The sequence below is a fragment of the Steroidobacter denitrificans genome (assembly GCF_001579945.1).
GTDB classification, from domain to species: Bacteria; Pseudomonadota; Gammaproteobacteria; order Steroidobacterales; family Steroidobacteraceae; genus Steroidobacter; species Steroidobacter denitrificans.
Map to the genome: position 1 here is coordinate 3,124,286 of NZ_CP011971.1, position 57,671 is coordinate 3,181,956.

The following is a 57,671-nucleotide window of genomic DNA, read 5'->3' on the forward strand; positions in this document are numbered from 1 at the left end:
ATCCGCAAATGATGCGCGCTGCGCAGTGCGCTCCGCAACGTCAGGGCAAGCCGGCCCAAATAGCCGGTCGCATCATGCACCCGGCCTAGTTGCTCGAGAGACGTACGGCCGACCCAGGCGAGCGCATCGCGCAGGGACGCCGGGGCATCCGCTGGAGCGGCGGGCGGCATGTGCGCATCGGCGAGCATGTCCTGAAGGAAAACCAGCTGCGCCGGCGCCTGTCCGGCGAACTCGATGCTGGCGCCCGACTCCTTCAGGCCGGCGAGCCGCTCGCGCAGCAGCCATGCACCCGACAGATCCAGCGCCTCCAGTGCGCCGCTGTCGATGCGCACGCGCGCATGACCGGCAGGCAGACTCGCCAGCGCATGTTCTATTTCCGCAATATTCTCGATGCGCCACGCCCCGCGCAGACCCAGCGTCAGCGTGTCGCCGCCTTGACTTGATTCCAGTAGCACCGTAGCTGCTCGCCCCGGAGTGGCTGTGAAAACCGTCCGAGAGTATCAGCACCACGGCGCCGGAACCAAAATCCCATTTCCGAAAACCGGCCGGGGGCGACCCGGCAAATTCACTCGCGCCACTTCGCCCCGTCGCCCCGTCGCTTCCCAGACGGCCGTTTTCGTCCGGCCGGCCAACCCCAGGCGGCGGATCGTGGCGAGCCTCGCGCATGATCACGTCCCTTCACCCGAAAGATCGCATCCTTTCACCCGGAGGAGATGCGATTTATTCTGCCGCCCGCCCATCCGTCGCCATCCCCAATCCATCAGGTGCTGGCAAGCGCCTCGATCGAGCGTGTTCGGCAGCGGCTTTGCACCCTGACTCAACGCCCTGAGGAAAGATCAATGAACGAGTTCAGCCGGCCACTCACGATCCATTACTTCGGCAACTCGCTACTGCAATGGGGCGCCTTCGTCATCATCGCGACAATGGCGCTGCTGACACTGTTGCTGATACGCCGCCTGGTTCGTAACCGGCATGCCGTGCTGGCGGCGACCGCGGAAATCGAATTCGCCGAGCGGTTCTTCCAGATCGCCAGCCGCACCAGCAGCGCATTCCTGGCGATCGTCTCGGTCTACGCCGGCCTGCTGGCTTTGAAGCTCCCGGAAAACGCCTACCAGGCGATTCATACCGCGTTCACAATTGCCGTCTTCTGGCAGACTGGCTTGTGGGCAAGCACGGCGGTACTCGCCGCGGTGCAACGCCGGCGCCGCGGTGCCCTGAAGAGCGACCAGGCCGCGGCCAGCTCATTGGGCATTATCGGTTTCGTCGCCCGCCTGACGATCTGGTCGCTGGTCCTGCTGCTGACCCTCGATAATCTCGGCATCCAGATCAAGTCGCTGCTGGCCGGACTCGGTATCGGCGGCATTGCGGTGGCGCTCGCAGCTCAGAATATTCTGGGCGATCTGTTCGCATCCCTGTCCATTACGCTCGACCGTCCTTTCGTGGTGGGCGACGCGCTGCAGGTCGATGAATTCAGCGGCACGGTGGAATACATCGGCGTGAAAAGTACCCGCCTGCGCAGTGTCAGCGGTGAACAGATCATCATTCCGAACGCCAACCTGCTCAGCAGCCGGATTCGCAACAATGCCCGCCTGCGAGAGCGACGGGTGATCTATACCCTCAGCGTCGATCAGCTGACGTCCCACGAACAGCTGCGGCGGCTTCCGGGCATTTTGCGCGAACTGATCGAATCACATCGCGATGTACGCTTCGATCGTGCGCATTTCGCCAGGATCGGCTCATCCTCGTTCGACATCGAAGCCGTATATATCGTCACGACGCCGAACTACGGCAGACACATGGACATCCTCCAGGACATTCACCTGCGGCTGCTCGACATCATGGGTCGTGAGGGCATCTCGCTCGCCCAGCCGTCCCAGAAGCTGTATATGCAAGATCCGGCGCCGCACGTATCCACGGAATTGCAGCTCGTCGCGGCCGAGGAAAGCCGATCCGCGGCAACCGATCCGGCTGGCTGATCAAATCGGGGCGAGCCATGAGCCGGCGCCGCAGCATCACCTCCATCTTTGTAATTTTTTATTGAAATCATAAAGTTATATGTTTACATAAATCGCTTTACGATCCCGAGACCCCACCCTGGGCACGGCCTGCTAGAATTCGCGCCCCTTTGTGATGGTCTTTCGAGATGGAGAGCCGCGGTTTATGAAGAGTCCCGTGAATGTCGCGATCACCGGCGCCGCCGGACAGATCGGCTATGCCCTAGCCTTCCGCATCGCCTCGGGCCAGATGCTCGGCGCCGACCAACCGGTCAACCTGCATCTGCTGGAAATCACCCCGGCGCTCGGCGCCCTGCAGGGCGTGCTGATGGAACTGAACGACTGCGCCTTTCCGACACTGAACAAGATCGTCGCCACCGACGATGCAAAGATCGCGTTCAAGGACTGTCACGCCGCGCTGCTGGTCGGCGCGCGGCCCCGCGGGCCGGGCATGGAGCGCAAGGATCTGCTGTTGGCAAATGCGCAGATCTTTTCCGTGCAGGGCAAGGCGCTCGATGAAGTCGCGGATCGCAATGTGCGCGTGCTGGTCGTCGGCAATCCCGCCAACACCAATTCGCTGATCGCCCAGCGCAATGCGCCGAACCTGAATCCGCGCAATTTCACGGCCATGGTCCGCCTGGATCACAATCGTGCGCTGGCGCAATTGGCGGAGAAAACCGCGGTCCACAGCACCCGGATCCGCAAGACGACGATCTGGGGCAATCACTCCTCCACTCAATATCCCGATCTGCATCACACGCTGGTGGACGGCAAACCGGCCTTGTCACTGGTCGAGCAATCCTGGTACGCGGACACCTTCATCCCCGTCGTGCAGCAACGCGGCGCGGCGATCATCAAGGCGCGCGGACAGTCCTCGGCGGCCTCGGCGGCCTCGGCGGCCATCGATCATGTACGCGACTGGGTCAACGGTACGCCGGAAGGCGACTGGGTCAGCATGGGCGTGCCGTCCGACGGCAGCTACGGTATTCCGGAAGGCGTCATCTACGGTTATCCGGTGACCTGCAAGAACGGCGACTACCAGATCGTACAGGGACTGGACCTCAACGAATTCAGCCGTCAGCGCCTGGACGCCACCCACAAGGAGCTGCTGGAAGAACGCGACGGGGTGAAAGACCTGATTTGATTGGGGCCGTCTGGCCGGCGCGGCCGTGCCGGCCAGACGGAACTCCTCCAGCTTGTGAGCCCTTGCTGAGCCAAGGACAGCAAGCTACTGTCGGGGTCACCTGTGTCCGAGGCATTCGCAGTGAGCAGCGTGATCTGGTTCGTATCGTTCCTGTTCGGTGCGTTGATCCTGACTTATCAGCGCGTATCCCTTCTTGCGGCAAGCCTGATCTTCGGCGCGGTACTGCTGCTCTATACGCTATCGGGCACCGGCTCGCCGGCCTGGACGATCGCACTGTGGGCAATGCTGGTCTCGATGATGCTGCTGAATATCGATTCAGTGCGCATACGCTTCATCAGCCGGCCATTCCTGCGCACCTACCGCCGCATGCTGCCGTCGATGTCGCAGACCGAGAAGGATGCGCTGGAAGCCGGCACGGTGTGGTGGGATGGGGAGTTGTTCACGGGTGGTCCGGACTGGGAGAAGCTGCTATCGGCCGCCGCGCCGCGGCTGTCCGCGGAAGAACAGGCATTTCTGCATGGTCCTTGCGAGGACCTGTGCCGGATGATCGACGACTGGGACATCACCCATAATCGGGCCGACCTGCCGCCGTCGGTGTGGGACTACATCAAGCGCAAAGGTTTTTTTGCGATGATCATCCCGAAAAAATACGGCGGACTGGAATTCTCGGCCTATGCACATTCCTGCGTGCTGACAAAGCTCGCCAGCCGCTCCGGCGTGGTGGCCTCCACCATCGCGGTGCCCAATTCACTGGGACCTGCGGAACTGCTGCTGCATTACGGCACCCAGGCGCAGCGCGATCATTATCTGCCCCGCCTGGCGCGGGGCGACGAAGTTCCCTGTTTCGCTCTCACCGGACCGCGCGCCGGGTCGGACGCCGGCGCCATCCCGGACACGGGCATCGTGTGCAAGGGCTCGTACCAGGGCCGGGAAACCATCGGCATCCGCCTGAATTTCACCAAACGCTATATCACGCTGGCGCCGATCGCCAGCGTGATCGGCCTGGCATTCCGGCTATCGGATCCGGACCGCCTGCTGGGCGAGCGTATCGACTACGGCATCACCTGCGCGCTGGTTCCGCGGGATACGCCCGGCATCACGATCGGACGGCGCCACTTCCCCCTGAACTCGCCTTTCCAGAACGGCCCCCTCCAGGGCAAGGACGTATTCGTTCCACTGGACTTCATCATCGGCGGGATGGAAATGGCCGGTCAGGGTTGGCGCATGCTGGTGGAACAACTGTCCGTGGGCCGCTGCATTTCCCTGCCCTCCAGCGCGACCGGCGCCGCCAAGGCGGCGGTGTTCGCCTCCGGAGCCTATGCGCGACTGCGCCGGCAATTCAATATGCCGGTGGGAAAATTCGAGGGAGTAGCCGAAGTACTGGCGCGCATGTGCGGGCACACCTACATCATGGATGCAGCACGCTCGGTGACGACGGGAGCGATCGACGGCGGTGAAAAACCGTCCGTGCCTGCGGCGATGTTGAAGTATCACCTCACGGAATACGGCCGCAGGGTCGCCAACGACGCCATGGACATCCATGGCGGCAAGGGCATCTGCCTGGGTCCGCGCAACTATCTCGGGCGCAGCTACCAGTTGGTGCCCGTGGCCATCACGGTGGAAGGCGCAAACATCCTGACACGCAGCTTGATCATTTTCGGACAAGGCGCAATACGCTGCCATCCGTTCGTGTTGCGGGAAATGAACGCCGCACGCGACAAGGACAAACGTCGTGGCGTCAAGGAATTCGATGCCGCGCTGTTCGGCCATATCGGCTTCACGATCAGCAATGCGGTGCGCTCGCTGATCATGGCGCTCACCCTGGCGCGCTTCTCGCGCGTGCCGCCAATCGGTCCGACTCAGCGGTTTTATCAGCACATCAACCGCTTCAGCGCCTCGTTCGCCTTCGCGACCGACGTGGCGATGCTTACCCTGGGGGGCTATCTCAAGAAAAAAGAAAGCCTGTCTGCACGACTCGGCGACGTGCTGTCCCGCATGTATCTGGCCTCGATGGTGCTGAAGCATTACGAGAACGAAGGCCGACACGAGGAGGATCTGCCGCTGGTGGAATGGAGCTGCCGCACGCTGCTGTACGAGGCCCAGGAGCAGCTGCACATGTTCCTGCGTAATTTTCCGAACCGGCCCCTCGCCGCGCTGATGCGATTCTTCATTTTTCCTCGTGGCCAGACCTACCATGCGCCTGCGGACCGGCTCGCCCATGTCCTGGCGGAACAGGTTCTGCGCCCCACCGCGACGCGCGACCGGCTGACTGCGGGAATCTATCGCACGATCGAGCCCGGTAACCCACTGGGCATGTTGCAAGATGCGCTGGAACGGGCAGACGGCGCCGAGCCGCTGGAGAAGCGCGTACGAGTCGAAGGCGTGAAAACAGGCCGCGTCACCGCCTTGGAGCTGCCGGACCAGATTCGCCAGGCGCTTGCTGCCGGCATCCTGTCGGAAATCGAAGCCGCAACCTTGCAGGACCACGACCGGCGGGTCATGGAGATCGTCAGGGTCGACGATTTCGCCACCATGGAAATCGCCGTGCAGCCGCGTGCGGAGGATACCGCCATGAATTCGGCTTCGCCGGCCGGCAACACGCCGACGCATCAGAACGAGGCAGCCTCACAGGCGTGAGGCGGCTTCACAGAGGTGGTGCTGCAATGAACTTTCACGGCACCGGGACGGAGTTCAGTGGAGACCGGCTGAGCATGCGTGCCGTGCTGCACGTCGATATGGACGCCTTCTATGCCGCCGTGGAAGCACTCGATCATCCCCCGTTGCGCGGCAAGCCGCTGATCGTCGGCGGATTGGGCGGGCGCGGCGTAGTCGCGGCGGCGAGCTACGAAGTACGCCGGTTCGGCGTGCACTCGGCGATGCCGGTGAGCCAGGCCCTGCGTCGTTGCCCCGAGGCGATCTGCATCGAGCCGCGTTTCGAGCGCTACAAGGCTGTATCTCGCGCCGTCTTCGGCATATTCCACGAGTTCACACCGCTGGTGGAAAGTTTGTCGCTGGACGAGGCATTTCTGGACGTGACCCATAGCCGCAATGCCTTGGGCTCGGCGGAATCGATCGCACGATCGATAAAACAGAAAATTCTCGAGCGCACCGGTCTCACCGCCTCGGTGGGCATCGCATCCAACAAATTGGTTGCCAAGATCGCCTCGGAGCTGCGCAAGCCCGACGGACTGGTGTCGGTGCCGCAGGAACGGGTCGTCGCGTTGCTGGATCCGCTGCCGGTGCGCACATTGTTCGGCATCGGCGCCAAGACGGCATCGCAGTTGGAAAATCTCGGCATCCACACCCTGCGTGAGCTACGGCTCCCCCCGGACGTGGCGTTGCAGCCGGTGTTCGGCCGCCACGCCGCGCACATCAAGGCGCGGGCCGCGGGCATCGACGATCGGCCGGTGATCGCGGATTGGGACGAGAAAAGGATTTCGACGGAAGAAACGTTCGCGACCGACATCCTCGAACGGCGGCATCTGCATGCCGCGCTGGCGCAGATTGCAGACCGTACGGCAGCGCGCCTGCGGACCCAGGGATGGCTTGCCGCCACGCTGATCGTGAAGATCCGGCGCCGGGACTTTCGGACCTACACCCGCCAATGCCCGATCCGCCCGGCCACGCAGGCATCCCGCCTCTTGGCGCAGACAGCAGCCCGATTGCTCGATGAATGGCTGGAAGAGCAACCGGGTGCGGCCGTTCGACTGCTCGGTGTCGGCGCCGGCGATCTGACCCAGGCGGCTCAACTTGACCTGTTCGACATTCCGGAAGCACAGCGCAATCGGCAGCTGGATGCCGCGATCGACAACATCCGTGCACGATTCGGCAGCGCAGCCCTGGCACGCGGCAGCGCTCTGCCGAACCGCAGCGATCCCGGCGTGGACGGCGGCATGCCGCGCCGTGGCTCACGCTGAGTCGCCCGCCGGCGTCCGCCGATCGGCAGATGACACCCTCAACCATGCCGGGCAGGGCGCTGTGCCCGCCTGTCCCGCATGCCGGGCAATCCGAATGTTGCGGCGACGAGCTGGGTACCCAGCAATTTCGCAGCCGACAGTCGCATCTGGTCGCCAAGATGCGCAAAGCGCAGCAGATCCCGCCAGAATGCGGGGTGTGCCGGCCAACCCGGCGCCAACAGATCGGGATGCGCTGCCGCCAGGTGCTTCACCTGCCATATCGTCAATTGTGCCAGCCTCATCGCGGTGGCTTCCGGCATGGCATACACGATGCGCGTACTCAAACGATTGACCGCGGCGACATGCCAGGCATGCAGCAGGGCCACCTCGCAGAATGCATGTGCCGCGGATCCGGGGACACTGGCATAGCGCTGCGTCACGGGCATGCTGACGGCAGTCCGCTTGGCGTCCCGACAGACCTGCTCCCAGAACGGCTCATCATCGAAACGCAGCGAGTAAAGCGCGAACGGCGAGGTCGCCAGCCCATCGCATGCCGCGCGGGACAATGTCCGGATCCAGGGATGCAACCGTACCGGCAGCCGCTGCGCCTGGCCGGTACAAGGCGTGCGCCGACAGTCCGCAACCAACAATTCCAGGTAATCCAGATTGAGCGCGTGCACGCGCGCGAGCAAGGCCGTGGTCAAGACAGGCGCAAGATTTTCCGACGAGTCGTCCGTGAATACATGGGGCATGAATACCTGGGACATGGGTGCTTCCTTGCACGGTCGCTGATCGACGTACCATTAGAACGTGCTGCGGCACTCGGGTCAATCGTGGCGAACGCGCGCAGCCCGATCCCGCGGACTTGCGTTAGGATCCGAGTGACGACACGGCCGCCGGAAGCGGTTCAGAGCAGCAATCATTCGCGGGAATGGACGGCCCATCCGATGCAAATCAGCAACGAACGGTATTTCCTGGAACGCCGCCGTCATGATCTGGCGCTGCGCATGCTTCGCCACGAGGCACGCACCCGCACGATCAACGACTGTACCGGGCTGTCGGAGTCGCAGATTCGCCGCCTCTACCAAAGCTACGCGTTGCGCCATACAAGCGCGCCGCTGCGCCGACATCGCGGCAAATCGCCGCGTCAGGTGGCATACTTCACTCGCAATGTCCGCATCCAGCTGGCGGCATCGGTACTGGTCAACCTGTTCAACACCTTCGGCCTGCTGGAACGCCGCCCAAGGCCCGGTGCGGCAGGAATGGAGTTTGCCTGGCGATTCTGCGATGCCTTTGAAACCCACCGCCAACTGCTGGCGGCAACGCATCCTCAGCTGCTGGATTCGCAGGATTTATCGATCGAACATGCCTGGTTCCTGTTGCAGCATCTGCATGGCGGGGGCGAACTACGTATTTCCCAATGTCACGTTTGCACCGGGCAATATCTGTACTCCCTGGCGCGGCCACACGGCCATCCCTGTCCGGCATGCAAATTAAAGAAAAAACCAGCTCGGCCACGTCCACGGCAGGCAACCCTGCGGATGACAGGTATTCGCGGGAAGCCGGCCTGCTAGACTGAGCGCATGGCACCGCCGCGCCCGCATCCGCACATCCTGGCCGGTCCTTATCTTGATCGCGCTACGTCGTGGCGCAAGGACGACTCGCGCCTGCGCGCAGCACTCGAAGACCCGGCATCCTGGTTCGTGCCGGTCTGGCGCTCACGCAGCCTGATCGTCCCGTCCGAACAAGGCATCAGCGCGCATCTGCTGAGCGGCTGCGGATCGCTGGCGGCATCGCTCGACGTCAGCCAGTTCATCCTGCTGGGCGAGTTCCGCAGCCATGCCTGTTTTGCGGTGGAGATACCGTCCGAACAGATGCCTGCGCTGGACGCATACGGCAAGTTCGAGGATCTGCGCCTGATCGCCGGCGATCTGCCCCAGGAGGAAGCCGGCCTGCTCGCCTATGCGCGAGCCATGATTCACTGGCGCAACCAGCATCGCTACTGCGGACGCTGCGGCTCGCCGACACTGTCCTCGCAAGGCGGCCAGATACTCCGCTGCACCAACCCGAGTTGTTCGGCTCAACAGTTCCCGCGCATCGATCCGGCGGTCATCGTGCTGGTCACCGATGGTGAATGCGCGCTGCTGGGACGCCAGGCCAGCTGGCCCACAGGCCGTTTCTCGACGATCGCCGGCTTCGTCGAGCCAGGCGAGAGCCTGGAGGACGCCGTGATTCGCGAGGTGCGCGAGGAGACCGGGGTGGAAGCCGGCTTGGCCGAATATCATTCCTCGCAGCCCTGGCCCTTTCCATCCTCTTTGATGCTCGGTTTCATGGCACGCGCCCATCGCAGCCGGATCCAACTTCGGGATCAGGAGTTGGAAGAAGCCAGGTGGGTCAGCCGCGCAGACATCGCCGCTGGACGGGTGGCGCTTCCCGCGGCGCATTCCATCTCCTTCTCTTTGATCGAGGACTGGTACGACACAGCCGCGCCTCGTCCGCTGCGCCAGGAACCCGGCGCCCGGATATGGCATCCACGCCCGCGCTGATCCTCGGGAGCGGATCCGAAGCCGTTCGGATGCCGGTCCGTTCAGGTTCCGCTCACCTGCGCAGGACGATACTGCAACGATCGGCTCCGGCGACAATCAGCCCGGCAATGCGGCAGGCCGATTTCACTGGACCGCTCGATGCACGATCCTTGAACGATCGATGATAACCATCGATGAACATGCCGAGTTCGCCGGTGCAGGGGCGAATGCCTGGACCGGCGGGCACAATATGCAACTCCTGCTCTACAATCCCTACCATGTGTCTGCTCGTACTGGCCTGGAAATCCCACCCTCGATATCGTCTGATACTCGCCGGCAACCGTGACGAGTTTCATGATCGTCCGAGCGCCCCGCTCAACTGGTGGCAGGATGATCCCCGCGTGCTGGCGGGGCGGGATCTCAAGGCCGGCGGCACCTGGCTGGGCGTAGCACGCTCCGGGCGCTTCGGTGTAGTCACAAACTTTCGCGATCTGCAGGCGCCGATCGAAAAAGCGCCGTCGCGCGGGCAACTCGTACCGAGATTTCTGACGGGTGCGACCTCGCCCAAAGAGTTCCTGGACGATCTGCGCGGCGCGGCGCCCCGCTATTCGGGTTTCAATTTGCTGGTCGGCGGTACGCGGGCCCTGTACTACTTCTCCAATCGTGGATCGGCCGCACCCGCGCCCCTGGCTCCGGGCGTTTATGGCTTGAGCAACGGATTGCTCGATACCCCGTGGCCGAAGCTGACCCGTACCCGCCGGCGCTTCGAACAGTTGCTGATGCACCCGGAGATTGCGCTGGAATCGCTGTTCGCCGCGCTCGCCGATCGCGAAATGGCGCCTCCCGATCAGTTGCCTTCGACCGGCCTGCCCACGGACTGGGAACGCAATGTATCATCACCTTTCGTCCTCAATGAACGCTACGGCACGCGTTGCTCGAGTGTGTTGCTGGTCGAGCGCAATAGCCGCACCACACTGCTGGAGCGCCGTTTCGATTCGGCGGGCATTCAGACCGGCTCCTCGAGATTCGATTTCACCAGCACGGAAATGCCGGAGATATGGTTCGAAGCGGAGGATCGCAATGCGCCCGCCGTGACGGACACTTCGTTCGATTCTTCGCCGGAGTAGTGCCGCGGCACGCGCGGCACGAACATCGATGGCCGCCATGTCCGGAACCGCAGCCGCTCCTGTCCGCCATCTGCTGGCGCTACTGGCGCTGCTGGCGCATAACGCCTACGCCGGCATCGAGATCCGGATACCGGATGTCGGTACGGCCATCGAAAATAATATCCGCGCCTACTTGAGCCTGACCCGGTACGAGGAGCGCAGCGACATCACGGCGCAAACCATGTCGCGCCTGCAGCGCCGTATCGTTTCCGAGACCCGCCTGGCGCTGGAACCTCTGGGCTACTACGAACCGGAGATCTCCTACGATATTCGGCAGGATGGCGATACCTGGCACGTGCGCATCGATGTGAAACCCGGCCTACCGGTACGCCTGTCCAAGGTCGAAGTACGAGCCGTCGGCGCGGGCGCGCAGGAGCGCTCGATCCGGGAATACCTGGCTGGCGAGGCGCTCGTGCCCGGGCTGCGACTCAATCACGGCAACTACGAGCGGGTGAAGACCAACTTGCTGCGCACGGCCAGGAACGAGGGTTATCTGGATGCCCGGCTGAGCCGGCACGAATTACTTATCGACCGCGCAACGCGCCAGGCGAACATCGAACTGGAACTCGATACCGGGCCGCGTTACCGCTTCGGCGATATTTCAGTGATACAGGACGTGATCAGCGAGAAATCCATGCGGCGGCTGCTGCGCATGCAGGAGGGCGACCCCTATACCTTGGACTCGCTGCTGCGCACCCAGTATGTGCTCGATGACAGCCAGTATTTTTCCATGGTGGACATCGAGAGCGGCGAACCCGATCGCACCGCTCTCATCGTACCGGTCACGGTAACGGCGGAACCCAACCGCAAGCATCGCTACGCCACCAGCCTGGGCTATGGCACCGACACCGATGTTCGCGGCAAATTTACCTGGGACAACCGGCGCGTAAATCACAGCGGGCATCGCTTCAAGCTGCAGTTGCTGGGTTCCTCGATCGTCAAGGAGCTCAGCGGGCGCTACGTCGTGCCCGTCATGGACATCGCGCTGGAAAAGCTGGAGTTCACCGGTACGATCGTGGAGGAAGAGCTCGGCGATACTCTCAGTCAGCGCGCCGAGGCAGGCGCCGGTCTGACCCAGGTGCTCGGCCGATGGCAGCGGGTCTTGTTCGTGCGTCTGTCGAACGAAACGACCACCGAGGTCACCGGTATGCGCCGTACGGATTTTTATGTCTTCCCCGGCATCAGCTACTCCACATTGCCTAACTACATCATCGGAGGCCGATTGCGGCCCTATCGCCTGTACGGCGAACTGCGCGGCTCGCCCACCACCCTGGGCTCCGATGCATCCTTCCTACAGATACGTCTGCAAGCCGAGAGAGTGTTCGATCTTGCGCCTCTATGGCACGTGAACCTGCGCGCCGAGATCGGCGCCACGCGCATCGACAACCCGCGGGAGCTGCCGGCATCGCAGCGATTCTTCGCCGGCGGCGAGCGCAGCGTGCGTGGCTTTGCGCTGAATGAACTGTCTCCGCAACAGAACGGCAAAAGCATCGGCGGGCGGCATCTGGCGACCGGCACGATCGAAGTGGTACGCGATCTGCCACGCAATTTCGGCCTGGCTTCCTTTTACGATATCGGCAACGCCTTCGATGACTTCAGCGACCCTCGGCTGGAATACTCGGCCGGCGTGGGCCTGCGCTACAACGTCGCAGTCGCCAGTTTCGGTGTGGATCTGGCACAGCCCTTGTCCGTCTCGGGCCGTGGTCCACGGCTGCATTTGTACATCTCCACGCAGTTCTGATGGCTGGCATGGTCGATTCCAATGCGTAAAAGCCTGCTCATCGTGTCGATCCTGCTGATCATGCTTCCCGGTACGCTGATCGCGGGCCTGTTCTATACCGAAACAGGCCTGGCGCTGATCGCGGGACAGCTGGGACGGCTGGAACGTTTCGGCATTCACGTGCAGGGCGTTTCCGGAACGCTCGCCGGTCCCCTGCGGATAGAGCGCTTCGAACTCGACCATCCGCTCGTGCAGGTCATCTCTCACGATATCGTGGTGGACCTGCAGTTGCGCGCCCTGATACTGCAGACCTTGCGAAGCCGCAGCCTGACGGCGCGCGATACGCAGGTCGTGCTGCACGAACGGCAGGCGCCGTCGCGCGGCGACAGACCGCTGCGCTTTCTTCCCTCCTATCTGCGCATCGATGCCCGGGGAGTGGACCTGCACGAAGTCCGCTACGTGCACATGAACGGCATGGCGGTGGATGCGCACCGCGTCCGCGGACAGGCTGCGATCGGCGCGCGGCAGATCGATATCGAAAATACCCGCATCGACGCCGGGCAGTTCGACGCCGCCGGACGACTGCGGCTGCGCGCCGGGCGAACGCTGTCCTTGCACGGCCATGCGGAGGGACATGTGCGTATGCCACGGGGCGTCGAATATGCACTGACCGGCCGGCTGGACGGTCCGGTGGACCGGCTCGCGATCCAGGGAGCGTTGCATACCGCCGTCCAGGCTTCCGCCCTGCTCGAAACCGCGACAGGGGCCGCGACCGGGAAGGCCGAGGACCAAACGCCGGATGGAACTCGGCCTGAAACACGGGTAGGAACGCAGGCGCGCGCCGAACTCCTGGTCACCCAACCCGAAGGGCGCTGGCACCTCGCGGGACGAATCGAAGCGGCGGATTTTTCATTGGCTCCGTGGCTGGACGATCCGCCGTTCTCCCTGCGTGATGCCGACCTGAAAATTGCTGCGGATCCGCAGCGCATCGAGGTCGTCGGCACCTTGGCGATCCCCGAATACGACAGCGGCACGATTTTCATCGATACCGTCGGCGCCTATGCGCAGCATCGGCTACGTATCACCGGCGCCGATCTGGCGCTCGTAGATTCTCCGGTGAAAGTGCATGCGGCCGGCAGCATCGCCTTCCAGGAAGGGGGACCGACTCTGAGCCTGCAAGCGCGCTGGCAAGCGCTGCAATGGCCCCTGCGCACGCTGCCTCCTGGCACCCGGCCAGCGGCACGTACGCTCTATGCACCGCTGCTGGTCAGTCCCGAAGGCACCGCCAGTCTGCAAGGCAGACTGCCTTACGACTTCACGCTGACGGCACGGATCGAAGGACCGCAGATTCCGGCTGCACTGGGTTCGGCACACGGCCGGCTGTCCGCCCGGACGCTGGAGGTCGAGCATTATGAGTTGGCGGTGCTCGAAGGCCGCCTCAACGGCTCGGGGCAGCTGCAGTTCGCCCAGCCGCACCGCTGGTGGATCTCGACCCAGGCCGAGGGTATCAACCCCCGCCAATTGCATGCCGAACTGCCCGGCCGCCTCGACGGGCGGATGCACGCGGGCGGCGCCGGCTTGGACCCGCAGGCAAACTTCACGCTCGTGGTCGACGAATTGACCGGAAAACTGCGTTCACAGGATCTGCGTGCCCATGGCGAATTCAGGCGCAATCGCACCGGTTGGGCCGTGCGCGGCGCGCGGCTCGACTACGCTGATGCTGCATTCAGGCTCGATGCCAGCCTGGACGATCGGATCGACGCACGCTGGGCACTGCATGCGCCTCGTCTGGAAAAGCTCTGGCCGGGGTTGCAAGGTGCGATCGACTTCTCCGGCGCCGCCGGCGGTGATTCCACGGCACCACGGATCGCGGCAACCGCCCGAGGTACGGCGCTGGGGTATCAGGAGTGGGCGTTACGGTCCTTGGATCTCGATCTCGGTATCGGTATCGACGGCGACGGCGACGGCGCTGATGAGGCTGTTGATGCCCGCCGCGGCCTGGCGGGCAATACCGCCGCTGATGCGGACTCGGACGACCTGGCTTCGGGCGGCGATACCCCGAGCGGCACGCCTTCCTCGCGTCTGCGGTTGCACGCCCGCGGGCTGGCATACGGCGAGGTACGGATCGATGCGTTGGATGTCGACGGCGATGGAACGCCCGGTGCGCATCGCATCGACGTCGAACTCGCCGGTGTCGCCACGCGCGCGCGCGCGCCGGCGCCGTATGCCCGGATGAGAATCGATGGACGCTATATCCGCCGGCGCTGGGATGCGCTGCTCACGATGACGCAGCTCTCGACGGGTTTGCCGAAGGATGAGATCAGCACACCCGGGCCGGCGCGCATCCTGGTATCCAGAGATCGCGTGACGGTGAACGATTTGTGCCTGGTTGCCGGCGCGGGCCGCCTCTGCGCCGATGGCCGCTGGGAGCGCCGCGGTTCCTGGGAAGGGATCGTGGCGGGCTACGAAATACCCCTGGCGCTGATACTGCCTTCCCGCATGGCGGACGCAGAGTACGCCGGCCGTATCGAGGGCCGTGCGAGAGTTTTCGGATCGGCCGGCGAAACTTGGCAGGCGGATGCCGGCATGCGCATCGTCGACGCCGCGATTCTCTACCGGCCACAAACCGGCGAGACGGAAACGCTGCACCTGGGCACCGGCGGCCTGGCTGCGACCGCAACGCCGCAGCGCGTGGATTTCTCTTTTGGTCTGCAGGCATTCACCGATACGTACGTCTACGCGAATGCACATCTGCGGCGTGACGGTGCCGGCCTGATGCATCTGCCGCTGAGCGCCGAGGTGCGTGCCCGTGCAGCCGATGCGAACATCCTGCCGCTGTTTTTTCCCGAAGTCGATCATGCTGCCGGCCTGTTCACCGCGAACATCGGCATCACGGGCACGCTGGCGCGGCCCGAATTGCGCGGCCGGCTGGCCCTGGCCGACGGCGAGTTCGACTCCTACCGGATCAACCTGGCGTTGCGCGGGCTGAGCTTGACCGCGGACCTGGATGAGAATTGGATCGACCTGCAAGGCAGCGCGCACGCCGGCAACGGGCGTCTCGATATCGACGGCAGACTGGCTTGGCAGGAAGGTGAATCCCGCGGCAATCTGCACCTGCATGGCGTGGATCTGCTGGTGGCGGACCTCCCCGACTATCGCGTGATCGCCGCGCCGGACCTGCAATTCCGCATCGACGGCAGGCAGATCGGCATCACCGGTGAGGTGATCATTCCCAGCGCACGCATACAGCCGGCGCAGATCGGTGGTGCGGTACGGCTTTCGGAAGATGCCCGCTACGTAGGCGAGCACGCGGCCGAAACGGCCGGGCGTTACGACGTACACAGCGATGTGCGCATCGTGATGGGCGACGACGTACGCATCGACGCCTTCGGGCTGCAGGGCCGCATCCAGGGCGCAGTCGGTACGATTCTACACACCGGCGATACGCCCAGGGGACGCGGCGAACTGTCGGTTGCGGAGGGCCGCTACGAAGCCTATGGCCAAAAGCTCGACATCAATCGCGGCCGCCTGCTGTTCGATACCTCGTCACTGGACGATCCCGGTCTCGACATGGAAGCGCGGCGCGACCTCGACACGGTGACCGTCGGGTTGAACGTGCGCGGCACCTTGCGTGAACCGCGCCTGACCTTTTTTTCCGATCCCTCCATGCCGCAGACGCAGATCGTATCCTACCTGCTGACCGGCCGATCCATGGACACGATGCGCAGCGGGGATCGCATGACCATGGACTCGGCGCGCGGCTCGCTGGCTTACCAGGGCGGCGGCCTGCTCGCCTCCCAGATCGGGCGCCGGCTGGGATTCGAGGAGGTGGGCGTCGAAAGCACCGTGGACAGCACCGGCGAAGACAATACCTCGCTGGTGATCGGCAAGTTCCTTTCGCCGCGGCTGTTCATCAGCTACGGCATCTCGCTCACCGAATCGATCAACACCTTGAAACTGCGCTACACGATCAGCGACCGATGGATCTTCCGCACCGAAGCGGGCGAAAACCAGAGCGCCGATCTGGAGTACACGATCGAACGCTGAGATTCCGGTATCGTCGGCGCCAAAGCACACGATCGGGCGCCGCGCACCGGCCTCGCCCTGGATCGCGCGACATCTCCGGAAATCCGGTGCGCGACCCTCAATCGAACTCGGTCGGCAGTTCACGATGCAGATGATGCTGGTACATGCGCCGAAGCTGCGCCGCGGTCACCCGCCCGGTGGACAGTTCGGGCAGGGCATCCAGCGCAAAAAACTCCACGCCGGTGGTTTCATAACTGGTGCGCGCCTCGCCGCCGGTCAGTTCGCAAATGAAAAAGAGCTTCCAGGAATGGAATAGGAACGGAGGGTGGTCGTGCTTGTCGCGATCGTATACCGCAGCCAGCTTGACCGCGCGAGCCGTGAAGCCCGACTCCTGTTCTATTTCCTTCTCGACCGCATGCGCCGGGGCATCGTTGACGTCGGCCCAGCCGCCCGGCACCGTCCACTTGCCGTCGGCACGCTCACGCACCATCAACAGGCGATCGCCCTGGAAAATCATCCCGCGTACATCGATCTTGGGCGTCGCATAGCCGTCTTCCACGAACCAGCGGCAGTGTACATCCTCCGTCCCCAAGGTCGATTCGCTGGCCAGCAGCCGTTCGGCGATATCCGCTACTTCACGATAACGTTCGCGATCGTATTCCTGCTCGCTGAAATGCAGGCCCGTCTGGGACAGTGCCAGCAGGCGTCGTGAAAGTTCGAGTATCGAGCGGATCTGATCTTTTGCCATGACTATCTTCCGAAGCCGTCGTCCACACCACGCTGCAGCGCGCACTGTACAGGCGCGGCGATGCAGTATCATGTGATCGCACCGCCAAATCCCACTGTCGTCTCTGCCGATGAATTCATCCGACGAGGGCGCTTTGCGTCCACCCGCCGCAGGCCTGGATGGCCGTGGCCTGTCCGCGACTGCGGCAGCCTTTTTTATCTGGGGACTGCTGCCCTTGTACATCAAGGCGCTGAGCGACGTGCCGGCATGGCAGTTCGCGACACACCGCCTGGTATGGGGTTGCCTGTTTGCAATCGGTCTGCTGGCGATCGGCGGCGCCCTGGGCGGGGTGCGTACCGCGCTGGCGGTCCCTCGGATCCGCTGGCGCCTGGCGGTCAGCGCCACGCTGGTGACGCTCAACTGGACCCTCTACATCTGGGGGATCGGCACCGGGCGCGTGGTGGAGACCAGTCTCGGCTATTCATCAACCCGCTGCTGAACGTCCTGATCGGGGTGCTGTTCCTGTCGGAACGGCTCAATCACGCCCAATGGCTCGCCGTGACGATCGCCGCCGCCGGAGTGCTCTACCTGACCTGGACGGCCGGGCAGCCGCCGTGGATCGCCCTGGCCCTGGCCCTAAGCTTCAGCCTGTACGGCCTGGTGCGAAAAGTCGTTGCGGTCGAAGCACTGCCCGGATTCGCCGCCGAAACCTTGCTGATCATGCCCGTCGGCGTGGCTTTCCTGTTGTGGTGCGAGTTCACGGGAGCCGGCGCTTTCGGTCATGGTGGTCTCGGCCATGGTCTTTTGTTGATGTTCGGCGGACCGCTGACCGCGATTCCGCTGGTGTTGTTTGCGTTCGGCGCCCGGCGCATTCCGTACTCGACGGTCGGGCTGCTGCAATACATCGGCCCCACGATCCAGCTCAGCCTCGGCGTGCTGGTCTTCCATGAACCCTTCCACGGCCCCCGCGCGATCGGTTTCGGCATCATCTGGCTGGCACTGGCGATCTATGTCCTCGATGGCCTGTGGCGGTCGCGAAAGATGCGCCTGAATACCGCTCCCTGGTGAAACGGGCGGTGCCTTGATTATTGCATAATTATGCATTAGACTTGCATTTTTATTCAAAGCGCTATTTTCGAAAGCAACGCTCCAGCATGATGGCGGAACTTCATCAATCCGTTTCGCGGCGCGCCGCCATCCTGCGAATCCTGCGGGAGTCGGTGGTGCGCAACCAGGATGAGTTGGTGAAGGCACTGCACCGGCAGGGTTTCGATGCGACTCAGTCCAGCGTCAGCCGTGATCTGCGTGAACTGGGCGTCGTGAAAGGCGGCGATCGCTATATGGCGCCTCCGGACGAGCGGGCAGCCGCCAATCCGTTCGCGGCGGTGGCGAATTTCGTCACGGCAGTGCGTACCGCCGGGAGTTCGCTGACCGTGGTGAAGACTACGACCGGCACGGCACAGAGCGTCGCCGTGGCGATCGATGCCGCGCAATGGCCGGAAATCGTCGGAACGATTTCCGGCGACGACACGATTTTCATCGCCACGAATGAACGGCGCGAGCAGCGGGTGCTGCGTGACCGCCTGCGGGCGATTTTCGGAGTATGAATGCCCGTCGGCCGCGCGGCCCGACCTGAAAGACCTGGCCCATGAACAATCTGCTGCTCCCTGCAATCCCACGAGACGATCTTCAAAACCATTCACCTTCAGCCATTCACCTTCAGCGAACCGATTTCCAACCATGAGCGAAGCAGCACCACTACCCGCAGGCGACGAGCCTGTCCTTCTGGCCTTCTCCGGCGGACTGGATACATCCTTCCTGGTGCCCTGGCTGCGCGAAACCCATGGCCGGCCGATCATCACCATGACCGTGGATACCGGCGGCATCGACGCGCAGGCCGCCAAGGTCCTGGATGAGCGCGCTCGCGCACTGGGCGCACAGGACCACATCCTGGTATCCGCCAAGCAGGACTACTTCGAGCAAGTGATCAAGTACCTGATCATGGGCAACGTCAAGCGGGGCCAGATGTATCCGCTGTGCGTGGGTGCCGAACGCGTCATGCAGGCGCAAACCATCGCGGAGCACGCCCGCCGGCTCGGCACGCACATCGTCGCTCATGGGTGCACCGCCGCGGGCAACGATCAAGTGCGCTTCGAAGTCGCACTGCGTACCCTGGCGCCGGAGTTGACCATTCTCGCTCCCGTGCGCGATCAGGCCTTCAAGCGCCCCGCACAACTGCAGTATCTCGAGGAGCGTCAGCTGCCGATCCCGCCCCATGGCGCGGCGTACTCCATCAACCGCGGTCTGTGGGGCGTGACGATCGGCGGCACCGAAACGCTGACCTCCGAGGGCAGCCTTCCCGAGAGCGCCTGGGTGCTCTCGAAGGATGCCCACATGAATCCCGCCGCCGCCGAATCTCATACGATTGGCTTCGAACGCGGTCTGCCCTGCAGCCTGGACGGCACGTCTCTCGGCGCGGTCGAAATCATCGAACGGCTGGAAACGATCGGCGCGAAGTTCGGCGTGGGCCGGGGGATCCATCTCGGCGATACGATCATCGGTACCAAAGGCCGCGTTGCATTCGAGGCGCCGGCCGCAGAAGTGCTGATCAACGCCCATCGCGAACTGGAAAAGCTGGTCATGACCGGCCGCCAGCAGCGCATCAAGGAAATGCTGTCCGGACCCTACGGCGACCTCGTGCACGAAGGCCAGCACCTGGATCCGGTGTGCCGGGACATCGAGGCGCTGTTCAGCGCCTCCCAGGCACGTGTCAGCGGCACCGTAAGCGTGTCGTATCGTCCAGGCAGCGCCTTCATCGCCGGCGTCAGCTCGCCCTACTCCCTGATGGCGGCGTCCAAGGGCGTCTATGGTGAAGCCGCCGGTGAATGGAGCGCGGCCGACGCGCTGGGTTTCTCCAAGATGCTGGGACTGCCGGGCATGTTCTGGATGCGCGCCGGCCGGAACGCCTCCGGGGACTCTTCGACGTGAGCCTGCGCTCACCATACCTGTACTCATTGCGCCTGCGAGCGGACACTCCATGAAAACGGTCGTCGTCGACAAGATCGGCTCCATCACTCAAGCCCTGAACCTGGGGCATGAGTTACGGGTCGCCACCCGGGATATTCCCTGCGAGGAAGGTGTGGTCCTGGTCGTGGAGATCCTGACCAGCAAATCGACCTACAACATGCTGGAGCTGAACAGCGGCCGCATGGCCAAGGTCTCCAAGGGCGACATCATCGTCGGTGCCCTGGGCCATCGCCGCGCACTGTTCGGCTACTCCGGACACATTCCCGCTTCGGTGCAGGCAGGCGACATCATCCAGGTGCTGAACATCGGCGGCGTGCTCGGTGTGGTCGAGTCGGTGAACCCCGAGAAAGGCCGGCCTTTCGATGCACGGGTCATCGGCATGGTCCTGCAATTTCCCTATCTCGGCGAACGCATCGGCGTACCGGCACGGGTCGGCTATCAGCGCCTGAATTACGACGCTCCCTTGAACACCCGCGGCGTGCCCATCGTCGCGATGGCTGGAACCTGCATGGAAGCCGGCAAGACCGCCGCCGCCTGTTCCATCGTTGCCCGCATGCGGCACCGGGGATTGAATGTGCATGCATTCAAGGCCACCGGCGTATCCCTGCGCCGCGACATACTGGCGATGGAAGACGCCGGTGCCCGCCGCAGCATGATCTTCACCGATCTAGGCGTCGTGACGACGACCGCGAAAAACGGTCCGGCCATCACTCGCTCGCTGCTGACCGCCATGTCGGAGGGCAACCCCGACCTGATCATTTTCGAACTCGGGGATGGCCTGCTCGGCGCCTACGGCGTGGAGGCAATTCTGGCCTCGCCCGACATCAAGGCAGTACTGACGTCCGTCGTACTATGCGCGAACGATCCCGTCGCAGCCTGGGGCGGCGTGAAACTGCTGCGCGAAAAGTTCGGCATCGAGCCCGCTGTCGTCACTGGCCCGGCCACCGACAATGCTGTCGGCGTGGACATCATTCGCGACCAATTCGGCGTACCCGCGTTCAACGCCATCACGGACGGCGCTGCGCTGGGCGATCGGGTGATCGAATCGCTGGGCCTGAGTCCTCGGCAGGCAGCCGAACACTGAGCGAAGAGGGCTGCGGAGAAACCGGGCGACATGGGCCGGGGCGACAGCGCGAGAGCCGGATCGAAGCCGGCCGGCCCGAAATCAGACCAGCGTCTTCGTTGCCGTAGTGAAGATGATGTATCCAATGACGAACGATGATCATGACTGAAAAGATTCCTGCGATCGTCCTGGGCGGTACCGGTTACGTTGCCGGAGAATTGCTGCGTCTGATTGCGGCACACCCCGGCGTCGAACTGAAGGGCATCTTGTCCGACAGCCAACCCGGTGAACCGCTCGGCAAATGGTTCCCACACCTCGCGCCGGTCTATCCCAATCTGAAATTCTCGGACCTGGAGACGATCTCGCGTCTGGCCGCCTCGCTGCCGGCGGCGGCGATCCTGTCCGCAGCGCCGCACGGCGTCGCAGCCGGGCTCATCGATCAGTTGTTGTGCGCGGCCGAGGCCGGCGGCACGAATCCACGCGTGATCGACATATCGGCGGATTATCGTTACGCCAGTGCCCAGGCCTACGAAGCCGTCTATCCGCATGCGCACGGCGCGCCTCATCGCGTTGCCCAGTTCACCTGCGCCCTACCGGAACACTTGGAGACGGTGAACACGCCGCATGTCGCCCATCCGGGCTGCTTCTCCACTGCGGTGCTGCTGCCCAGCGTGCCCTTGCTGAAGCTCGGTCTGATCGAGCCTCGCCTGTTCGTGACAGGCGTGACCGGCAGCACCGGCTCAGGCCGTACACCCACGGCCGGCACGCATCATCCGCAGCGCCACAGTGATTTCTATGCTTACAATCCGCTTGCGCACCGGCATGCCCCCGAGATCGCGGCCATTGCGCAGACGGCCTCCGGCGTGGCTGCCGAGTTCAGCTTCGTTCCTCACTCGGGTCCTTTCGCTCGCGGCATTCACGTCACCGTACAGGCGGTGGCGCGCCGGTCCTTGAAGACGCCGGAACTGCTCGACGCCCTGCGCGAGTTTTATCGCGGCAAGCCCTTCGTACGCGTCAGCGGGGCCATGCCGCACGTGAAGGATGTCACGAGCAGCAACTATGCCGTCATCGGCGGCGCAGCCAACGGCGGCACGGTGGTATTGACCTGTGTCGAGGATAATTTGACCAAGGGCGCAGCCGGCGGCGCCATACAATGGCTGAACCGTCTGTTCGGCATCGAGGAAACAGCGGGGCTTACCGCGCCAGCCCCGGGGTGGACCTAAACAAGGCCGGATCTATATGACACTGGGCATGTCCCCGGCTGGCTATGACCTATGACTGGCCATGGAACAGGCGATGCAGGTTGACGTAAAGGCGAATATGACAACGACACAAGACAGATCCGGCAGCCTGCCGGCTGGGGATGACGTGATCCCCATCGGCAAAGTCTCGCCCGATCATCTCGCGCCGGTCTATGCCCAGGTGCCGCTGGAGGTGCAGGATGCCGAAGGTGTCTATCTGCACACGCCCGACGGGCGCAAGGTGCTCGACCTTTACGGCGGCCACGCCGTCGCCGCCTTGGGCTACGGACATCCGCGCTGGCTGCAAGCGCTGAATTCACAGGCACGCAGTCTGTGTTTCCAAAGCAATGCCGTACCGTTGGACGTGCGCCGCCGCGCCGCTGCGAAGCTCGCGAATTTCTGCGGTCTCGGACTGGATACCGTGTTCTTCGTCAACTCCGGCGCGGAAGCGAACGAGAACGCGCTCAAGCTCGCCTGCAGAATGACCGGCGGCACACGCATCGTCGCCGTCGAGGGCAGCTTTCATGGCCGAAGCGCAGCAGCCGGCGCCGTCACCTGGGGCGCGCGGCAGAAATGGTATGGATTTCCGCAGTTGCCCTTCGACGTTACGTTCATCAAACCTTCGGACATGGATCGCCTGGGCACCCTGATCGACGAGCACACCGCAGCGGTCATCGTCGAGCCGGTGCAGGGTGTCGCCGGTGCCGTCGATCTGCCGAAGGAGTTCCTGCAAGCGCTGCGCCTGCGTTGCAGCGAGAACGGCACGATCCTCATCTTCGATGAAGTGCAATGCGGCGTGGGGCGCACCGGCTATCCCTTCGCTGCGAACATGTATGAAATAACGCCCGACATCATTACCACCGCCAAGGCGCTCGGCGCGGGCTTTCCCGTTTCGGCCATGCTGCTTGCCGATCATGTCGCCGCCTACTGCAAACTCGACGCCATGGGCACCACTTTCGGCGGCGGTCCGCTGGCCTGTGCCGTCGTCGAGGCGGTCATCGATATCATCGACTCCGAGCAATTGCTGGAAAATGTGCGGCTGCGTTCTGTGCAGATCCGCGAATCCTGTGTGGTCGGACCCATCCTCGGCACGCAAGGCGCCGGACTGCTGCTGGGCCTGCGCACTTCCAGGCCGGCAAAGGAAGTGCAGTCCGAACTGCTGAAGATGGATATTCTCACCGGCACCAGCGGCGATCCGCACGTGCTGCGCATACTCGCCCCGTACGTCTTGCAGTCCGAGCACGTAGAGCAGCTGCGGGCAGCACTGCAACGCATCGAGAAGTGACCGGGACCGGCGGCGCTGCAACTCATCAAAAGTGATCGAAAAATGAAAAGATTTCTGGATCTGGCCGACTTTCCACGCGAAGAAGTCAAGGACATGCTCAGCCTCGCCGCGCGTCTGCAACGTCATCCGCAGCCCAGCGCGCTGGCCGGCAAGGTGCTTGGACTACTGTTCCTGAATCCCTCGCTGCGCACCTTGGCGTCGTTTCAGAGCGCAATGATGCGTCTGGGCGGCACCACCGTGGTCATCACTCCGGGCCAGGGCACCTGGCAACTGGAAACGCGGCCGGGCGCAGTCATGAACGAGGCGGCCGCCGAACACGTGCGCGAGGCGGTACCGGTGCTGGCATCCTACTGCGACGCGATCGGCATCCGCATGTTCGCCGAAGGCCGCGATCTGCAGCACGATCTGGCAGAAACCGGCTTCAAGATGATGGCAGACCTGTGCGACAAGCCGCTGGTCAACATGGAATCGGCCGCCAACCATCCCTGCCAGGCGCTGGCGGACTGGCGCACGATGGATGACCTGCATGTGCCCGAGCGCGGCAAATTCGTATTGAGCTGGGTGAATCACCCGCGTGCCCTGCCGCTGGCCGTGCCTGCCGCGACAGTACATATGGCCGCCATGCGCGGCATGGAGGTGGTCGTAGCGCGCCCCGAAGGCTATGCCTTGCCGGAGCCGATCATGGAGAAGGCTCGCCAGGCGGCGCAACGCTGCGGCGGATCGGTACGCGAGACCAGCGATCGTGCCGAAGCACTCAAGGGCGCGCACGTCCTGTACGCAAAGGAATGGGGATCCGCGCAGCACTATGGCGATAGTGAGACGGAAGCCCGCCTGCGCAAACCGCTCGGCGATTGGTGCGTCGACGAAAGCTGGTTTACGAATGCCGATCCGCACTGCCATTTCATGCACTGCCTGCCCGCACGGCGCAATGTCGCCGTCGCCGATGCAGTGCTCGACGGACCACGCAGCGTTGTGATACGCGAAGCGTTCAATCGCATGGTGGTGCAGATGGCGGTGCTGTATCGTCTGCTGCGCGGCTGAGCTTCGCCCGACCGATCCACGCTGCCGCCGTCCTTCGAACCATCCCCTTATTCAATACGAGCTACCCGCCATCGTTCTCGCTTAGCCGATACCAGAGGAATTCCCGCCGTGATTCGTATCGACCCTTCTGTTGCCATTCGCGCCCTGCGCAGTGCCGCACCGTACATTCGCATGTACAAGGGCAAGGTCTTCGTGATCAAGGTCAGCGGCGGCGTCTTCGGAGACGCCGCGTCGACGCACAACTTGATGGAACAAGTGGCGATCCTGCATCAGGTCGGCATCCGCGTGGTGCTGGTGCACGGAGGCGGCCCACAGCTGACGCAGGTCCAGAAGTCGCTCGGCATCGAGCCGCAAATCGTCGCCGGCCGCCGGATCACCGACCAGAAATCCATCGAAGTGACCAGCATGGTTCTCAACGGCCTGGTGAACACCCGGATACTTGGAATTTGCCGCGAGCTGGATATTGCCGCAGTCGGGGTCAGCGGCGTCGACGCCGGACTGGTGCGCGCCCACAAGCGACCGCCGGTCAAAGTTGAAGGACGGCTCGTCGATTATGGCTATGTCGGCGATATCGATCTGATCGATGCCAAGGTTTTGCAACAGCTGCTCGATGAAAGGCTGATGCCGGTGGTCAGCCCGGTGTCCGCCGACGACCAAGGCACGCTGCTCAACATCAACGCCGATACGGTGGCGGCCGGGATCGGCGCGGCCTTGAAGGCCGAAAAACTGATGCTATGCACCGGCGCACCGGGCATCCTTGAATCCGTGGACGATCCTTGCTCGATCATTTCCTACACCGATCTGACCGGCCTGCAGCGCCTGAAGGAGCAGGGCAGCCTCAAGGACGGCATGCTGCCCAAGGCCAAGGCAATCGAGGACGCCATACGCGGTGGAGTACGGCGTGTGCACGTGACTTCCTATAAATCTCCCGACAGCCTGCTCGCGGAAGTTTTCACGAACGAAGGCACCGGCACCCTGGTCGTCGAGAACATCAGCGCCCTTTCACCTGCAGAGCAGCAAGCCGGATGAGCCGCCTGTGGGACAAAGGCGCGCCGCTGGATGAGCGTGTCCTGCGCTATACGGCAGGCGAAGATCATGCGCTGGACAACCGCCTGGTCGCCTACGACGTGCGCGCCTCGATCGCGCATGCGCAGATGCTGCATGCGCAAGGGCTGCTGCCGGCCGCCGACCTGGAAGCGATTCGTAGCGGCTTGACTGCCATCGCCGTGGAACATGCCCGCGGCGAATGGCAGGTACGGCTGGAACACGAGGATGGTCAGACGGCATTGGAGAACCTGCTCACTCAGCGTATCGGCGAGGCAGGCAAGCGCGTACATCTAGGCCGGTCCCGCAATGATCAGGTACTGACCGCCTTGCGGTTGTATTTGCGCGACGCCGCCGACGCACTGGCAGCAGGCGTCGATGCCGTCGCCGAGGCGCTGGAGAACCTGGCCCGGCGTGACGCCTCGATCGAGCTGCCCGGATATACCCACATGCAGCAGGCCATGCCCAGCTCCGTGCCGCTATGGGCGAATGGCTTCGCCGCCGAACTGCGCGACGATGCCCAGGGACTGCGCCAGACGCATCGGCGTCTGCGGGCGAACCCCCTGGGCTCCGCGGCGGGTTACGGCTCGCCTAATCTGCCGATCGATCGAGAGGACACCCGTGAGCAGCTGGGCTTCGAGACGGTGCAGATGCCGGTCACGGCCGTGCAGCTATCGCGCGGCAAGGCCGAAGCGCAGCTGCTGTTCGAAATCGCCCTGGTCATGCAGGACGTTGCCCGGCTGTCCGCCGATTTGCTGTTGTTCTACACCCAGGAGTTCTCGTTCGTGGCGCTGCCGGACGCCTTTACGACCGGCTCCTCGATCATGCCGCAAAAACGCAATCCCGACGTATTCGAGCTGATTCGCGGCCGCAGCGCGACGGCCATGGCCTGTCTCGCGGAGGTCATGGGTATCGTCGCCAAGCTGCCTTCCGGTTATCAGCGCGATCTGCAGCTCATCAAGGCGCCGTTGTTTCGCAGCATCGATCTGTGCATGGAAACGTTGGATATACTTCCCGCGGCGCTGGCCGGCGTACGGTTCCGTCCGGAAAAGATTCGCCTGGATCCCTCCATCCACGCCGCCGCCGAGGCGAATGCGCTGGTCGTGAACGAGGGCATCTCCTTCCGGGAAGCATACCGTCGTATCGGCGAGCGATTGAAACAAGACGCCGGCAAGACGCCGAAATGAATCCGGCGGCTTGCCGCGGCCGCCAGGCCGGTATAGGACCCGCAGTACGAGGCCCTGGCATCGCCCTGGCATCGACTCCAGCATCATAGACGCCGTGCGTGGACTCATCGATCAGGAGACCCTCCGCCATGTCCCTCTGGTTCAAGCCCTACACCCTCGAGGAAATTCCGGCCGCCAGCGGCTTGCAGCGGCATCTCGGGATCGAGCTCACCGAAATCGGCGCGGATTACGTGCGTGCCCGCATGCCGGTCGACGAGCGCGTCCATCAACCCCTCGGCATGCTGCACGGCGGCGCCTCGGTCGTGCTGGCCGAGACGCTGGGCAGCATCGGCTCCATGCTGGTCGTCGATCCGACGAAATACCGCTGCCTCGGCCAGGAGATCAACGCCAATCACGTACGCAGCGTGTCCAGCGGCTACGTAACGGGCACCGCCCGGCCCCTCCACCTCGGTCGCAGCAGCCAGGTCTGGGAAATTCGTATTGTCGATGAAGGCGACCGCCTGATATGCATCTCCCGCATCACCCTGTTCGTACAGTCTCTCGCACCCACAGGTCGGGACGCCGACGATAGACGAAATTCACTTTCGGGAAGGACACAAGAACATGTCCCATAGACACGCTCGTCGGCTGCGGCACGGGCAAAGCCGATCACTGTGTGCACTCGTTGCCGCAGCGTTCCCTGGCGTCCTGGCGCTGCTGCTCGCCGGCTGCGGACTCAAGGGTCCGCTCTACCTGCCCGAGGGCCGAGATCAAACCATGGTGCCGATGCCCGCGGAGGAACCTGCATTGATACCACCGATGCCCCGGTCCGAACAGGACGGCGAGCGGATACCGGGATCGGCGCGGCCCGACGTTTGAACCAACAATGCTCGTGAACTCTCCCCGCAAGCTCGTCCTCGTCGACGGCTCCGGATATCTGTACCGGGCCTTTCATGCATTGCCGCCCCTGGCGAATTCCCGCGGCGAACCCACGGGCGCCGTGCTCGGCGTGCTCAACATGTTGCAGAAGCTATGCAAGGAGGAGACACCGGACTTCATCGCGATCGTGTTCGATGCCCCCGGCCGTACATTCCGCGACAATCTGTTCGATGCCTACAAGGCACAGCGTCCGCCGATGCCCGATGAGTTGCGGACCCAACTGCAGCCGCTGCTTGATTGCGTGCGGGCCATGGGCCTGCCGCTGCTGCGCGTCGATGGCGTGGAAGCCGACGACGTGATCGGTACGCTGGCACGCCAGGCTGCGGAAGGCGGCATCGATGTGCTGATCTCCACCGGTGACAAGGATATCGCACAACTTGTAAACGAACGCATCACCCTGGTGAATACGATGACCGGCTCGCGCCTGGATCGCGCCGGCGTCAAAGCCAAATTCGACGTGTTTCCCGAGCAGATCGTCGATTACCTGGCCCTGGTAGGGGACACGTCCGACAATATTCCCGGTGTGCCGAAAGTCGGTCCGAAAACGGCCGCCAAGTGGCTGAACGAATTCGGCACTCTGGACAAAATCATCGAAAACGCCGCGCACATCCCCGGCAAGGTCGGCGAAAGTCTGCGCGCCAGCCTGCCCATCCTCGATCTATCACGCCGGCTAGCCACCCTCGATTGTGATGTTGCCTTGAGCAACGCTCCCGACACGCTGGTGCGCGGCCCTGCCGACAATGAGCAGTTGCACAAACTCTATACGCGGCTGGAACTGCGCACTTTCCTGCGGCAGCTTGCCACGGAGACGGCCGGCACCCAGGCGCTGGATTCGGCGCGTCGCCAGTCGGCACCGGCAAGCGCAGCACCGGGATCCACGGCAGCGGTTCGGGCAGCCGCAGCCGCGCCGCCGCAGTCTGCTCGGACCCGCGATTATGAGACGGTCACTTCGCTGGTCTCGCTGCAGCGCTGGGCTGCCAAATTTGCCGATGCGGAGCTCATGGCATTCGACACCGAAACGACTTCCATCAACTACATGCAGGCGCGGATCGTCGGCCTGTCCTTCAGCATCGAGCCGGGAATCGCGGCATACGTGCCCATCGCACACGATTATGCCGGTGCGCCGGAGCAGCTGTCGCTCGCCCAGGTACTGGATGTCCTGCGGCCCATCCTGGAAAGCGAGCGCCCAGCAAAACTCGGCCATCATCTCAAGTACGACGCCCACGTACTGCTGCATGCCGGCGTGGAATTGCGCGGCATGCGCTACGACTCCATGCTGGAATCCTATGTCTGGAACAGCACCGCGACCCGGCACGACATGGACTCCGTCGCCCGCAAGTATCTGGACATGGACACGATACGCTACGAGGAGGTGGCCGGAAAAGGCGCGAAGCAGATTCCCTTCAATCAGGTCGCGGTCGACGTGGCATCCACCTATGCGGCCGAGGATGCCGACGTCACGCTGCAGCTGCACCAGACTTTATGGCCGAAGATCCAGAGCGTGCCGGCGCTGCAATCGCTCTACGAACAGATCGAGCAGCCGCTGGTGCCGGTGCTGTTGCGCATGGAACGGACGGGAGTATTGATCGATGGCGAACTGCTGCGCCGCCAGGGCGTGGAAATCACGCAACGCCTGCGCGAGCTGGAATCGCAGGCACACGCAGCTGCCGGCGGCCCGTTCACGCTGGAATCGCCGAAACAGCTGCAGGAGATACTGTTCGGCAAACTCGGACTGCCGGTCATGCGCAAGACGCCGACCGGCCAGCCGTCCACTGCCGAGGACGTCCTGGAAGAACTCGCCGCCGACTACGCCTTGCCGCGCCTGATCCTGGAGTTTCGCGGCTTTGCAAAGCTCAAGTCCACTTATATCGATAAGCTGCCCCAGCAAATCGATCCAGTCACCGGGCGTGTGCATACCAGCTATCACCAGGCCGTCGCCGCCACCGGGCGACTCTCCTCGAGCGATCCGAACCTGCAAAACATCCCGATTCGCACCCCGGAGGGACGACGCATCCGGCAGGCATTCGTCGCACGTCCAGGCTGGTGTATCGTAGCGGCCGATTATTCACAGATCGAATTGCGCATCATGGCGCATCTATCCGCCGATGCCGGCCTGCTGGATGCCTTCGCGCAGGATCGCGACATTCATCAAGCGACTGCTGCGGAAATCTTCGGCACGCCGCTCGAGGATGTGACCGGCGCGCAGCGCCGCTCGGCGAAAGCCATCAACTTCGGCCTGATCTACGGCATGTCGGCCTTTGGCCTCGCCAGCCGCCTGGGCATCGATCGCGGCCAGGCGCAGCGCTATGTGGAGCTGTATTTTCAACGCTATCCTGGCGTGCGCCGCTACATGGACGAAACCCGCCAGATCGCCCGTGAACGCGGCTATGTCGAAACCGTGTGGGGCCGCCGCCTGTATCTCAACGAAATCCGCTCCAGGAACAGCGCCGTTCGCCAGGGCGCCGAGCGAGCCGCCATCAATGCACCCATGCAAGGCACGGCCGCCGATATCATCAAGCGAGCCATGATCGATGTGGATCGCTGGTTGAACGATTCACGCCTGGAGGCTCGCTTGCTCATGCAGGTACATGACGAACTGGTCTTCGAAGTGCGCCTCGATCTCGCCGAGGAACTGATTGCACACGCGCGCGAGCTCATGTCGGGTGCGGCGCAGCTGAAAGTACCGCTGAAGGTCGACGTCGGCCAGGGAGCAAACTGGGACCAGGCGCACTGAGTCTTCCGGCGGCAATGTCAAATACCCTATGACAGATCGTCCTCGCCGACCGTGCCGCCCTCCCCCTCCCAGCGATTGATCGCCTGAACTTCCCGACGATTGAACTTCAGTCTGACTCCGGCTCCGCCGCCGTTTTCGGCAATGAACACCACCCCGGCTTCTTCCAGTGCGGTTCGTATCCGGCTTCTGGTGTCACTGTCCGGCCCGTGAAACCGGGCTTCGAAGTCGACGATCGTCCGCAAGCCGATGCCGGACGCCTGCGACAACTGTTCGGCCGACCATTCGATCAACGCTCGACCCGCACGGCACTGAGCTGCGGTCAGCACGGACCAGGGATTCGACATGCAAATCTCCCTCGAATCGACTACGGCAAATATCTCAAGATATTCACTCGATATCCACTTGCCGTCACCGCGCGGGTCTGTAGGGGATTTACCACGGCCTGAAATGTTGCTTTCAAACAACTATTATATCCCTAAAGCCTGTACGAAGGTGTTTTCGACAGCTTGATGCGTCGCATATAAACATCTGAGATAAGCGACTGAAAACATGAAATTTTCTTCATGTCTTCAGCTTCTATTCGCGGAACTTTGGCGCACCAGGAACGTCTGAACTATTGAGCGTCGGCCAGGACGCTTTCGCCTGCTGACCTCCCTGAGCAGGCGACTAGCCCGGTCCATCCCCATGCCGGGTGATACTGTCCCGGTGGCCGCATGGCCACCGGGTTTTTTTCATGTTCAAGATTCTGTTTCACCGGGCTCATTCACTGGGCTCAGCCGAGCCTCCGCCCCGTTTTCCGGCCAGCATGGCCAGCACGGCGTGGCGCGCCTCGTCCACACCTATCCTGTTCACTGCCGAAAACAGCTGCGCGGAAGCCGTTTCACCTACCTGCGCCCTGACATCTTTCAGGACGCTCAGACCCGCCCCTCGGCTGAGCTTGTCCGCCTTGGTAATCAGCAGATGGACAGACAGGGAATGCGCCCGTGCCCATTCGATCATCCGACAATCGAAGTCCGTCATCGGCCGGCGCACATCCATGACGATGACCAGGCCGACCAGCGAACTGCGGGCTTCGACGTAGCGCGTCAGCAGTTCCTGCCAATGCCGACGCATTTGTTCCGGAACCTTGGCGTAGCCGTAGCCGGGAAGGTCGGCCAGGCGTCTTCGGCCGTCCTCCAGTCCGAAAAAATTGATCAACTGGGTGCGCCCCGGTGTCTTGCTGGTGCGGGCCAGGTCCCGGCGTCCGGCGATCACATTCAAGGCGCTGGATTTGCCCGCGTTGGAACGGCCCGCGAATGCGACCTCCGTTCCTTCATCGGGCGGAAATTGCCGCGGCTGCCAGGCGCTGGTCAGGAATGTGGGAGCGGGGAATCGGGCCATGGGATCCGAGCGTAGCAGAGCTCAAGCCGAAACGGCGCACCGGGTTTCGTCAGAGGCCGGCTTCGCGTGTACAATTCCGCGCCTTTGCGCTTGCTGCAAGCCACGCCGGCACCCGGACGGGGCTGTCGGCACGCAAACCGGATGATCCGGCTGGGCGGGGAGCAGGCCCCGAATACGTGGACCTTGGAGAATGAATCAATGAAGCTTGCGTCGATCGTTGCGATTTTTGGCCTGGCTCTGCCGCTGGGTTTAGGCACCGCCGCCGCACTGGCCGAGGGGAATGCCGAAAACGGCCAGGCTCTGTCCATCACCTGTTCTGCTTGCCATGGGATGGATGGCAACAGCATCGCCAATCCCGACTGGCCATCTCTTGCCGGGCAGCACCCCGAATACATCCTGCGCCAACTGCAGCACTTCAAGTCCGGCGAGCGCCAGGATCCTTTGATGAGTCCCATGGTCATACCCCTGAGTGACCAGGACATGGCCGATCTGGCAGCCTATTTTGCCGCACAGAAACGGGTAGGACTGGAAGCCGATCCCGACCAGGTCGATCTCGGGCAGCGCCTGTACCGCGGCGGAGACGCGGACGCCGGCATCGCCGCCTGCGCCGCCTGTCACGGTCCCGGCGGCAAAGGCAATCCGATGGCGCTGTACCCCGCTCTGCAAGGACAGCATGCGGCCTACATCGAGATCCAGCTCAAGGCTTATCGCTCCGGTGCCCGCCAGACGGATCCGAACCGGATGATGCGCGACATCGCAAGTTCACTGTCGGACGAGCAGATTGCCGCCGTGGCCTCCTACGTCCAGGGCCTGCGCTGATGCTGCATGCCGGCGCCGTCTCTGGATGGTCCGGGGAGCTCCTGGAAGCGGCCGTCCACAGGTAATGTGCCCTATTCCGAAAGGTACTCCTGCATGAACAAGTTCCACCTCAAGGCGCCGTTCCTCCTGGCTGCACTCTTTGCGCTGGCCGCCTTTTCCGCCTGCGGCAAACAGGCGGCACCCGCACCGGGCGAACCGGCCGTCGAGGCCGTCGCCACCGAGCCTGTCGCCACCGTGCAGAACGAGACGGCTGCAGCGGCCACCCGGGAGGCAGGCGAGATTTCCGCCGAAACAACTGCGGCCCCTGACGAAGCCATCGATACCCAGGCCGCCGGCGTGACGGAAGCTGCGCCGCCTACGGAACTAAAGCCCGCCTCGGTACAGCCGTCGGTGCGGCTTACCGCCCGGGCACCCGCTCCCCCCGTCTCAGCGCGCTTCAAGGAAGGAAGAAATTATCAGAAACTGGTGCCGGCACAGCCGACAAGCGTGAATCCAGGCCAGATCGAAGTCATCGAAGTGTTCTGGTACGGCTGCGGACACTGCTTCGCGCTCGATCCGGGCATCGAATCATGGCGCGGTAATGACAAGGCGCCCTATGTCCAGTTCTTGCGCCTGCCGGCCATGTGGAACGACATGACGCGCCTGCATGCTCGGTTGTTCTATACCGCCGAGGCGCTTGGCAAACTCGAGGAAATGCATACCCAGATCTTCCGCGAAATACATGTCCGTGCAAATCCACTGAATTCAACCGAGCAGATCAGCGAGTTGTTCCAGCGTCACGGCATCAGCGCCGAAGAATTCAACAAAACATTTTCATCCTTCGCGGTGGAATCCAAGCTGCAGCGCGCCGACCTGCTGAATCGGCGTTATCGAGTGCAATCCGTGCCCATGTTCGTCGTGAATGGCAAGTACACCACCGACGTTTCCGGCGCCGGTAATGAACAGCAGCTGTTTCAACTGCTCGACGAACTGGCGGCGCACGAACACGGCGGCTGAACCCGGACAATCTCCCGGTACGCCCTGGATCCGGCCCTCACCGGCTCGCCGATGCTGAAGGTAAGGCCATGCTGAGTGTCTTCGTCGCACAGGCGCACGGGCTTGCGCGCGTGGAGCCGGAAAAGCTCGCATCGATTCAGCCCAACGCCATCTGGGTCGATCTGCTCGAAGGAACACCGGAGGAAGAGCGCCTGGTCGAGTCCGCCTTCGGCATCAAGGTGCCCACACGTGAGGAAATGAAGGAGATCGAGGCTTCCAACCGGCTGTACGAAGATAATGGGGCGCTCTACATGACCGCCACTATCGCTGCGCGACTCGATACCGATCGTCCAGTCAGTGTCGCCGTGACCTTCATCCTGGTGGGACAGCATCTGGTCACCAGCCGATATCTCGACACCAAGTCCTTTCAGCAATTCATCGCCTACGCGCAGAGGCATCCTGCCGCCTGCCAAAGTCCGCTGGCAATCCTGGCCGGAATCATGGAGGCGTTCACGGAGCGCATTGCCGACCTGCTGGAACGTGTCGGTCTGGATCTGGACACTCTGTCCGGCAGCATCTTCGCGCGCAACGGCAACCGCACGCCCAACAGCCGCAACCTGCGCGCCATGATCGAAAATATCGGGTTCAGTGGCGAACTCAATTCGAAGGCCAGGGAAAGCCTGGTCAGCCTGGGACGGCTGCTCATGTTCGTGCAACAATCCGGAAATTCCGGTATCAGAGGCGAATTGCGCGATCGTTTTCGTTCCATCAGTCGTGACGTGATTTCTCTGTCGGATCACGCGACGTTTCTGGGCGGCAAGGTATCCTTTCTGCTCGAGGCGACGCTGGGGCTCATCAGTGTGGAGCAGAACAACATCATCAAGATATTCTCGGTTGCCGCAGTTCTTTTCTTGCCGCCGACATTGATTGCCAGTATCTACGGCATGAACTTCAATCTGTTGCCCGATCTGCCCGGAGAGTACGGCAACTTTGCTTTTTCCATCGGCTTGATGGTTGCGTCGATGGGCATTACATACGCGCTCTTCAAGCGCAAAGGATGGCTTTGATGGCTCACGCTATAGTCAGCATGGCCTTGTTCTGCGATTTCGAAAATATCGCCCTGGGCGTACGCGATGCAAAGTATGCGAAATTCGATATTGCCCGGGTACTTGAACGTCTGCTGCTCAAGGGCAGCATTGTCGTGAAAAAAGCGTATTGCGACTGGGATCGCTACAAGGAATTCAAAGGGCCGATGCATGAGGCCGCTTTCGAATTGATCGAAATTCCCCATGTACGCATGTCGGGCAAGAATTCTGCTGATATCCGCCTGGTCGTGGATGCGCTGGATCTGTGCTATACCAAGTCGCACGTGGATACATTCGTGATCATCAGCGGCGATTCGGATTTCTCGCCGCTGGTCAGCAAACTACGGGAGAATAACAAGACGGTCATCGGCGTGGGCGTGAAAAGTTCGACCTCGGATCTGTTGATGGCCAATTGCGACGAGTTCATTTATTACGACGACCTGGTGCGCCAGGAGGAGAAAAAGAAGCAGCGCGCCAGGCGCAAGCCGGCGGCGGCCAAGACGGCGCCCGATGCCGCCAAAGAGAGACCGAAGGTCGAGCAGCACGAGGAAGATCGCAAACAGCAGGCGTTCGACCTGGTGGTGGACACGATCGAAGCGCTCGCCGAGGAGCGTGATCAGGACGAGAAAATCTGGGGATCGATGGTGAAACAGACGCTCAAGCGCAGAAATCCCGGCTTCAACGAAAGTTATTACGGCTTCCGCAGTTTCGGTGACCTGCTCGAAGAAGCCGAGCACCGCAAGCTCCTGTCGCTGGAATCCGATCAAAAATCAGGCGGCTACATCATCAGGCGCCTGGCCCACGCGGATTGATACCGCTGTTTGCGAAATCCACTGCTGAAGATCAGATGGCTGCCTTCGCGGAAAATCGCCAACGTTCTGCAGCCGCACGCCCCGTCGCATAATAGAGTTCCAAGCGCCGTACACCCTTGATTCGGCGGGTCGAGCGGCGCACTTCCCGCATCAGTCGCAGCAACAGCTGTTCACCGGCCCGTGAGCCGCCGCTGGCGAATTCCGCGGCGATACTAAGATGCATGACGATGACATGTCCGATGTCCTGCCATGCGTAGACCGCCACACCGATCGGCCGACCCGTATGATCAACCGCAAAGAGCGATTGCACATCGCGCATATTGTGCATGCCGATACGCAACCGGTTACGATCGGCGACGATCTCCGGCGCACCGAATCTTTCGATAGCATCCGCGATACAGGTGCTCACACGCTGCTGGCACCGGTTGAAGAACATCAAGGATTCGAGCGCGCCGCGCTGCGTGTCGGACACATGAGATTCGAATGTTATTGTCTGGCTCATGAACTCGTACCGCCGACGAAGTCCGTTCCGCTCCTCATCATGAGCGGCGCCGGACAGCTTGTCGAGGCTGTCGAAAACCATCGGGCAAGCCACCACAAATGACCCGGACGCCCCAAAAGACAGTATGTAAAAACACCACAAAATACCGCCGTCGAGTGACCGGAAATTTCAATTTCCAGCAAGGCCCTGGAGCAAAACATGATCCGGATGTCGCAGCCAGGTCACAGTCTGACGCTATGAATCGCTTACGGATGCCGTTGCGGAACTAAAACGCTCCATTCTGCTTTTCGAGGGGTTTTGTGCCCGCAATGCGTAAAAGTATGAACCGGCGCACGGTCCGCCGGCTTCAAAAGCGCGAATAGGTTCAAGCTTATACGGAGATCTTATTGTCATATATGCAAAATGGCGCGGCGACCCATTTGAAAGGCCGCTGAATGGCGAACACCGGTCTTGGGCATGGGAGCGGCTTGGCCGCGGCCTGCGAAACGAGGGGAAGATTCATGGGCATTCTGGACCTGGGACGTTACAAGGGAATCGTGTTCGCGATCACCGGCTTCCTTGTTTTCATCGCCGTCATTCTGGCGATCAACCACGGCAGGCTGGGCCAATTGCCGGACAATGTCGTAGCGGCCGGATTCCTGGCCGAACATCAGACACAGCCGCGCATCGTCTTCGATGCGGGCGTGCTGCTGACGGCCACTTTGAACATGGGCGAACCCATCGACGAGGCACTGGAGTCGCTGCGCACAGCTGCGAAATCTTATAATGATGCACTCACCGGCCTGGCCGACGGAGGCCGCATCAACCTGGCCGGAGGCCGCACGATCGCCCTGCCGGTGCTGGCCGACGAGCAAGCCGCCAGTCTGCTGGCGGACGGCATGAAAATCTGGACCGCTTATACAGCCAAGCTCGAACCCATTCTGCGTTTCTCCGGCTCACCCTATCCAGCCCAACAGGAAGCGGTCTCGAACGACCACGGGCGCAGCGTCGTTCTCAGCCCACGCGGGCGGCGCCTGCAAGAAGCACTGACCGACTTGAATCAGTATGGCGAAAGTTCGCACGCGCAACTGGCGAGAATTTTTGCCGAACTTGCCGGACAGGTGACGGCACAGGATGCCCGCCAAACGGCAGTCTTGCGCCTGATCCAGGCGGGCGGTATGGCGGCCGCCCTGTTCATGCTCGGTGCAATCTTTTTCTATTTCGCCCGCAACATGCATAAGGAGGAAACCGTTGCGGAGCGTGCGCGCAAGGAGACCGCCGATATCATGCGCACCGTGAATGAAGGGTTGTTCCTGCTGGACAAGGACCTCAAACTCGGCAGCGAACGCTCGATGGCGCTGAACACCATTTTTCGGCGTGAGGAATTTCAGGGTATCTCCTTTGAAGAACTGCTCAAGGAAATCGTTCCGGAAAAGACACTCAGGACCGCGGTGGACTATGTATCCTTGCTGTGGGGCGATCGAGTCAACGAAAAATTGGTCAAGACCATCAATCCCCTCAGCGAAGTGGAAGTGCACTTTGACAACCCTGCCGGCGGATACGATACCCACTTCCTCGAGTTCGACTTCAATCGCGTGAAATCCGCAGGCTCACTGTCGCATCTGCTGGTAACCGTGAACGACGTCACCAAGCGGGTGATGTTGTCGCGCGAACTGCAGGAATCGCAGGAAAAAGCCCAGGCGCAACTCGATCTGCTGCTGCGTATTCTGCACGTGGAACCCGACAGCCTGACGGGATTCCTGAACGACGCGGAAGTGTCGCTGAAGATGGTCAACTCCATTCTCAAGGAACCCGCCCGCGAGGAAACCGCATTTCGCGCCAAGATCGACGGCATCTATCGCCAGGTGCATGCCGTCAAGGGCGAAGCATCCGCCCTGGGCCTCAAGACCGTCGAACAACGCGCTCACACGTTCGAGGAGGCGCTCAACGATCTCAAGGAGCGCCAGGCGCTGTCCGGCAGCGACTTCCTGCCGCTAGTGATCAAGCTCGATGACCTGTTCAATCATCTTGCGCAAGTCCGCGAGATGCTCAGTAGACTACTGGATCTGCATCAGGCAATAGCCAATCGGCGGGAACCCGAATCGGCGGGTGCAGAGAAAGTCGATCGCTGGCTGTCCGGTGAACATGAATCGGCGGTGCACACGCCTGCACCCGCACCCGCACCGCATGAAGACGACGAACCGCCTGCTGCGCTCGATCGTACGCTCGTGGCTCTGACAGAGCGAGTCGCCAATAGCCAATGCAAGCAGGTTCAAATTCGCTGCAGCGGACTGCAGGACGTACCGCAGGCCTATCAGCGCGCCGTCAAGGACATTACGATCCAGCTGGTACGCAACGCCGTCGTACATGGCATCGAAGAACCTGCCGAGCGCACCAAGGCCAACAAACCGCCGGCCGGCACATTGGGCGTGGAGTTCGTCTCCCGCGATACTGACGGCTATGAACTCATCGTCCAGGACGACGGCCGCGGCCTGCAACTGCCGCGCATCAAGGAGGTCGCCATCGAACGCGGCCTGATCACTGCGGCCCAAGGAGCAATGCTGGACCCACGCCAGACCATGGCGTTGATTTTTCGCCCCGGCTTTTCGACGGCGGATCGTGTCACGGCCGACGCGGGGCGCGGCGCGGGCATGGATCTGGTGCGAGTTCTGGTCGCCGAGCACGGTGGCCGCGTCGGCTTGGCATCGGCGGGAGGCAAGTTTTCCAAGTTCAAGATCTGGCTCCCCGCCTGCACGCGCGCGGCCGCCGCCTGAGATAGGCGCATATGTGCCGTCTGAAGTGTTCATGATAGACAGGAAAGAGGGGCTGGAATGGCGCTTGCATCCGTAAAAGGCGGGGCACCGGCAAATGGCAGGCTCAAGCTCATGATTTGCGATGATTCCAATATCATTCGCCGCAAGATCGAACGTGAGCTGCAAATCGACCGACTGCAGGTGATCGCCACCGCGGCGAACGGCAGACAGGCGGTGGAAGCCTTCCGCAAGGAACCCGCGGACGTCGTCACGATGGATCTCACGATGCCGGAAATGGACGGCATCGAGTGCGTCGAGAATCTCGTGCAAATGAAACCGGATGTCCTGATTCTGGTGATCTCGGCTCTGGCCGATAAGGCAACTGCGATCGAGGCCCTCAAAAAGGGCGCCAACGGCTTCCTGTGCAAACCGTTCACGGATCGCCAATTGACGGAGGCGCTGCAAGAGCTGCTGAGAGGCGCCGGCAATGATGACTAAAGTCGAATTGGAAACCTTCGTCGAAGGCACAACGAATTATTTCGAGAAAGCGGCCAATCAACCCGCCTCGGTCGGTTCGCCCTATATCGTTCAGGATGGCCATCCAGCCGTCCAGGAATTTACCGGCATGATCAGCATTGCCGGTAAACGCCGCGGCGTGGTGTATTTCACCGCCTCACGGCCGATGCTGACAGTCATGCTGATGCGCATGGGTGAGACGGAACTTACCCAGGACAATATGTGCGACCTGGTCGGTGAAGTCGCAAACACGATTTCCGGCAACGCGCGCCGCGACTTCGGTAAGGATTTCATGATCTCGGTGCCCACAGTCGTAACCGGCGAACCGGACAAGGTACTGACCCCGGACAACGTGCGTTCGTTCGTCATTCCGATCAACTGGCGCAGCCACTCGGCGCAGTTGGTTGTTTGCCTGGAATGAGTGGGTAGAGAAGGCGGTGCAAGGCACACGGCAAGATTTTATTTTCGCTGCGCCGCAAGCCGGCGAAAGAGTTCCAGCACAAACTCTGGATATCGTCCTGCTGACAACAGACTCCGGTCTGCTGGCGACCCTGCGCGAGGCCTCGAGCTCCAAGCACGCACTATGGCAGGCGCTATCGGCCGATGCTGCCGTGGACTATCTCGTCGGGGGCCGCTGCAATATCCTGATCGTCGATCTGGATGCCCTACCGGAGGATGCGGCGGTACTGCTGGAACGGCTACACGCACAGTTCCCTGAGCTGGTGATGATGGCGACGGGCCGGCGCGAAAAAGAGAGTACGGTTGGCGCGCTCATCAGCGGGGGCGAGGTATATCGCTTTCTTCACAAACCGGTGTCGCCGACACGAGCTCAGCTGTTCCTGTCTGCCGCGACGCGCCGTTGCCATGAATTGCACAACATCGAACCCATCGCACTCACCACGGTACGCACGATCGCGGCACGCCGTGATCTACGCGGCCTCACATTCACTATCGCGGTCGTATTGACCGCACTCGTCGTATACCTCATCTTGCAATTGCGCGATCCGCAGCCGCTCATGACGGAGCACTCCTCCGTGCAAGTACCGAGCGTAGAGGAGCAGATCGCGCACCAGCTTGGACGGGCGAATATCGCCTACGCGACCGGACGACTGATCGAGCCGCGCGGCGACAATGCGCTGCAATACTTCCGGGAGGTACTTGCTCTACAGGGCGATCAGCCTGCGGCACTGGCCGGCATCGATCGCATCGCCGTCGCGATGGAAATACGCTTCGAGGAGGCCCTTAAGGCACGCGATGCGCCACGAGCGGCTGCGGCTCTAATGGGGATACAGGACATCCGGCCGCAATATCCTGGTCTCGATGAACTGCACACACGTCTGCTCACCCTGTCGCGCAGCATGGGAGCGGCAACGACGCCTCGAAGCCTTACACATCGAACTTTCCCGACGGCGCCCGTTCCGGCGCAAGCCGAGGACGAGTACGAAACGTCTGCGATCGATGCCGAAGCGTTGCTGCGGCCGAACACGACTCCGGAGCCTCGCTTGCTGGAACCATTGCTACAAATTCAAGGAGAGTCCATCGGCGATCTGGAAATTCGTGACGATCTGGAAATCCCCAGATGATGAGCCAGACATGACGGTAATCCGGCCGTCTATCGAGACGTCGAATGCTGCTGTCCCGCTCATGGTCCGTGTCCGCCGTACCTTCGGAATTCATGACAGACACGGACCATGAGCGGGACAGCCCAGCCGGAAACTTGGCTTACTGACCCGATATAGCTTGCACCTCGCCGTACTTGGCAAGGATACCGCGCAATGCGGCACCATCGCCCACCGCGATGAGCTGCAGACGTTCGGCATCGTAGTATTTGCCGGCGACACGCTGTATGTCGTCCGCCGTAATCGCCTCTACCTGCTGCGGAAAGGTGTCCCAGTAGTTTTCCGGGAAACCATAGCTCTTTTGGGTCAACACATTGGTGATCAAGGCGCGCGGCGCATCCAGCGACAAGGCGAAGCCGCCGATCAAAGCACGTTTCGCACTCGACAACTCCTGCACCGATACCGGTTCCGCCACTATGCGCTGAATCTCGGACATCAACTCCTGTATCGCTGCGGCGGTGACCTCGCTGCGCACATCGGTGATCGCGGCAACGACCCCCGGAAAGTTCGTACCCGTGAACAAACTCGACACGCCATAGGTATAACCCTTGTCTTCGCGCAGGTTCAGAAACAGTCGCGACGCCGGGCCACCGCCGAGAATATGATTCATTACCAACAACGGAAAATAGTCCTTGCCATCACGTCGGATGCCCAGCGAGCCCACCCACAACGATGTCTGTACCGATCCTGGCCGATCGATCAGCACGACACCGGGCTTCCCGGGCGGCGACAAGTCCGGCAATGAGACTGGCGGACTTTCCGCCTTCTGCCATGCACCAAAGGCCTTCTCCAGTCGCATGATCAGTTCCTCGAGCGTCAAGTCGCCATGAACCACCAGAATTACATTATTGGGCCGGTAGTAGGCATCGTGATAGCCGGCCAGTTCCTCCCGCGTCACGGCACGCAGCACTGACTCGGGCGGCGTGACATAGCGGCCAGGATGTTCGCCATAGACCGCGCCCATGAACGCTTCACGGGCCTGGAATCCAGGCAATGAGCGCAGATGCTGCAACCTGGACAGATAGCGCGCCCTGAATTTCTCCAATTCATCCGCAGGAAACGTAGGATTGCGGACGACATCTGCCGCCAAGGCGAGAATGGCAGCGGCGTTCTCGCTCAATCCCGTGACATTAATGATGGTTTCCATCGACGATGGAGTGGCTGCAGCACCGAAGCTCGCACCCAAGGTCGCGAATTTTTTTGCGATTTCGCGGCTGTCATGCTGCTGAGTGCCTTCCTGAAGCATCGCCGCAGTCATCATTGCCACTCCGTACCGTCCCGGCGGATCGGCCAGTCCACCTCCGTGAATGGAAAATTGCAGGGAAAACGCCGGGAGCTTGTGATCTTCCAGCAAGAACACTTGCAAGCCATTGGACAGTACGGCTTCCTGGGGCGTGGGCAAACTCACGTGCAGGAGTTGCGGATTCACGGGCACTCTGCCTTTCAGTTCGACGCCCCTGATCGACTCCGTCGCTCTTTCAGCCACTTGCGTCCCCGGCACCTGGGTATGCGCCAGGAGGGGCATCAGCAGGCTGCCGCCGAGTAAAAACGGGATTACGCACCTCATCCGGATCATTCCTTCAGTCTCTTACGGTCCGAGAGTCTTTTGTCACCTGAGCTTCGCCATTTTGACGAAGATGTTCGATTGAGCCGGTCTTTCATCAGGTTGACGTCAATCTTGGGGCATTTCGCCCCTCCGATCAGGATTCATCATCTCAGGCGCCAGGTTGTTCGAGTGCCGCAGCCGCCGAGCCGCCGGCCGGTATGGGGCTGGTAACGACAACGGTGCGATTGCGCGCCTGCAAGTAACGCCGCGCCACGCGCTGCACATCGTCATCCGTGACAGTATCGAACTGGTCCAGACGGGTATTGATCAGGTCAGGGTCACCGAATTTGACTGTGTAGCTACCCAGCAAAGTGGCACGTGCCTGCACACTGCGGATACTTTGCAGGAAGACGAGACGAGTGGTGTTCTTGGCCTTCTGCAATTCCCATGCAGCCACCGGAGCCTTCATCAACAGATCGATTTGTGTATAGATGGCGCTCTCCACATCGGCAGGCTTGCTGTCCGGGCGCAGGGTGGCGCCTATGTAGAGTCCGCCGGGACCGATGCGCTCATCGACAAAGCCGCCGATGTCGACGACCAGTTCCCGGTCCTTGTTCAAGCTCTGGTAAAGCCGGGAACTTTGCCCTCCCTGCAGGATCGAGGAAAGCACCTGCAAGGCAGGCAGATCCGCCGTGTTGCCGGCCGGCAGCTTGTAGGCGATCTGGATCTGCGTCAATCGGGCGAGAGGATCCGTCACGGTGTCACGGCGTTCCGCCGTCTGCAGCGGCTCTTTCAACTCGACCGCGGGCGGGGCCGGCTGCCGAGGAATGCTTTCGAAATACTTGCGGATGAGCTTCAGGGCCTGTGTCGAATCAAAGTCGCCGACCAGGCTGAGCACTCCATTGTTCGGTGCGTAGTAGGTTTGAAAAAAGTCGGCTGCATCCTCGAGGCTCGCCGCATTGAGATCCTCCATGGACCCTATCGTCGAATGCTTATAGGCGAAGTTGTCGTAGAACAGTTCTCCGAAGTATTCGTCGGCGCGGCCATAAGGCTGGTTATCCACGCGTAGACGGCGTTCTTCCTGGACCGCATGGCGCTGATTGTCGAGCTTCTCCTGCGTCAGATCGAGAGAACGCATGCGATCGGCTTCCAGAAACAGCGCCAATTCCAGCTGGTTTGCCGGCAACGTGGCGAAATACAGTGTGATATCGGCGCCAGTCGTCCCGTTCATCGAGCCGCCGTTCGAGAAAATCTGGTAGAAATGCTCGCCGTCGCCGACATTTTTCGAGCCCTTGAACATCAAGTGCTCGAACAGATGCGCAAATCCGGTCAGTCCCTTGCGCTCGTTACGTGAGCCGACGTCGTAGGCGATGTTCAGAGCAATCACCGGAGCGCCGTGATCTTCGGCGAGTTGTACGCGCAATCCGTTCTTCAGCGTCGTTTCGCTGAAATAGATATGTACCTTCTTTGCTGTACCGGACGCCGCGGGATCCATCTTCGCCGGGCGCGCCACTGCCGCAGCCATGGAGCCGGTCTGGAGAAACAGCAATCCACCAAGAAGACCTGCCGCCAGCAAACCCTTGCCCGGCAATCCCGATACTCCCCTGCGGACCGCCCGCAACGATAATATCCTGAACCATCCTGAGGAACAGGCCCGATTCCATCCCAGGTATGTCGGCACCACGAACGATGGGCCCAGACAGACTCTCGAAGTCCGATTCATCGGCATGAAGCTCCGGTGTACAGGTCGCAGCCAGAATACACCAGGAGCTGCCGGGGCCGGTGGAGTAACCCTGCAAATATCCAGCCTCAGCGCTGTACCGGATCGGGAACGATTCGTTCCCGATCCGCAAGCCGAGGAACTGTCTCCGAAGAATATCTAAGGTATGGTCTTGCTGGCGATGTTGGACAAACCGCTTTCTATACCGCTGCTGGTATACGCCAGCACTGCGAAATACCAAGTACCTGAAGTGAGATCCTCCACCACGTAGGTGGCCACGCCCGGATTTTCTATATCGGCCGTCTGATCCAGAGTAGAGGCCGACTTGCCGTACTTGACGCGAAATCCTGCCAAATCTGTCAATGGAGTACCGTCGGAATTTTCCGTCGGAGGCGTCCATTGCACCGTCGCAACACCGGTCGAGGACTTGACGACCGTAATCATGAAAGCCGGCAGGCTCGTCGTATTCTTGCCATCGCTGACAGAGATGACGATGTTCGCGTAACTGCCTGCGTCGCTCTCGGCCGGAGTGCCCGACAAGCGGCCGGTATTCGTATTGAACGACGCCCAGGCCGGCAGTCTCTTGATACTGTATGTCAGATTATCACCTTCCGGATCGGAAGCTGTCGGCCGGAAGCTATAGGCCACCCCTGCATTCACGCTCGTCGCCGGCGTACCGCTGATGATCGGTGCCTTGTTTTCCACGGCCTTCACCGTGATCGAGAACGCCGGCAGCGATGCCGTTGCACGACCGTCGCTTACACTGATGACGATACCCGTCGTAGCGCCTACATGGCTATCGGCCGGCGAACCACTGAGCCGACCGGTTGCCGTATCGAAATTTGCCCAGACAGGCTTGTTCTGGATCGAGAAGCCCAGCGTATCTTTATCGGCATCACTGGCGCTGGGAACGAACGAGTAGGCCGCTCCGACATCGATGCTGCCGGGCGGCGTGCCGCTGATCTTCGGCGCCGCATTGGGCTTCTCCTGGACGACGATGGAAAAGGCGCTCAGCATCGCCGAGGCACGCCCGTCGCTCACGCCGATAACGATGTTCGCATAGTTGCCGACCTCGCCGGCCGAGGGCGTGCCGCTAAGCCGGCCGGTGCTGCTGCTGAAAGCAGCCCAGCTCGGACGGTTCGATATCGAGTAGGTCAGCGTATCACCGTCAGGATCGTTGGCGGACGGTTGGAATGAATAGGCCTGCCCTGCTTGAACCGCTGCCGCAGGGGTGCCGCTGATCGTCGGGGCGCGATTGTCGGATCGCACTTCGATGGAAAATGGCGCCAAGGCTGTGCCGGCTTTGCCGTCGCTTACGCTGATCGTGATATTGGCATAGCGTCCAGCCCGGTTCACACCAGGCGTGCCGCTGAGCCGGCCGGTGCTGGTGCTGAAGCTGGCCCAGGAAGGACGGTTGGAAATGGAGAACGACAACCGGTCACCGTCCGCATCCGTCGCGACGGGCTGGAACAGGTAGGCCTGGTTCACCAGAACCGAACCGCTCGGCACACCCGAAATCACCGGTGCCGCATTCACAGCAGGCGACGGCGGCAGATTGCGAGAATGGATACGGATCTTGAACGGACCGACGGAGCGTGTATCTCGCCCGTCGGTCACGGAAATGACGATATCCTCCGTCTCACCTACACTGGCGTCGTCGGGTGTACCGGTCAGCCGCCCCGTCTCGACGCTGAACTGCGCCCAGGCAGGCTTGTTGGTCACGGTAAACTCGAGAAAATCGCCGTCGGCATCGCTGGCCACGGGCATGAACGAGTACACCTCGCCTGCCTGCACCGCTGCAGGCGGCGTGCCCGCGATCTCCGGCGGACTGTTTTCGATGAGAGTCGACTCCACCAGTTGCGATGCCGGCGGCACAGTGCCCGCCGCCGGATCCTGGGAATCTCCACCTCCACCTCCACCTCCGCACCCGCTCAAAACCAGCGCGGCCAGCAACAGCGTTGCGCATTTGTTGAGAATCGTAACACTGCTCATACCTTGCACCTTTGCGTCGTATTGCGCCCGAGGCCACAAAATGATTGCGAGCGATAAATTCGAGGTGGGGCAATGAGCAAGCGCCGCAGGTATGCGCCGTTGGAGCGGCGAGACGCCGCAGGTACGCAACGTGTGCCTGCGAGGCGCCGGTCAACACATGATCTCCGGTCGCTAATGGCGACGTGGTTCATGCGGCAACCCCGCTGTCGTAGGATGGAATCCCGTAGACCGGAAGCTTTGCGTCCCCGTCTTTCGACGGGTTTGCCCGTAACCAATGTTTGCTGCTCCTGTTTCCGTATCTTTGCTCGCGCAACGCACCGCATTGCACGCCGCTATCGTTCGCGCCTGGGGAAGGAACATGCAAAGGAGGAAGATCAAAGGATGACGATAGAGACTCGCATGGAGATTCCTACCGGCAACCCCGCTATCCTGCGCCCTCGCGCGTTCGGACCGGAGGCTTTGCGTCACCGCCTTTCAGCGGTTCTGCCCTTGCGTAGCGGCATCGAGTAGACATCACCAAATATGTGTTTGCAATTGTCGTAGGGCGACGACAGCTCAGTGCAGCACCCGTCTCATTTCACGTAAGTGCGCCAATCGGATGACGCATGCAGACATCGTCTCGAGACGCCGCGGCGCCTGCGCCCGACGACTGAGCAGGCAGGGAGCGGACGAGGAGTACGGCTGCAGCGTGAATACAGAATGTGGCAGGCCGCGGAATGGAGCCGCTGAGGATGCCGTGAGGCGCTGGGGAAGGAGGCAGGAATCAGCCGATCAAGGCATCGCGCGGTGTTCCGCCGCGTGATGCGCCAAGAGATCCTGTCTACCGGATTTATTCCGGCAGCTTATATCCGTGCTGATCGATCAGGCGGATGCAGGCCTCCGCCAAATAGGGGTCATACAGTCGCCCTGCTCCACGTCTGATCTCTTCGATGGCCGCGGCCATGTCGGCGGCAGGGCGGTACGACCGGGATGAGCACATTGCCTCGACCGTATCGGCAATCGCGAGGATACGCGCTTCCAGCAGGATATCCGTCGCCTTGAGACCTCGTGGATAGCCGCTGCCATCATAGCGCTCATGACTTTGATAAATGATATCGGCGATAGGCGCGCCAAAATCGATATCTGCCAGGAGCTGGCAACCCTCATCGACATGGGTACGCATCAGGGCCAGTTCGGTTTCCGTCAATGGCGCCGGCTTGGAAAGAATGGAGGCCGGCACAGCGATGTTGCCGATGTCGTGCAGCATCGCTGCAACTCGTAATGCGTGCTGACGCTCGCCATCCAGGCCGGCTTCACGCCCGATTGCCACCGCCAGCGCGGCCAGGCGCCGTGCCGAACCTGCGGTGTAGGGGTCGTGGTGTTCGCCGACACGCACAAAGGAGTCGATCATGCCCTGCAGCGCAACGTCGGCGCGCTGGAACGATTTGAGTGCCTGTGATTGTGCGCGCTTCATCTGAATGATGCGCAGCAAGCTGTCCGCGAGCATGAGCAATCCCTGCTGATCATCCTGAGCATAGTCGGCATCCCGGTTGGCCACCCCAAGCACCGCCACGACTTCATCGTTCACCACGGCGGGCACCGCTAGATATCGCCCTAGTGCCGGCAGTCCGTCCTGCTGGGCCTTCGGTTGAGCATCGCTGCCGGCAACGGCCTGCCGGCCTTTGATGCACGCTTCCAGGAATTCACCCGGCTGAATCGAACGCGGCGCAGGACTCACCAGCACCGCCTGCCGTTGAGCGGTATCGAACCAGCCCGCCAGGCAAGGGTTCTTCGCATGATCGACGAAGTGTAGCCAGGCCAGCGGACTGTTTATCACGGCGGCGGTCTGCTCCAGGGCATATCGAAGAATCGTAGCCTCATCGGCGCTCGTGGAACCTCTCAGTAGATCGATCACCGCTGTCTGTCGCAATTGAGCGACGCGACCAGTTGTATCCCGCTCGCGCAAACGCTGATTTTCCGTTTTCAGCCCAGCCATCTGCGCTTGCATGCTGGCATGCGCCTGCTGCATCTCCGCCAGGGCTTCAGCATGCATACGCCCGGTATTCTCCAGCACCCGCGCATGGTCGCGCCGCATGGCTTCGAGAGCCTCGGCATGGGTATTCCGCGCCTCGGCATGAGCTCGCTGTGCCTCATTCAACGCAGCCTCCAGAGCGGCGATACGCTGCAGAGAGGTCGTATCGATCAACGCCGTTCGATCCGCGCCCTGAGCCGCCCCCTGGGCCGCTATCTGAGTTGTTGCCTGAGTCGACGTCTGGGAAGGCACTGTCGTGCCGGAGGATGCCGGGGACGCCGATCCGTCGTTTGCCGCAGCCACCGCGCCCAATACTTCATCCAGCGCTGCCAGTAAGGACTCCGGCTGCGCCGAGCGGGCCAGAAACCGCTCAGCACCCAGTTCCAGGGCGAAGCGTTCATACTTCGGATCGTCATGACGGCGCGTATAGAATAGGAATGGTACAGACTGCAGCCGCTCATCCTGTTTCCACTTGCGGCACAGCGCAAAGCCGTCCATACGCGGCAACACGATATCGGAAATGATGGCATGCGGAGGCTCGCGCCTTGCGGTATCCCAGGCGACCAGGCCGTTCGCCGACTTCATGACCCGATGGCCACGACTGGACAGTAACTGCTCGATCGCGCTCTGCTCCGACTCGCGCTCGAATGCAATCAGGATGACACTCATGCCTTGTCTCCCGCCACCGCGTCGATCGCGCCGGCTGCTCATAATTGCGCCCATGCGCACGTCCCGGAAAGGTCTTGGAGTATGCCGTTGGAAGGCTGATTTGGCACGATCGCAACGGCGTTGCCGCCTGCAAAAAGAGACGCAGCGCACACATCCTGGTGCGCCGGCTTGATCATGCTCGCAAGGCTCGTCCGATTCGTACCGTTGCCAGCGGCTTTCGCCGGGAGTCACCCGTTCCCGATCCGATTGACGTTGGTCCAGTATTGACCCAGCTTCGACACCTGTTCTGTGAACTTGCGAAAGTCGACCGGTTTCACGATATAGCTGTTGGCATGCAGTTCATAGCTGCGCAGTACGTCTGTTTCCTGATCCGAGGAGGACATGATCACGATCGGAGTCGAACGCACCTTGGGATCGGCCTTGATCTGCGCAAGCACATCCAGCCCATCGATCTTGGGCATGTGCAGATCGAGCAGCATCAGACACGGGTTGCCGGGTGACCGCTGTGCATAGGCGCCATTGCGGAACATATAGTCCAGTGCCGCTTCACCATCCTGAACCCAGACGACAGGCTGCGCAACCTGACCGATCTGCAGGGCACGAATCGTCAATTCAGCGTCCGTGGCATTGTCATCGGCGAGCAGGATATAGCTGGAAGACATCATGTCGATTCACCCGCAATGGCAGCGGCGCGCTCAGGCGAGCTGTCCCTCAAGGTAATGGCATTCGAATCATTCGCTTGATGCAGAATAAAGGCATACTCGCGCGCCACTTCGTACAAATGTGCAAAGCGGCCTGATTTACCTCCGTGCCCCGTCGTCAGATCGACGTGCAGCAGAAACAACGGCTTGCCGACAGCTTGTGCCCGCAGCCTTGCCACCCATTTGACGGGTTCGAAATACTGGACCTGGCTGTCCCACAGGCCCGTCGTGACCAGCATGGGTGGATATTGCTGTGCGCGAACATTATCGTAAGGCGAGTACGAAAGCATATATTCATATGATGTTCGTTCATTGGGATTACCCCACTCCTCATACTCGAGCGTCGTGAGCGGAATGCTTTTATCGAGCATGGTCGTAACGACATCAACGAAAGGCACATGCGCAATCAGGCCGGCATATCGATGCGCGGCGACATTGGCAAGGACGCCTATGAGCAAACCACCGGCGCTGCCGCCGACGGCGAATACCTTGTCGTGCGCACCGTAACCGTGCTCCACCAGGCCATCGGTCACATCGATGAAATCGTGGAAGGTGTTCCACTTGTGCTGCAATCTCCCCGCCTCGTACCAGCGCCGCCCCAATTCCTGGCCGCCACGCACATGTGCGATCGCATACACGAAGCCGCGATCGAGCAGTGACAGACGTGAGGCGTCGAAGACCGGATCCATGGACAATCCATAGGCTCCGTAACCATACAGGTACAACGGCGCCGAGCCATCCAGCGGCATTCCTTTACGGTAAACGAGCGATACAGGAATGCGTTCGCCATCGCGCGCTGGGACCCATATGAATTCGCTGGCATAGTTCGTCGGGGCAAAATCACCCAGCACGGCATCGCGTTTGAGCAGCGTGCGCTCCCTGCTGGAGACATCCAGTTCGTAGACCGTCGTCGGCGTCGTCAAGGACGAATAAACATAGCGCAGCCGATCCGTATCCAGCTCGAGATTCGTCCCCAGCCACATCACATAGGCCGGATCATCCGCCGCCAGATGATCGGAAACCGATCCGTTCCAGGTCTGTACTCGAATCCGGCGCAATCCATCGGAGCGCTCACCGACGGCAAGAAAATTTCGAAAGACATCATAGTCGTGAATGAACACGCGGGGATCGTGAGCCACCAGATCGCGCCAGCGCGAGGTGTCGCCCGCCCCGTGCACCGGTGCTTCGACGATACGGAAATTCTGCGCGTCGAGATTCGTTCGTATCACGAAGCGCTGCCCCAGATGTTCGACCTCGTATTCGTGATCAGCGATACGCGGAACGATCACTTCAAACCTCAGCAAAGTGTCATCGGAGCGTGCATATCTCCATTCGGAACAGCTCGTGCTTTCCGCTCCGATGAATAGGTAGACCTCCGACTTACTGCGCTCCACGGTCAAATCGAAGCTCGCGTCCAGCTCCTCGTATACGATCGGGTCCGCCGACTGCGGCGTGCCCAATAGATGCGCACGCACACACCGTCCTCGCAAGGTGACGGGGTCTTTCTCGACATACAGAAAACGGCGGTTGTCATCTGTCCATGCGCAACCGGGCTCGACGTTCTCGATCGCGTCCGGCAGAAGTTCGCCGGTGACGAGATCCTTGATATGCATGCTGAACTGACGCCTTCCGACGACATCCTGCGTATAGGCCAGCAACCGGCCATCGGGACTCACGTCATAGCCGCCCAGCTGAAAAAAAGCATGGGCCTGCGCCAGCAGATTGCAGTCCAGCAGGACACTTTCGACAGCATCCGGCAGATCCGGACGCCGCACGATCAGGGGATATTCTCCGCCGGTAACCAAGCGTTGCGAATACCAGAAGCCGCGATAACGAACCGGAACGCTGGTATCGTCCTGCTGCATGCGCCCGATCATCTCCTGGTACAGCGCATCCATCAGCGGTTGGCATGGCGCCAGCATGGACTGCGCATAGGCGGTTTCCGCCTCCAGATGCGCCAAGACCCGTGGATCACTGCGGGTATCGTCGCGCAGCCAGTAATAGGGATCCTCGCGCGCGCCCTGCGGGCCGGCAACGACGCACATATGGACGGCCGCGACCGGGGGAGATGGCACGGACCGCTCCGGAATGTCGTCCAGCGGTTTTGAGATCGACATGAATGAGGCTTATAGCGTGGTACCGGGAAGGCGTAAACCCGCAGCTCCCTGTAAAACCGTCCAGGCAGTACGAGCACCTCGATGCGGGTGCGCAACAAGCAAAATTCCTGCCATGACCGGCCTGCCCTATATCGAGGCGCTAGTCGGAATACATCTCGTTCATGGTATCGGCAAGTGCGGATCGAAGTAAGAATTAACTATTTTGTGTCTCAGTTCACACCAGGTACCTCCAAAAGGCGAAGATGGATCTCAGCTCTGCGATATTGCATAAGTAGTATTTCCCGATGACAGGAATACCCCAGGAGGGGTCATGGCCAATGCGCAGCACTCCCCTCTGATCCCTGCCGGGGGCGAGGTCGATCTGGAGCTCGATGACACCCGGAATCGCCAGAGCCTCGATGAGGGACGGCAGGCGCCCATCCTGGTTCTCAGCCGGGATGCGAAACTGATCGAAACGATCATAAAGGCGGCGCCGCGCGGAGTGCCGGTGATGCACGCTCCGGACCTGGATCAAGCCGCAGGAAAGCTCTCGGAATCGAGGCCGGGCGTCCTCGTGGCCGATACCGCCAGCACAGCCGACGTCACTTCGATGGTGGCGCAGTTGACCCAGCACTTCCCTGAACTCGTGGTCGTCGTGGCAGGCCGGCGGGAAGACAGCGGCGCCCTCATGCAGCTCACGGCTGCAGGCCGGATATTCCGTTTTCTGCTGACACCCTTGTCTCATGGTCAAACCCGTCTGGCACTGGAAGCCGCCGTCACGCATCACCTGGATGTCGCTGCAACCGGCGAGCGCCATGGCACGGCCGGGACGGACGGTACCGGCGGCCGGAACCGCAAGAATTACCTCGTCACCTACGGAGCATTGGCGGCCGGCCTGCTGCTGCTCATCGGCGGCATCTGGTTTGGCGTCGGCCGATTCACGAGGGCGCCCGAGGCGCCGACGACGATCGCAGCCTCCGCTCAGGTACCGGATCGCCTGCCGGATCGGCCTGATCCGGTGCAGGCGGAAATCGCCTTGGCACAGGAAGCCTTCGCCCAGGGCAAGTATTACGAACCCTCAGGGGAAAGCGCGCTCGATCTATACCTGAGCGCCCTGGCGCTGGATCCGACCAGCGAAGCCGCCAAGGCAGGCGTGCGCACTGTCGCCGACAAGGTGCTCGAACGCGCCGAGCGTGCGCTCACTGCGGAACGTCTCGAAGAAGCGGTATTTTCCATAGAACGGGCGCGCAACATCGATCCTACGCATCCCAGATTGTCCTTCCTGGATACGCAGATTGCCCGTGAACGCGAACGGCTCAAACTCACGCAGGCACAGGAAATCGGTATCCGGATACGGACCCTTGTGGCACAGGCAAACGACCGCATGCACGCCGGTTATCTGCTCACGCCATCCGGCGGCAGTGCCCGTGAAGCGCTGCTCGAAGCGCGCCGCTTGGATCCCACCGATCCAAACGTGCAGCAGTCGATCCGGGAATTCGGCGGGATACTCATCGAAAAGGCGCATAACACACTGGCCGCAGGCAAGCCGGAGGAGGCCCAGCTGTTCGCCAGCGCAGCCCGCCAGCTCGGAGCAGCTGGCGCAGCGCTCACCGCTGTGGAACGCTCGCTGGCCGAGACCAGCCGTGCCGCCGGCGCACGCGCCTCCGCGGCGCGTCAGCTCGATGCGGCCATCGCCGCCATGATCGTGGATATCCGCGAGCGCATCGGCGCCGGAAAGTTGATCGAGCCGGCAGGAGACAGCGCCCGTGATCATCTCGGCAAGCTGGTCGCGGCCGCGCCCGGCCGACCGGAGATCGAAGAGCTCGCGCGTACCCTGTCGACCCGACTGGTCGACTCCAGCAGACGGGCCATGACGGCGAAGGCCTTCGATCGTTCGACGCAATTACTCACGGCGGCGCGTGAGATCGGCGGGCGATACAACGACGTCATCATCGCACAAATGGAACGTGAACTCGCTGCCGCGCATGAAGCCTACGCACAGGAAACCAGCATCGTTTCCGTGACAAGCCTGACTCGCACCCGGACAGTCGATCCCATATATCCAGAATCGGCCCTGAAACGAGGTATAGAGGGTTGGATCGAACTGACCTTCACCGTCACCCCCAATGGCAGTGTGAACGACATCGAAGTGCGCAATGCCAGCCCCGCCGGAGTCTTCGACGATGCCGCGATACGGGCAGTGCGCAGCTGGCGATTCGTGCCGGTCACGCACAATGGTGAAAAAATTGCCCAGCGCGCCATGGTACGCCTGAGATTCGCTCTTCCGGGCCGGGATTGAACTGCATCGCTCGATCGGAGTGATCGCACAGATCGATCGGAAGCAGGCCGCTCGGCACCGCGCGTCCAGAACTGTCCGGCCGGCTCCAGTCCATCGGCATTGCGGCCGATAATGAAACCGGAAAATCGGCGAGGACGCATGGGAATCTCTCCGGAACCTCTTCTCGATCTCCCCCAATCTCAAAATTTCCGCTCTTGAAATTCCCGCTCATGAAAGCGCGGATCGTTGGGATGCTCTCCCGAGCGGGCTATCTGCATTGCTCCAAGGATATCCTGCACGTCCGCCCGCGCCAGGATGGCGCAGGTATCCAAGGGCACTTTACGCTGCCAATTCGGATGCTCGATATCCGTACCAGGGACATTCACCGGATCGATCATGCCGATCAGATCCTCGATTTGAATCAGGGCGATAGCCGATGCCGACATGCCGAGAAATGCGTGTACGGCACGTGCCAACGCCGCCGAGTAGATCGGCAGCGGTTGATCCTCCTGCCAATACCATAGACCCGTCGCCACCAGCGCCCGCATCAACGCACGCCGCTCTCCTGTACGAACTTCATGCGCGTGCGCCTTGATTTGCGATGAGGGGTATAGATCGAGCCGCTCGCGCAGCCTCAGGTCGTGCTCCTCCCACCAGCCGCATAAGGTCGGCAGATCATGCGTAGTGACAGCCGCAAGCGCATTCGCCGCATACTGTGACGGTAGACGAAATTCGCCTTGTGATGTTTGTTCGAACAACAGTACCTTGTAGTGATGGACGCCGTATTCATCCATTGCCACGATGACGTCGGCGGGTACGGTGCCGAGATCCTCGCCGATCACGACGCAGCGATTGCGCCGGCTTTCCAAGGCCAGTATCGCCATCAGCGCGTCCAAGGGATAGTGTACGTACGTACCCTCGCTGGAGGTCAGGCCGGACGGCACCCACCAGAGACGGTAGAGGCTCATGACATGATCCAGGCGGAGAGCGGCCACATGGCGCATATTGTTGCGTACCAGTTCGATGAAGGGCTGGTAGCACTGATTGCGCAGCTCGGCGGGATCCTGGGGAGGGATCCCCCAATTCTGTCCCTTGAGTGCCAGCGCATCCGGCGGCGCACCTACCGAGGCATGCTGCAGATACAGGCGCCGATTGGACCAGACTTCCGAACCCGTACGATCCGCGCCCACGGCAACGTCCCCATACAGCCCGATCTTCATACCGAGTTTCAGCGCGGTATCCTGTGCCGCCTGCAACTGCTCCGCAACGAGCCATTGCAGGTACATGAAATATTCAACGTCCTGCGAGTATTCTCTGGCAAATCGATCCACCGCCGGGGAGGCCGGATCCTGATACTCCATGGGCCAATGAGGCCAGCCCCGGCATTGCGGATCCCGCCGGCGCAAATGCGCATCCAGCGCGTCGTAGATCGCATGTAGCCGCAACGGCTCACCCCGTGCTGCCACAAACTGCCGAAACGATTCGGCGCGCTCGCTGCCGCGCTGTAGATGCCGCTCGCGAAAACTCATATACAGCAGCCGCAGGATCTCCAGTTTGAGCGACGCGACTTGAGCATAGTCGACGTTATCGGCCATTCTTGATCTGTGTAATGCCGTCTGAAAGTCGTCAGCACGTACCCGGCGCTGCGCCGCTTCGCACTGCACAAAGTCCGGTACGTCGGCAACGGCGATATACAGGACGTTGAGAAACTGTCTGCTGGACGGACTGTAGGGACTGCTACGCTTCGGCTCGGCGGGTGCCAGTGCATGCAATGGGTTCAAACCGATGACGCCGCAGCCCAGCGGCGCGGCCATCCGCACCAGTTCGCGCAGGTCATGCAGATCGCCGATGCCCCAGTTATCCGCGGAGCGCAGCGAGTACAGCTGCACGGCGATGCCCCACACGGAGCCCGCCGTAGATCGCCGCTCGCCTCGATTCTCGGCATCATTCGCCAAACCGCTCGCGGGCTGATAGCAGCGCGCAGGCGCCACGATCACGTCCAACCCGGCGCTCAAGCCCGTGTCGAGTACGAGTCGCGCCCGATGGTAACCTTGCGGAAGCGGCGGCAGATCCAGCACGACACGGCGATAGGCGCGATCCTCGACCGTTCCCTCCGCCAATGTCGTCAAATCCTCGAGCGAAGCGCTGCCCGACCATGCCGCCCGATCCGCATAAGCCGCAAGGGCCGCATCCAATGCCGGCGGCTCCACTGTGCCTGCCGCCGTCGGCGAGCTCTCCGGACTCACCGTCCACTCGATCCGGCGAGCCTCCAGATCCAGCGGCACCGATACTGCAATGCGTGGCCGCGCATTCTCGAGTGCAACCACGACAGGCGGCACCATGTCCGTCCAGCCTTTGACATCAAGCTGGCGGATGGCGTCGGTCACGGCCTGCAGGTCTGAGGTATCCACGCCGAGCGCCGCCAGGATCGCCGCCTGCGACTCGCGCGAAACCTGCTGCGGCTGGCCGCGATAGTCGAGATAGGTATCCGCAATTCCAAGCAGCTGCCCAAGTGACGCCAGCGCGGCAGCCAATTCCGGTGAGGGAGCGCTCACTTCAACGTCAATGCGAGTCCGCAGTGCACGCTGGACGGTACATCACTGTCGGCAAGCAGCACGCAGGAATGAGGTGACACTGTGCAGATTTCACTCGGCAACACCCGGCCTGGATCGTTCACCTGCCAGCGTGCCGTATCGAACACGAATTGCCACTGCATGCCCGTCTTCGCTTCCGGCAGATGAAAATCCACCGGTTCATCGCTGGTATTGCACAAAAATAATAGATGACCGTTCAGTGTTCCATGAGGATCGCAAAATGCGTGGCCGTTCAGGATACCAAGTACACGCGCATGCGGATCGTTCCAATCCGCATCGGTCAACTCCCGGCCGGATGGATGGAGCCAACTGACATCCTTGTGGTCGTGATCCTGCTTGAGCGATCCCTTGAGAAATGTATCGCGGCTCAAGCCCGGTGCCCGCTGGCGCAGGATCAGCAACTGCCGGATGAACTCGATCAGTCCGGCACGCTGCGGCGCCGCGCTCCAATCGATCCAGCTGATGTCATTGTCCTGGCAGTAGGCGTTGTTGTTGCCGTGTTGAGTGCGCGCGAATTCATCACCCGCCAGCAGCATCGGCACACCCTGCGAGAGCAGCAAGGTAGCCATCATATTGCGAATCTGGCGTTCCCGAAGATCAATGATGCCCGGATCCGTGGTTGGACCTTCGACACCGCAATTCCAGCTCAAATTGTGATTATGGCCGTCGCGGTTATCCTCCAGGTTCGCTTCGTTATGCTTGTCGTTGTAGGCGGTCGTATCGTACGCGGTGAATCCGTCATGGCAGGCAATATAATTGATACCCGCGGTCGGACGTCGTCCGCTGGCGCGAAACAGATCACTGGAACCGGCGAATCGTTCGGCAAAATTACCCAGCACACCGGGATTGCCGCGCCAGAAGCCTCGCGCCCCATCGCGGTATAGAT

At 61.8% G+C, this 57,671-nt stretch carries 46 protein-coding genes and 2 riboswitches (2 of these 48 running past the window's edge); of the genes, 31 read left to right on the plus strand and 15 right to left on the minus strand.

Annotated elements, in window-relative coordinates; all coding sequences use genetic code 11:
* Window positions 1-455 carry the beginning of an ABC transporter permease gene (locus ACG33_RS14055; protein ID WP_066922119.1) on the minus strand. Its footprint begins 664 nt before the window's first position, so only the first 455 of its 1,119 coding nucleotides appear in the window; its start codon is at window positions 453-455; the stop codon falls past the left edge of the window.
* 384 nt (window positions 456-839) lie between these two features.
* Between ACG33_RS14055 and ACG33_RS14060 the strand changes: the two genes are divergently transcribed.
* The 4 genes from ACG33_RS14060 (at window position 840) to ACG33_RS14075 (ending at window position 7,055) form a co-directional block, all read left to right on the plus strand.
* Window positions 840-1,976 (plus strand): mechanosensitive ion channel family protein, encoded by a 1,137-nt coding sequence (locus ACG33_RS14060; protein ID WP_066922121.1) that lies wholly within the window; start codon window positions 840-842, stop codon window positions 1,974-1,976.
* A gap of 184 nt (window positions 1,977-2,160) precedes the next feature.
* A complete protein-coding gene (locus ACG33_RS14065) occupies window positions 2,161-3,138 on the plus strand; it encodes a malate dehydrogenase (RefSeq protein WP_066923494.1) in 978 nt (325 codons plus the stop codon).
* Between the two features lie 120 nt (window positions 3,139-3,258).
* The gene (locus tag ACG33_RS14070) at window positions 3,259-5,775 is read left to right on the plus strand and encodes an acyl-CoA dehydrogenase (protein ID WP_066922123.1); all 2,517 of its coding nucleotides are present in this window, start codon (window positions 3,259-3,261) and stop codon (window positions 5,773-5,775) included.
* A 26-nt stretch (window positions 5,776-5,801) separates the two neighbouring features.
* A complete protein-coding gene (locus ACG33_RS14075; RefSeq protein ID WP_066922125.1) occupies window positions 5,802-7,055 on the plus strand; it encodes a DNA polymerase IV in 1,254 nt (417 codons plus the stop codon).
* A 38-nt stretch (window positions 7,056-7,093) separates the two neighbouring features.
* Here ACG33_RS14075 and ACG33_RS16385 read toward each other — a convergent pair whose 3' ends face one another.
* Window positions 7,094-7,801, minus strand: a complete 708-nt coding sequence (locus tag ACG33_RS16385; protein ID WP_066922127.1) for a hypothetical protein — start codon at window positions 7,799-7,801, stop codon at window positions 7,094-7,096.
* A gap of 180 nt (window positions 7,802-7,981) precedes the next feature.
* On the opposite strand from ACG33_RS16385, the gene ACG33_RS16390 reads away from it, so the two are divergent.
* Both ACG33_RS16390 and nudC read left to right on the plus strand, forming a co-directional pair.
* A complete protein-coding gene (locus tag ACG33_RS16390; RefSeq protein WP_168160105.1) occupies window positions 7,982-8,608 on the plus strand; it encodes a FlhC family transcriptional regulator in 627 nt (208 codons plus the stop codon).
* Between the two features lie 9 nt (window positions 8,609-8,617).
* A complete protein-coding gene (gene nudC, locus ACG33_RS14090) occupies window positions 8,618-9,580 on the plus strand; it encodes an NAD(+) diphosphatase (protein WP_066922130.1) in 963 nt (320 codons plus the stop codon).
* Between the two features lie 52 nt (window positions 9,581-9,632).
* On the opposite strand, the gene ACG33_RS14095 is transcribed toward nudC, so the two are convergent.
* The gene (locus ACG33_RS14095) at window positions 9,633-9,839 is read right to left on the minus strand and encodes a hypothetical protein (protein WP_066922131.1); all 207 of its coding nucleotides are present in this window, start codon (window positions 9,837-9,839) and stop codon (window positions 9,633-9,635) included.
* Between ACG33_RS14095 and ACG33_RS14100 the strand changes: the two genes are divergently transcribed.
* From ACG33_RS14100 to ACG33_RS14110, 3 genes are read left to right on the plus strand one after another with little or no spacing between them, the layout of a single operon-like run.
* On the plus strand, window positions 9,838-10,686 hold the full coding sequence (locus tag ACG33_RS14100) for an NRDE family protein (RefSeq protein ID WP_083536979.1): 849 nt from the start codon (window positions 9,838-9,840) through the stop codon (window positions 10,684-10,686). The genes ACG33_RS14095 and ACG33_RS14100 overlap by 2 nt on opposite strands.
* 28 nt (window positions 10,687-10,714) lie before the next feature.
* Entirely contained in the window at window positions 10,715-12,466 is a 1,752-nt protein-coding gene (locus ACG33_RS14105; protein WP_066922132.1) for an autotransporter assembly complex protein TamA, read from the plus strand.
* Between the two features lie 21 nt (window positions 12,467-12,487).
* Entirely contained in the window at window positions 12,488-16,492 is a 4,005-nt protein-coding gene (locus tag ACG33_RS14110) for a translocation/assembly module TamB domain-containing protein (RefSeq protein ID WP_066922133.1), read from the plus strand.
* A gap of 97 nt (window positions 16,493-16,589) precedes the next feature.
* On the opposite strand, the gene ACG33_RS14115 is transcribed toward ACG33_RS14110, so the two are convergent.
* On the minus strand, window positions 16,590-17,219 hold the full coding sequence (locus ACG33_RS14115) for an NUDIX hydrolase (protein WP_066922134.1): 630 nt from the start codon (window positions 17,217-17,219) through the stop codon (window positions 16,590-16,592).
* 109 nt (window positions 17,220-17,328) lie between these two features.
* Here ACG33_RS14115 and ACG33_RS16610 point away from each other — a divergent pair, with 109 nt between their 5' ends.
* The 13 genes from ACG33_RS16610 to polA all read left to right on the plus strand — a co-directional run bounded on the left by ACG33_RS16610 (window position 17,329) and on the right by polA (window position 30,738).
* Entirely contained in the window at window positions 17,329-17,697 is a 369-nt protein-coding gene (locus ACG33_RS16610) for an EamA family transporter (RefSeq protein ID WP_210399095.1), read from the plus strand.
* Between the two features lie 14 nt (window positions 17,698-17,711).
* On the plus strand, window positions 17,712-18,266 hold the full coding sequence (locus ACG33_RS16615) for an EamA family transporter (RefSeq protein ID WP_210399096.1): 555 nt from the start codon (window positions 17,712-17,714) through the stop codon (window positions 18,264-18,266).
* 86 nt (window positions 18,267-18,352) lie between these two features.
* Entirely contained in the window at window positions 18,353-18,805 is a 453-nt protein-coding gene (locus ACG33_RS14125; protein ID WP_157071811.1) for an arginine repressor, read from the plus strand.
* Between the two features lie 133 nt (window positions 18,806-18,938).
* Window positions 18,939-20,186: an argininosuccinate synthase gene (gene argG / locus ACG33_RS14130; RefSeq protein ID WP_066922136.1), complete on the plus strand. Its 1,248-nt coding sequence runs from the start codon at window positions 18,939-18,941 to the stop codon at window positions 20,184-20,186.
* 49 nt (window positions 20,187-20,235) lie between these two features.
* On the plus strand, window positions 20,236-21,309 hold the full coding sequence (locus ACG33_RS14135; protein ID WP_066922137.1) for a hypothetical protein: 1,074 nt from the start codon (window positions 20,236-20,238) through the stop codon (window positions 21,307-21,309).
* A gap of 140 nt (window positions 21,310-21,449) precedes the next feature.
* Window positions 21,450-22,511 (plus strand): N-acetyl-gamma-glutamyl-phosphate reductase, encoded by a 1,062-nt coding sequence (argC, locus tag ACG33_RS14140; RefSeq protein WP_168160107.1) that lies wholly within the window; start codon window positions 21,450-21,452, stop codon window positions 22,509-22,511.
* Between the two features lie 97 nt (window positions 22,512-22,608).
* A complete protein-coding gene (locus ACG33_RS14145) occupies window positions 22,609-23,814 on the plus strand; it encodes an aspartate aminotransferase family protein (protein WP_210399097.1) in 1,206 nt (401 codons plus the stop codon).
* A 42-nt stretch (window positions 23,815-23,856) separates the two neighbouring features.
* Window positions 23,857-24,855, plus strand: coding sequence for an N-acetylornithine carbamoyltransferase (locus tag ACG33_RS14150; protein WP_066922141.1), 999 nt, complete (start codon window positions 23,857-23,859; stop codon window positions 24,853-24,855).
* Between the two features lie 108 nt (window positions 24,856-24,963).
* Window positions 24,964-25,884: an acetylglutamate kinase gene (gene argB, locus ACG33_RS14155; protein ID WP_066922143.1), complete on the plus strand. Its 921-nt coding sequence runs from the start codon at window positions 24,964-24,966 to the stop codon at window positions 25,882-25,884.
* Window positions 25,881-27,086 carry an argininosuccinate lyase gene (gene argH / locus ACG33_RS14160; protein WP_066922145.1) on the plus strand — a complete coding sequence of 402 codons (1,206 nt, stop codon included), beginning with the start codon at window positions 25,881-25,883 and terminating at the stop codon, window positions 27,084-27,086. Before argB ends, argH begins: the two co-directional genes overlap by 4 nt.
* A gap of 128 nt (window positions 27,087-27,214) precedes the next feature.
* Window positions 27,215-27,700 (plus strand): hotdog fold thioesterase, encoded by a 486-nt coding sequence (locus ACG33_RS14165; RefSeq protein ID WP_083536981.1) that lies wholly within the window; start codon window positions 27,215-27,217, stop codon window positions 27,698-27,700.
* Window positions 27,690-27,944, plus strand: a complete 255-nt coding sequence (gene lptM / locus ACG33_RS16275; RefSeq protein ID WP_157071812.1) for an LPS translocon maturation chaperone LptM — start codon at window positions 27,690-27,692, stop codon at window positions 27,942-27,944. The genes ACG33_RS14165 and lptM overlap by 11 nt, the downstream gene beginning before the upstream one ends.
* Window positions 27,945-27,951: 7 nt before the next feature.
* Entirely contained in the window at window positions 27,952-30,738 is a 2,787-nt protein-coding gene (gene polA / locus ACG33_RS14170) for a DNA polymerase I (RefSeq protein ID WP_066922147.1), read from the plus strand.
* 26 nt (window positions 30,739-30,764) lie between these two features.
* Here polA and ACG33_RS14175 read toward each other — a convergent pair whose 3' ends face one another.
* Entirely contained in the window at window positions 30,765-31,082 is a 318-nt protein-coding gene (locus ACG33_RS14175) for a helix-turn-helix domain-containing protein (protein WP_066922149.1), read from the minus strand.
* Between the two features lie 415 nt (window positions 31,083-31,497).
* The gene (gene yihA / locus ACG33_RS14180; RefSeq protein ID WP_066922151.1) at window positions 31,498-32,118 is read right to left on the minus strand and encodes a ribosome biogenesis GTP-binding protein YihA/YsxC; all 621 of its coding nucleotides are present in this window, start codon (window positions 32,116-32,118) and stop codon (window positions 31,498-31,500) included.
* A 198-nt stretch (window positions 32,119-32,316) separates the two neighbouring features.
* Between yihA and ACG33_RS14185 the strand changes: the two genes are divergently transcribed.
* From ACG33_RS14185 to ACG33_RS14200, 4 genes are all read left to right on the plus strand, one after another.
* Window positions 32,317-32,937, plus strand: a complete 621-nt coding sequence (locus ACG33_RS14185) for a c-type cytochrome (RefSeq protein WP_066922152.1) — start codon at window positions 32,317-32,319, stop codon at window positions 32,935-32,937.
* 93 nt (window positions 32,938-33,030) lie between these two features.
* Window positions 33,031-33,933, plus strand: coding sequence for a thiol:disulfide interchange protein DsbA/DsbL (locus tag ACG33_RS14190; protein ID WP_066922154.1), 903 nt, complete (start codon window positions 33,031-33,033; stop codon window positions 33,931-33,933).
* A gap of 68 nt (window positions 33,934-34,001) precedes the next feature.
* The gene (locus ACG33_RS14195) at window positions 34,002-34,979 is read left to right on the plus strand and encodes a magnesium transporter CorA family protein (protein ID WP_066922156.1); all 978 of its coding nucleotides are present in this window, start codon (window positions 34,002-34,004) and stop codon (window positions 34,977-34,979) included.
* The gene (locus tag ACG33_RS14200; RefSeq protein WP_066923497.1) at window positions 34,979-35,809 is read left to right on the plus strand and encodes an NYN domain-containing protein; all 831 of its coding nucleotides are present in this window, start codon (window positions 34,979-34,981) and stop codon (window positions 35,807-35,809) included. The genes ACG33_RS14195 and ACG33_RS14200 overlap by 1 nt, the downstream gene beginning before the upstream one ends.
* 31 nt (window positions 35,810-35,840) lie before the next feature.
* Here ACG33_RS14200 and ACG33_RS14205 read toward each other — a convergent pair whose 3' ends face one another.
* The gene (locus tag ACG33_RS14205) at window positions 35,841-36,311 is read right to left on the minus strand and encodes a hypothetical protein (RefSeq protein ID WP_210399098.1); all 471 of its coding nucleotides are present in this window, start codon (window positions 36,309-36,311) and stop codon (window positions 35,841-35,843) included.
* A gap of 500 nt (window positions 36,312-36,811) precedes the next feature.
* On the opposite strand from ACG33_RS14205, the gene ACG33_RS14210 reads away from it, so the two are divergent.
* From ACG33_RS14210 to ACG33_RS14225, 4 genes are read left to right on the plus strand one after another with little or no spacing between them, the layout of a single operon-like run.
* Window positions 36,812-39,064, plus strand: a complete 2,253-nt coding sequence (locus ACG33_RS14210; protein ID WP_066922160.1) for an ATP-binding protein — start codon at window positions 36,812-36,814, stop codon at window positions 39,062-39,064.
* A 57-nt stretch (window positions 39,065-39,121) separates the two neighbouring features.
* Window positions 39,122-39,541 (plus strand): response regulator transcription factor, encoded by a 420-nt coding sequence (locus ACG33_RS14215; protein ID WP_066922162.1) that lies wholly within the window; start codon window positions 39,122-39,124, stop codon window positions 39,539-39,541.
* Window positions 39,531-39,980 carry a chemotaxis protein CheX gene (locus ACG33_RS14220; RefSeq protein ID WP_083536988.1) on the plus strand — a complete coding sequence of 150 codons (450 nt, stop codon included), beginning with the start codon at window positions 39,531-39,533 and terminating at the stop codon, window positions 39,978-39,980. The genes ACG33_RS14215 and ACG33_RS14220 overlap by 11 nt, the downstream gene beginning before the upstream one ends.
* A 16-nt stretch (window positions 39,981-39,996) precedes the next feature.
* A complete protein-coding gene (locus ACG33_RS14225) occupies window positions 39,997-41,142 on the plus strand; it encodes a response regulator (RefSeq protein WP_210399099.1) in 1,146 nt (381 codons plus the stop codon).
* Between the two features lie 139 nt (window positions 41,143-41,281).
* Here ACG33_RS14225 and ACG33_RS14230 read toward each other — a convergent pair whose 3' ends face one another.
* The 6 genes from ACG33_RS14230 to ACG33_RS14260 all read right to left on the minus strand — a co-directional run bounded on the left by ACG33_RS14230 (window position 41,282) and on the right by ACG33_RS14260 (window position 51,934).
* A complete protein-coding gene (locus tag ACG33_RS14230) occupies window positions 41,282-42,745 on the minus strand; it encodes a M16 family metallopeptidase (protein WP_168160109.1) in 1,464 nt (487 codons plus the stop codon).
* Between the two features lie 148 nt (window positions 42,746-42,893).
* Window positions 42,894-44,345: a M16 family metallopeptidase gene (locus ACG33_RS14235; protein WP_168160110.1), complete on the minus strand. Its 1,452-nt coding sequence runs from the start codon at window positions 44,343-44,345 to the stop codon at window positions 42,894-42,896.
* A gap of 258 nt (window positions 44,346-44,603) precedes the next feature.
* Window positions 44,604-46,436: a putative Ig domain-containing protein gene (locus ACG33_RS14245; protein WP_157071813.1), complete on the minus strand. Its 1,833-nt coding sequence runs from the start codon at window positions 46,434-46,436 to the stop codon at window positions 44,604-44,606.
* Between the two features lie 190 nt (window positions 46,437-46,626).
* Window positions 46,627-46,712: riboswitch (cyclic di-GMP riboswitch) on the minus strand.
* A gap of 135 nt (window positions 46,713-46,847) precedes the next feature.
* Window positions 46,848-46,934, minus strand: a riboswitch (cyclic di-GMP riboswitch).
* 331 nt (window positions 46,935-47,265) lie between these two features.
* Window positions 47,266-49,116: an HD domain-containing phosphohydrolase gene (locus ACG33_RS14250; RefSeq protein ID WP_066922176.1), complete on the minus strand. Its 1,851-nt coding sequence runs from the start codon at window positions 49,114-49,116 to the stop codon at window positions 47,266-47,268.
* 227 nt (window positions 49,117-49,343) lie between these two features.
* Complete coding sequence (locus ACG33_RS14255; RefSeq protein WP_066922178.1) at window positions 49,344-49,781, minus strand: response regulator; 438 nt, start codon at window positions 49,779-49,781, stop codon at window positions 49,344-49,346.
* Entirely contained in the window at window positions 49,778-51,934 is a 2,157-nt protein-coding gene (locus ACG33_RS14260) for a S9 family peptidase (RefSeq protein WP_083536997.1), read from the minus strand. Before ACG33_RS14260 ends, ACG33_RS14255 begins: the two co-directional genes overlap by 4 nt.
* A 310-nt stretch (window positions 51,935-52,244) precedes the next feature.
* Here ACG33_RS14260 and ACG33_RS14265 point away from each other — a divergent pair, with 310 nt between their 5' ends.
* Entirely contained in the window at window positions 52,245-54,212 is a 1,968-nt protein-coding gene (locus ACG33_RS14265; protein ID WP_066922180.1) for an energy transducer TonB, read from the plus strand.
* A gap of 179 nt (window positions 54,213-54,391) precedes the next feature.
* Here the strand turns inward: ACG33_RS14265 and malQ are convergent, their stop codons facing one another.
* Together malQ and glgX are read right to left on the minus strand one after the other, a co-directional pair.
* Window positions 54,392-56,746 (minus strand): 4-alpha-glucanotransferase, encoded by a 2,355-nt coding sequence (gene malQ / locus ACG33_RS14270; RefSeq protein ID WP_066922182.1) that lies wholly within the window; start codon window positions 56,744-56,746, stop codon window positions 54,392-54,394.
* Window positions 56,743-57,671, minus strand: partial view of a glycogen debranching protein GlgX gene (gene glgX, locus ACG33_RS14275; protein WP_066922184.1) — the final stretch only. 1,237 nt of this gene lie beyond the right edge of the window; 929 of the gene's 2,166 nt are visible here — the last part of the coding sequence; its start codon lies beyond the right edge, outside the window; the stop codon is at window positions 56,743-56,745. The genes malQ and glgX overlap by 4 nt, the downstream gene beginning before the upstream one ends.

Coding starts and splice junctions, on each gene's coding strand:
- ACG33_RS14060 (WP_066922121.1), top strand. CDS start 840: ATGAACGAGTTCAGCCGGCCACTCACGATCCATTACTTCGGCAACTCG.
- ACG33_RS14065 (WP_066923494.1), top strand. CDS start 2,161: ATGAAGAGTCCCGTGAATGTCGCGATCACCGGCGCCGCCGGACAGATC.
- ACG33_RS14075 (WP_066922125.1), top strand. CDS start 5,802: ATGAACTTTCACGGCACCGGGACGGAGTTCAGTGGAGACCGGCTGAGC.
- ACG33_RS16385 (WP_066922127.1), bottom strand. CDS start 7,801: ATGTCCCAGGTATTCATGCCCCATGTATTCACGGACGACTCGTCGGAA.
- ACG33_RS16390 (WP_168160105.1), top strand. CDS start 7,982: ATGCAAATCAGCAACGAACGGTATTTCCTGGAACGCCGCCGTCATGAT.
- nudC (WP_066922130.1), top strand. CDS start 8,618: ATGGCACCGCCGCGCCCGCATCCGCACATCCTGGCCGGTCCTTATCTT.
- ACG33_RS14100 (WP_083536979.1), top strand. CDS start 9,838: ATGTGTCTGCTCGTACTGGCCTGGAAATCCCACCCTCGATATCGTCTG.
- ACG33_RS14095 (WP_066922131.1), bottom strand. CDS start 9,839: ATGGTAGGGATTGTAGAGCAGGAGTTGCATATTGTGCCCGCCGGTCCA.
- ACG33_RS14105 (WP_066922132.1), top strand. CDS start 10,715: ATGGCCGCCATGTCCGGAACCGCAGCCGCTCCTGTCCGCCATCTGCTG.
- ACG33_RS14110 (WP_066922133.1), top strand. CDS start 12,488: ATGCGTAAAAGCCTGCTCATCGTGTCGATCCTGCTGATCATGCTTCCC.
- ACG33_RS14115 (WP_066922134.1), bottom strand. CDS start 17,219: ATGGCAAAAGATCAGATCCGCTCGATACTCGAACTTTCACGACGCCTG.
- ACG33_RS16610 (WP_210399095.1), top strand. CDS start 17,329: ATGAATTCATCCGACGAGGGCGCTTTGCGTCCACCCGCCGCAGGCCTG.
- ACG33_RS14125 (WP_157071811.1), top strand. CDS start 18,353: ATGATGGCGGAACTTCATCAATCCGTTTCGCGGCGCGCCGCCATCCTG.
- argG (WP_066922136.1), top strand. CDS start 18,939: ATGAGCGAAGCAGCACCACTACCCGCAGGCGACGAGCCTGTCCTTCTG.
- ACG33_RS14135 (WP_066922137.1), top strand. CDS start 20,236: ATGAAAACGGTCGTCGTCGACAAGATCGGCTCCATCACTCAAGCCCTG.
- argC (WP_168160107.1), top strand. CDS start 21,450: ATGACTGAAAAGATTCCTGCGATCGTCCTGGGCGGTACCGGTTACGTT.
- ACG33_RS14145 (WP_210399097.1), top strand. CDS start 22,609: ATGACAACGACACAAGACAGATCCGGCAGCCTGCCGGCTGGGGATGAC.
- ACG33_RS14150 (WP_066922141.1), top strand. CDS start 23,857: ATGAAAAGATTTCTGGATCTGGCCGACTTTCCACGCGAAGAAGTCAAG.
- argH (WP_066922145.1), top strand. CDS start 25,881: ATGAGCCGCCTGTGGGACAAAGGCGCGCCGCTGGATGAGCGTGTCCTG.
- ACG33_RS14165 (WP_083536981.1), top strand. CDS start 27,215: ATGTCCCTCTGGTTCAAGCCCTACACCCTCGAGGAAATTCCGGCCGCC.
- lptM (WP_157071812.1), top strand. CDS start 27,690: ATGTCCCATAGACACGCTCGTCGGCTGCGGCACGGGCAAAGCCGATCA.
- polA (WP_066922147.1), top strand. CDS start 27,952: ATGCTCGTGAACTCTCCCCGCAAGCTCGTCCTCGTCGACGGCTCCGGA.
- ACG33_RS14175 (WP_066922149.1), bottom strand. CDS start 31,082: ATGTCGAATCCCTGGTCCGTGCTGACCGCAGCTCAGTGCCGTGCGGGT.
- yihA (WP_066922151.1), bottom strand. CDS start 32,118: ATGGCCCGATTCCCCGCTCCCACATTCCTGACCAGCGCCTGGCAGCCG.
- ACG33_RS14185 (WP_066922152.1), top strand. CDS start 32,317: ATGAAGCTTGCGTCGATCGTTGCGATTTTTGGCCTGGCTCTGCCGCTG.
- ACG33_RS14190 (WP_066922154.1), top strand. CDS start 33,031: ATGAACAAGTTCCACCTCAAGGCGCCGTTCCTCCTGGCTGCACTCTTT.
- ACG33_RS14195 (WP_066922156.1), top strand. CDS start 34,002: ATGCTGAGTGTCTTCGTCGCACAGGCGCACGGGCTTGCGCGCGTGGAG.
- ACG33_RS14200 (WP_066923497.1), top strand. CDS start 34,979: ATGGCTCACGCTATAGTCAGCATGGCCTTGTTCTGCGATTTCGAAAAT.
- ACG33_RS14205 (WP_210399098.1), bottom strand. CDS start 36,311: ATGAGCCAGACAATAACATTCGAATCTCATGTGTCCGACACGCAGCGC.
- ACG33_RS14210 (WP_066922160.1), top strand. CDS start 36,812: ATGGGCATTCTGGACCTGGGACGTTACAAGGGAATCGTGTTCGCGATC.
- ACG33_RS14215 (WP_066922162.1), top strand. CDS start 39,122: ATGGCGCTTGCATCCGTAAAAGGCGGGGCACCGGCAAATGGCAGGCTC.
- ACG33_RS14220 (WP_083536988.1), top strand. CDS start 39,531: ATGATGACTAAAGTCGAATTGGAAACCTTCGTCGAAGGCACAACGAAT.
- ACG33_RS14230 (WP_168160109.1), bottom strand. CDS start 42,745: ATGAGGTGCGTAATCCCGTTTTTACTCGGCGGCAGCCTGCTGATGCCC.
- ACG33_RS14245 (WP_157071813.1), bottom strand. CDS start 46,436: ATGAGCAGTGTTACGATTCTCAACAAATGCGCAACGCTGTTGCTGGCC.
- ACG33_RS14250 (WP_066922176.1), bottom strand. CDS start 49,116: ATGAGTGTCATCCTGATTGCATTCGAGCGCGAGTCGGAGCAGAGCGCG.
- ACG33_RS14255 (WP_066922178.1), bottom strand. CDS start 49,781: ATGATGTCTTCCAGCTATATCCTGCTCGCCGATGACAATGCCACGGAC.
- ACG33_RS14260 (WP_083536997.1), bottom strand. CDS start 51,934: ATGTCGATCTCAAAACCGCTGGACGACATTCCGGAGCGGTCCGTGCCA.
- ACG33_RS14265 (WP_066922180.1), top strand. CDS start 52,245: ATGGCCAATGCGCAGCACTCCCCTCTGATCCCTGCCGGGGGCGAGGTC.